Raw genomic sequence first — 46,094 nt, 5'->3', positions numbered from 1 at the left:
TTCATATATCTACACACTTGAAAATTGACATTCCAAATACAATCTCTTGCTTACAAAGGAGTGTTATATGGAAAGTTCTACAACTAAATTCAAGAGGCTCATCCAAGGAACCATAGCGATGATGCCGCTCAGTCTAGCGGTGGTACCATGGGGGTTTCTAGCAGGTTCATTTGCTATTGATTCTGGTTTATCACCACTAGAAGGACAAGCGATGAGCGCAATTCTGTTTGCTGGAGCGGCTCAACTTGTTGCTATGGGGATGATTAAGTCTGGCGCGACCTTGTTAGCTATGGTCATCACCATTTTCTTTATTACCTCACGACATTTTCTATATGGTCTCTCAATGAGAAATCATATTTCTGTCTTACCGTTACGTTGGCGAGTCGTGCTCGGCTTCTTGCTCACCGATGAACTGTTCGCTCTTTGCGGCCACCACGACCCTAAAAAGTTTGACCGTTGGTACGCACTCGGAGCGGGACTATCATTTTATTTGATATGGAATATCGCAACCTTCATCGGTATCGTCATAGGATCACAAATACCAGATTTACAGCAATACGGTTTAGAGTTCGCGGTAGCGGCAACGTTCATTGCTATTGTAGTGCCCAATATAAAAACGACGCCAATTTTCCTAGCAGCATTGTCAGCTCTTTTGGCATCTGTCGCGTTTGCCGCGCTTGATATTGGTATGGGTTTAGTTTTGGCAAGCCTAATTGGAATGACAGTCGGTTATGTAAGTGAAGAGAGACTCAAACGATGACGTATTTAGTTATTTTAGTATTGACCGCCGTAGTATTTCTAAGTCGTTATTTGTTCTTAGAACCTACAGTACCGTTGCGGTTGAGTAGTTCTGCTCAGCGATTTTTAAGTTACGCGAGTCCTGCTGTTCTAACCGCTATTTGGGGGCCTATAGTATTTCTACCTCATGGCGAATTGTCACTTGCGGATAACTTACCTTACATGCTCGCCGCAACGTTTGCTGTTGCTATGGCATGGGTAACCAAAAATGTTTTATTAACGACAATAGTTAGCATCTTAGTATTTCTCGTCTTAAACTTGTTGATATTCAAGTAATAATAGGAAGCCACCATGACTGAAAAGGAGCGACTCCAACTTGTAAAGATGATGAACTGGTTGGGTTATCTCGGATTAATCCCCTTTGCGCTTTGTATCGCTAGTTTTAATACCAATGCAGAACTTTTCGGCATAAATACCAGAATAGTCTTCATCGCGTACAGTGGGATTATATTGAGCTTTTTGTGTGGCATTCTGTGGTCACATGCCTTGTCTGGCGAAAACAAACCACTGTCGCTGCCTATGCTTTTACTCAGCAATCTGATTTGTTTGATGGCTTGGCTGGTTATTTTGATTGCTCCACAACAGTTTCAGCTAGCATTAGTAGTATCAATGGTAGGGTATATCTGTGTTTGGGCCGTAGAGAAAATCAAGTTATCTACGGCAGGTTCATCCTTCCCTTCAACCTACTCAACTCTGCGCAATCATTTAACATTGGGTGTCCTTGTTTCACACGTTATTGCGCTCGCAGGCTCATAATTCCATTAGCTATCCAGCGCGCTTACTTAACTTTACGTTTCGCGCGATTAGACTGCCCTGCCTCTGGCTTTTTAGGTACTTCTCTTCTCTCGTGCAAAAGGTGACGAATTGATAAGATCGGGTGTGGCAGTAACATCCTTGGTCCAGAATAAACCATGACTTCTTTCATCTGAGCTTTAGGTTCTGGCTTATAGCAGTGTATTGGACATTTATTACAGGTCGGTTTTGACTCACCATATGGACAACGATCAAGTTTCGTCTCAGCATAGACCAGCAATGATTTGCAATCTTCACACAACTCATCATTACTTCCATGATGCTTTTTGCAATAAATGCGCATCATTGCAGAAACCGTTTTGAACTCTGTGGCCAGTGCGCCTACGAGAAGCTTACTTTTCATTCTACTGACCTATCAACAAATCAGAATCAATTTCAATATAGTCGTCAGCTGCTTGGATTAGGTTATTGGCCGTCAACGATCTCACACCAGCTACCGTAACTTTGGTGTTAAATCTCTGCTGGATACGTTCCACCAAAACTTGAAAGTCGCCATCTCCAGATATCAGGACGATTCTATCTACACTATTTGCGGTTTCGTACACATCCAAAGCCAACCCTACATCCCAATCTCCTTTTGCGCTGCCATCTAAACGCTGAATAAAGGGCTTTAGCTGAACATTAAAACCAATGCCTCTTAAAATGTGATGAAACTGCCTTTGCTTAGGATCAGTTGACGAAATGGCGTAGGCTCTCGCAATGTCAATTCGATAACTTTGGCTCAGCTTAGCCCAAAGCGCATTGTAGTCAAAGCGGCGACCGAACGCCTGACGAGTGGTGTAGTAGACATTTTGTACATCTACAAATATCGCTATTGATTCCATAATGAACATCTTTATCAATTTGCCGTCCATGATACCAGAAATCATGTTTGATTGTTTTAGCAATAGAAAACTCAATTGCTAAACTTAACGTATAATCACTGAGATAGCTTTAGGAGGTAACGATGAGAAATGTTGGACTAATCGCTCTGTTGACATTGTTGAGCGGCACCGCCTGTGGTTATCCAGAATATGGGTCAAAGCGCTCTGGAGAGGTTCATTACGATATGTCGCATCGTAGCGTCATGTACTTTGCACCCAGCAATGACGACAAAGTGAAGGAATTTTTGCTGGGTACTCTTACTAATGAGTGCTCGTTAGACGAAAGAGATGTAGTTACTCTGGTTATTACCGAGGATGGTTTCTCCTCCCCTGCATGGGTTAAAGAGACGTTTGACTACTCCACACTGATCAAAATGTATGGAATCAACAAAGGCGAGCATGCAGCTGTTCTAATCGGTAAAGATGGCTCGGAAAAACTTCGCTGGGGAGCAAAAACAGATTGGGCCTTAGTAAAGGAAACCATTGATGCTATGCCAATGAGGCAAGCTGAAATGAAAAGAGCAGCCAGTCGCTGCTCTATCTGAGTACTAATGGACTTCCTTTTGGGACAGATGGCTGCTCACTAAACTTGCAACCATTATCGCTAGATAGAAGCTACCCGTAATTGATTCTAGAAACACAAAAAACTTCGGAATCGCAAGTGCTGGAGAGATGTCTCCATAGCCAACAGTCGTTAATGTGATAAAACTAAAATAGATGACTTCGAAAAGGTTATCCAGCCATGGCTTCGCCTCCAAACCGTTAAAGGGAGCAACGAACAGCTCAAGCTGAATCAGGTAGATAAATGCAAATGACAAACCAAAAAGCAAGTAAACGCAAATAGAGCCCACAATCTGATTTAGCGTAACTTTCTTAGGTGTCATCACCTGCTTCAGCGCGGAAAAGGTTTGCGCTAAGACGAAGAACAGCATTGCAAACATGGTGATGAGGGACAGGTCATAGTCTTCAAATATAGAGATACTACCTGAAATCACGACCACAGTTATCATTACCGCATACCAAGATCGATAAAATGTCTGTTTTCTGTGTACGCCGACGATCGACGTACTCATACAAAGGATGAGTAACGCGAGAACATAGTCTTGAGCTTCATCTTTAAATTGATGAACGACCGCACTTAAGAAAAACAATACCAACAGAGAACCAAGCAAGAAAAAGAAATTGTCGTCTTTAGTCATCAATTTCATTGTTTAATCCCTTAGCTCTATAGCATTTCTTGTGCGATCAAGTGTAGCAAGTAGGTTTCCCTTTCAATGCTCATCCCTTTTTTATCGCTTTCTGCAATGGTCTTTTCATTAAAGGCGATTGCCTCGTGGATGTTTATCCAAACCGCTTTCATACCGTTCTTTACTTCATAATCTTCGTAAGCAGTCGCACCAAGCTCTCGGTCGACTTTGCATGAATAACAGTAAGAAATCATGTGCATTACATCAGCATCATCTTTATACCATGGACGAAATTCTTCATAAATTCCAAAAGGCTTTATGGAATGGATATTTTGGGCACCCGTTTCTTCTTCTAGTTCTCTCACCATACCTGCAATAACGTCCTCGCCTTCATCTAATCCACCGCCCGGAAGAGAGTAATCATGATAACGCTCAGTAAACAACAGCAAAATATTCTCACCATCAATCGCAATAGCGCGAGTTGCATTACGTTTGATAATCTTTTTGTCATCGAGATGTTCAATATCAGGATGAATAGCCGTGGTAATTTGTCTCACTTGTAACCTGCTAACCTATGAAATATTGCGAGAAGTCTATCACAAAAACATTCATTTACACTTAGACACAGTTTTGTCCTGACTAAATAAGCGACTAACATAAATGAACGCTGTATTATTGCTCCCTCGCTTAAAGGGACCTTAAGCAACTAATATTATAAATTCGTTTGCCAAGTTCCTCTTACAATATGAAACTTCAAAAATCGTTAATCGCATTATCCATCTTAGTCGCCGTTCCAACGACTTTCGCTCAAGATGACACATTATCCTCTGATAATCATAGTTCTGATAATCATAGTCCTGCTATTTCTCAGCAAGATTTTGTTCAACAAGCCATCGCAGAAGATCACAAGCTATCTGACTCAGGTCTCAGTTCAACTCAGTCTGCACAACTGAATAGCCTTGGATACCGTTCCATATCCACTAACAGTAGCTTTGAAGAGTTGCGTATAGCAAATGAGTCTGACAACCCAACAAACTTCTATGATTCTCCATATCGCGTTTCTCTGTTTAACCCTCAAAATGGCGAAGACAGTGAAAGGCTTTGGTCTCAAACTAAATCTATCTTTGCGTATGGCGTTGGTGTAGCAGGTGTCTTAGCACTGATGCCCGAATCTATTACTAACTGGGAAAAAGATGATATTCAATTAATGAATAAGTGGTGGGATAACGTGCGCTCGGGGCCTGTATGGGATCGCGATGATCACATTATCAACTACATCGGACACCCATATTTTGGTGGTGTTTATTACCAAGCTGCTCGAAAATCTGGTTATAGACAGTGGGATGCGTTTATGTATTCCACACTTATGTCCACTTTCTATTGGGAATATGGTATCGAAGCCTTTGCAGAAATCCCATCAATTCAAGATTTGGTCGTTACCCCTACCCTTGGCTGGGTATATGGTGAATGGGCATTCAATAAAGAAAAAGAAATTCGCTTACGAGGAGGGACTGTTTGGGGTTCTGATGCCCTAGGTTCAACAGCTTTGTTCTTCCTCGACCCTGTTGATAGCCTGGGGCGAGGCGTAAACAACATTGCAGGGCGCGAAGTAATTAAAGCTGGTACTGGTTTCGTCGGCGTTCATTCCAATGTCATGCGCAATGGTGAAGTAGAGACTAAGTACCAAATGCAAGTTAACTATGCCTTTGGTGCAGGTGAAACGGATGATAGCCTTAAACGTAGACAGAAAAAGAACTATCACCAGTACACAGACGACCCAGTTACCTACGGTATCGTTGGTGTGAGTGCCGGCTTTGCGTACCCGCAATTGGATAAAGAACGTAACCTGAAAAACGACTTTGCACCTGCCTTCACATTGGGCTTGTACTTCACAGAGCAGTTCTCTACTCGCTTAGGCTATATGCAAGGAAATTATGAATCGACGGTAAGCAACGAAAAGCACATCTATGAGAACTATAGCCTAGATGTTCAGTACTACTTTATGCCCGGCAGCGCATTTAAACCTTATTTAAATGCCGGCGTAGGTGAAGCCATGTTGGATAAAGACCGCGATACTAAAAAGCTACAATGGAACATTGGTACCGGCGTTCACTATTCCCTCAATGCCAATTGGTCTCTACAGGCTGACTGGAAATACGCTTACCATCGTAATTCTGGTGCTCGAGACCAACTATGGGGAACTCGTCTTATCTACCGTTTTGGCGAAGGTAACAAGTATATTTAGCACTTTGAAGCGACTAAACGGTGAGTTTCATACTCACCGTTTTTGTTTTTATTTAATCAATGAAGCAACGTCTGTAGGAATTTTAGGAACGAAACGACAATTGACCTGTCATTCTCATAAAATATTGAATAATTTGACTCAATCAAAACACTTTTCCTTTGAAATCTCCTACACTTAACTCAAAGCGTGAATTCCAACTAGGAGAAAGAATGAAAAAGTTACAATGGGTGATTGGCGCATTAGCGGTGGGAGTTATGGCTGGTTGTGCGAGCGAGCCAGATAAATACGATGTAGACGAAATAACGGTTGAAAGTGACCCTGCTTATGTTTACTGCGTTGAGCAAGGGCATAAATTAGAAAGATTCTCAGAAGAAGGTAAACGTGTACCTTACTGCGTTATCTCTGACGACGAACGTTACACCGTTTGGGACTACTACGAAAATAGAGATAAAGAGCAAAACAATTAGTCGCTATTTATTAAATAAAAGAGCCAGAGATACTTCTCTGGCTCTTTTATTTCACTATATGCCCTGAAGTTATTCCCAATCGAGAATAACTTTCCCAGACTGCCCGCTACGCATGACGTCGAAGCCTTCTTGAAAATCATCAATCTTGTAATGGTGAGTGATAATTGGCGTCAGATCTAAGCCAGATTGAATCAAGCTTGCCATCTTATACCATGTTTCGAACATTTCACGGCCGTAGATACCTTTGATCACCAGACCTTTGAAGATCACTTGGTTCCAATCGATACCCATGTCTGATGGTGGAATACCTAGTAGTGCGATACGACCACCGTGGTTCATGGTTTCAAGCATTGAACTAAATGCCGCTTGAACACCAGACATTTCAAGACCTACATCGAAGCCTTCAGTCATGCCTAGTTCTTCCATCACATCTTTTAGGTTTTCTTTTGCAACGTTTACGGCACGTGTTACACCCATCTGTCTTGCAAGATCTAGACGGTATTCGTTAACGTCAGTAATAACTACGTGGCGCGCACCTACGTGCTTGGCAACCGCAGCGGCCATAATGCCGATAGGGCCAGCGCCCGTGATCAGTACATCTTCACCAACTAGGTCAAACGACAGCGCAGTGTGAACAGCGTTTCCGAACGGGTCAAAAATAGATGCTAGATCGTCAGAGATACCTTCAGGGATCTTAAACGCATTGAACGCTGGAATAACCAAGTATTCAGAGAACGCACCAGTGCGGTTTACACCAACACCAACTGTGTTGCGGCATAGGTGAGTACGACCGCCACGGCAGTTACGGCAGTGTCCGCAAGTAATGTGGCCCTCGCCAGATACGCGGTCACCAATTTCGAAACCACGAACTTCTTGGCCAATACCAACTACTTCACCTACATATTCGTGGCCGACAACCATAGGAACAGGAATCGTGTTTTGTGACCACTCATCCCAGTTATAGATGTGTACATCAGTACCACAAATTGCCGTTTTCTTAATACGAATTAGAATGTCGTTGTGACCAAGTTCAGGCTTGTCCACTTCAGTCATCCAAATACCTTGCTCAGGCTTTAGCTTAGATAGCGCTTTAATTTTCATAATGTAACCTTAAAGACAGGTTCCAGGTTCTAAACCTGAAACCCTAAAAACCTTAGATAAGACCCATATCCTTGCCAACTTCGATGAATGCATCGATAGCGCGATCAAGTTGCTCACGAGAATGAGCCGCAGACATTTGAGTACGAATACGAGCTTGGCCCTTAGGTACTACTGGGAAAGAGAAACCAATAACGTAGATACCTTTCGCTAACGCACGCTCAGCAAACTCTGCAGCTACTTTTGCGTCGCCTAGCATGATTGGAATGATTGCGTGGTCGGCACCACCCATAGTGAAACCTGCGCCTTCCATACGAGTACGGAAATGTGCTGCGTTCTCCCATAGGCGCTCACGTAGGTCACCACTCTCTTGTAGCAGGTCTAGAACACGGATAGACGCATTTACGATAGCTGGAGCTACAGAGTTAGAGAACAGGTATGGACGTGAACGCTGACGTAGCCAGTCAATCACTTCTTTCTTACCAGAAGTATAGCCACCTGACGCACCACCCATCGCTTTACCTAGCGTACCAGTGATAATGTCGATACGGTCTACAACGTCGTGAAATTCATGTGTACCCGCGCCGTTCTTACCCATGAAGCCAACTGCGTGAGAGTCATCAACCATCACTAGTGCATCGTACTTATCTGCCAAATCGCAGATTGCAGGAAGGTTTGCAACCACACCGTCCATCGAGAATACACCGTCAGTTACGATTAGCTTATGGCGAGCACCTGCTTCGTTAGCAGCGATCAGTTGCTGCTCAAGCTCTTCCATATTGTTATTAGAGTAACGGTAACGCATTGCTTTACACAAACGGACACCGTCAATGATAGAAGCGTGGTTTAGCGCATCAGAAATGATGGCATCTTCTTTACCCAAGATAGTTTCGAACAAACCTGTGTTTGCATCGAAGCATGATGTGTAAAGGATAGTGTCTTCTTTACCTAGGAATGTAGACAGTTTCTGCTCAAGTTCTTTGTGAATGTCTTGAGTACCACAGATAAAACGAACTGAAGCCATACCAAAGCCGTTTTTATCCATGCCCGCTTTACCAGCGTCGATAAGTGCAGGATGGTTTGCAAGGCCAAGATAGTTGTTCGCGCAGAAGTTTAGTACTTCTTCACCTGTTGAGATTTCAACAGCCGCTTGTTGTTGAGAAGTGATGATGCGCTCAGACTTGTAAAGTCCTTCAGCTTTTACTTCTTCAATTTGCTCTTGGATTTGCTTGTAAAACGCAGAAGACATAGTGGATTCCTTTTTCTATCCTATTTATCAATAGGTTATGTAGGGAGGTGATATTTACAGCGTATTGATTCGCCTTATATCTAGATTGGAATCATTTTAGTTCATTGTGGTGCAAACGATTATCCCTTAAGATGGAAAACCATTAGTGAATCTGAGGCAACAATAATGTTCAGCCATAAGTTATTGAGTTTACTACCTGACCTCGCGTCTTTTATTTTGGTGGTAAACGAAGGCAGCTTTACCGCCGCCGCAAAAAAGCTAGGGGTCACACCATCCGCGCTATCTAAAACCATTACTCGTCTCGAAAGTGCGCTATCGGCAAAGTTGTTTGAGCGCACCACGCGAAAGTTGGTTATCACTCAGGCTGGGCAAAAAGTTTACGACCAAAGTGTGTTAATGGTGAACGCGGCACAACAGGCCATTGACGTCTCTCAATCCGACCATACTGAGCCAAGCGGGTCTATTACTGTCGCCGCACCGGAAGCGTTTCTTAACTCAGTATTACAACCTTTTATTACTCCCTTCCTAGTGCGATATCCGGAGATTCAATTGAAAGTTCGTGCCGTTGATGGCGAAATCGACCTGTTGCGCATGGGCATCGACGTTGCATTCAAGCTCACTGACAAACCAGACGAAAACCTCGTTATGAAAGAGTTAGGACCAACCAACCTCGTACTGTGTGCCAGTCCCGATTACATTGCTAAGCGTGGACTGCCCTATACACCAAGTGATCTTGAGAAACATGACTGCCTCTATCTTGCCGAAACGGAACGCGACAACATTTGGGATTTTCTCAAAGACGATGAGTTTCATACTGTAAAAGTATCAGGACGCTATGCCATCAACCACTCTCAGATGCGCCTCCATGGCGTTAAACAAGGTCTCGGCATCGGAATATTTCATGATTTTGTTATTTCTGAAGCCATAGAAGATGGCAGTGTTGTGCCTGTCCTCTCAGATTGGACCATTAAGAGTAACTACCATGGAGCTGTTGCACTCCAATACGCACAAACCAAATACATGCCGGCCCGCTTGCGTGTGTTTATTGACTATGTCGTCAAGGAACTACCTTCGAAGCTAACCAATTAACCAATCAACGACGGAAGACAAAATGCTTAATGGGATCCATCACACCGCCATCATTTGTTCCGACTACGAAAAATCGAAACACTTTTATGTCAACATACTAAAGCTGGAAATCATCGACGAGAACTACCGCGAACATCGAGACTCCTACAAATTGGATCTCGCCTTACCTGATGGCACGCAACTTGAGCTGTTCACTTTCCCTGGTGCACCTGATCGACCTAGCTTTCCAGAGGCTAAGGGTTTAAGACATTTAGCGTTTAATGTCACCAAGCTCGAGCAAATCGTCGATTATCTAAAAGCAAATGATATTGACGTAGAACCAATACGAATTGATGAATACACGGGTAAGCGTTTTACGTTTTTCCAAGATCCTGACGGTCTACCACTCGAACTATGTGAAGAGATCTAGAACTCAAGACCCACATATGGCAGAAAACCTGTTGTAGTTGCACAACCTCTACACGAAATTACAACAGGTAATACCAGTGACATATATCACACCAAACAATTGCACCCGTTCAAACCCAGTCGATATCACCATATTTCATTTCCAAATCCATATATTAATTCACATAAGTACCCCTGTAAGGTTAATTTTACTAGTATCAGGGCATCTAAATGCGGCACTTTTTAACAATTTGATTACACTTATAGTATCAATGATTCTTTTGTCTTCAGACGATTACCATCATGTCTGAAAACAAAAATCAAGGTTATACCCTGGGATTTTCTAGCACTAGCTCTTATCGGAGCGTGCGAAAAGGAGTTCGAGATGAACGTACAAGCATTACCCATGCATCGTTTTATCGACTACCAAGGTAATCTCGTTAAGCCGTTGCCCCACTGGGCAGATGAGAACACCTTACTTCAGTTCTATCGCGACATGGTAGTTGCGAGAACATACGATGCAAAAGCCGTTGCTCTTCAGCGAACCGGCAAACTTGGTACCTACCCGTCCCACCTTGGCGCAGAAGCCATAGGTATCGCCGTCGGTCACGCTCTCACAAGATCAGACATCTTCGTTCCTTATTATCGTGATATGCCCGCTCTCTGGGTACGTGGTATCGCTATAGAGAAAAACCTCCAATACTGGGGAGGCGATGAGCGAGGCAGTGATTTCCAATTTGACGATGGCTCACCATGCACCGATCTTCCCTTCTGCGTTCCTATTGCCACACAATGCACTCATGCTGTAGGAGTGGCGTCCGCCTTAAAAATTAAGGGAAACCACGATGTCGCTTTGGTAACTTGTGGAGACGGAGCCACGTCTAAAGGCGACTTCTTGGAATCGCTCAACTGTGCTGGTGCATGGAACATTCCTTTGATTTTTGTCGTCAACAATAACCAATGGGCGATTTCGGTTCCTCGCTCGCTACAATGTGGCGCAGAATTTTTGGCAGACAAAGCGGTTGGAGCTGGATTACCCGGTCTCACAGTGGACGGCAATGATGTTATAGCGATGTATGACACCATTTTGCAAGCGGTCGATCGAGCGAGAAAGGGCAAAGGAGCCACTTTGATTGAAGCTATCAGCTATCGACTAAGTGACCACACTACCGCTGATGATGCTAGTCGTTACCGTAGTGATTCAGAGCTACAACAAGCCTGGGACTATGAACCAATAAAACGTCTGAAATCCTATCTAATCGCGCGAAGCCTTTGGTCTGATGAACAGGAACAGTTACTGGCTCAAGAAGCAAAAACCATCGTTGAAGAAGCTGTTACTCGTTATTTAGCCACCCCACCTCAACCACCAGAGTCGGCGTTCGATTATCTCTACGAAACCCCAACAAAAGAGCTAGCACCGCAAAGAGATACGCTGATTAATAAGACGTTGCGAATGCAGGGAGGCAAACATGATTAATCAACAAACTCCCGAAATCACGCTCATTGAAGCGGTTAACTTGGCACTTCATTATGAAATGGAGCACGACAACAACGTCGTGCTACTAGGCGAAGACGTTGGAGACAACGGCGGTGTGTTTCGCGCTACTGTCGGTTTAAAAGAGAAATTTGGATTAAGAAGAGTGATTGATACTCCCCTTGCCGAAGCCCTAATAGGAGGCGTCGCCGTTGGCATGGCAACACAAGGGTTAAGACCTATTGCCGAATTTCAATTTCAGGGCTTTGTCTTTCCTGCGATGGAACACCTCATTTGCCACGCTGCAAGAATGAGAAACCGCACTAGAGGTCGGTTAACCTGCCCTGCGGTATTTCGGGCACCGTTTGGTGGCGGTATACACGCCCCTGAGCATCACTCTGAAAGCATCGAAGCCCTGTTTGCTCATATTCCTGGATTAAAGGTCGTTGTTCCCTCCTCTCCTCAACGAGCATACGGACTTCTGCTAGCTGCAATTCGTAGTAACGACCCTGTAATGTTTTTCGAGCCAAAGCGAATCTATCGAACAGTCAAATCACCCGTAGTAAATGATGGGCAAGCTCTGCCTCTTGATACTTGCTACACCCTAAGAAAAGGACGAGATCTCACGGTCGTCACTTGGGGAGCTTGTGTAGTTGAAACCCTGCAAGCCGCCCAATCTCTTTCGGAGCAAGGAATTGAAGCAGAAGTTATCGATCTCGCGAGTATAAAGCCTCTCGATATGGACACCATTATTAAATCACTGGAAAAAACCGGACGTTTACTTATCGTCCATGAAGCGAGCCAAAGCTGCGGTGTTGGAGCGGAGATCATTACTCGAGTTTCCGAACATTCTATGTGTCTTCTCAAAGCCCCACCTAAGCGTGTTACTGGGCTCGACACCGTTATGCCATATTACAAAAACGAAGACTATTTTTTAATTCAAGAACAAGACATCACACTTGCCGCACGCGAACTTGTGGAGGGCTGGAAATGAAGTCATTTTTATTACCAGATTTAGGGGAAGGACTCGCTGAGTCAGAAATTGTTCAATGGCACGTTAACGTTGGTGAACATGTAGAGGTTGATCAGGTGATCTTAACCGTCGAAACCGCGAAAGCCGTTGTAGAAGTGCCAGCACCTTACAGCGGGAAAATCGTCAGTCGTCATGGGGAGGAAGGTGACGTCATCAACATCGGCAGTTTGCTGATTGAAATTGAAGAAGTAGTCACGGAAGCGTCTGCCACTAACTCTACATCAGCCTCGAGCGACGCAGCCACCGTTGTTGGCAATGTATCAAACCACACACACCACGTTGAAGTTGATGACTTTTGGGTTGGGCCTGCTCACCATTCAAACTCTGAACAAACGGTCACAGCGATGCCGTCTGCTCGGCTTCTCGCTAAGAAGCTCGGTGTTGACCTATTAAAGGTGAAAGGTAGCGGGCACGACGGTGTTATTACTGACACAGATATTTACAACGAACTCGACCGACAAACACCAGGTACGGAAGTACTTAAAGGTGCAAGACGCACCATGGTCGGCACTATGGCGGATTCACATCACAACGTTGCTTCCGTGACGATCACTGAAGAGGCGTTGTTGTCCAATTGGTCACAAAAAGAGGATATTTCCGGCCGTTTAATTAAAGCTGTTGTCTTTGCTTGCCAAAAAGAACCGGCTTTAAACGCATGGTTTGATGCCGATACAATGACACGTTGTGTTCATAGCAAAGTGAATATCGGAATCGCGGTAGATAGTAGCCATGGATTGTATGTCCCAGTACTCAGAAACGCCGACAGCTTTGACCAACAAGGAATTCGCCATTGGTTAAATGACACTGTAGAGGGCATTCGAGCCAGGCGAATAGGCAGAGAACAACTACAACACGCGACGATAACACTGTCGAACTTTGGTGCCATTGCCGGAATTTTCGCGACCCCTGTCGTCTCACCGCCTCAAGTCGCTATCGTAGGAGCTGGTCGAATTATCGAGAAACTAGTTTTACAAGACGGCCAGCCAATAGTCATCAAAGCGCTACCTTTGTCGATCACATTCGATCATAGAGCCTGTACTGGTGGCGAAGCGGCGCGATTCGTAAAAGTACTGGTTGAACACCTGCAGCAGCCAACTATTGACTAAACGTTAAACGGGGTGAGTTAGTCGTCAATCACGATACCTAGCTCACCACGTTTTTTCTTACTTAGACCTAACGCCACCAACCGATATGATTCTTTAAGGTAATATTGTAATTCTTCGTCAAGTCGACCAGATGTCTCCACCTGCTGTATCCACTTCATTCCACGACTCGCAAAGTATGGCGCAGGCCGATAGCCTTCACTGTCACTAAGAAAATCAAAATTCAAATCCGACGTTTTGAAAGTAAACGCAGCCCCGCTCTCTTTGTTCCAGCCCCCAATAGCGAAGACCTTGCCACCGACCTTCCAGACATGAGCATCACCCCATTGAATAACATGACTGGTCGCTGGGAAAGCGCCGCAAAATTCGTTGAATTGGTCGTAATCCATTGTGGTTTCTCTATAGTAATTCGGGTTTAATAATAGCCATGGTTTATGAATAAATAAGGTTTATCGCAATATTACGTTAATTACTCAGACTCTAGCGAGATCTCTGAGTATCTTTTCTGCCGATACTTCTTTACAACCGTCAGTGCTTTCTCCACACCAAAGCGGTGAGAAGTCTGCGCTACCTTGCTGCTCTGCCTGTCCTCTGAGCTGCGTGATATCGATAGACGCATAGGGAAATTGCGGTGCTTCCTGTGTTACAAAACCAAGCTCCCTCATTGCACGATTGACTATTCCTCGTGCTGGTCGCCCCGAGTATACATTGGTAATTGCAGTATGCTGAGACTGAGTGCTTTTGATAGCATCACGATGTAACGCCGATGTCGTGGCCTCATCGCACAATAAAAATGCGGTCCCCACCTGAACTACCTCAGCACCTATGTTAAACGCGTGTTCAACCTTGTCAGCAGTGCTGATGCCTCCAGCCGCCACGACGGGTACAGTGACATTCTCAACAATTTTCTTGATAAGATCTTCGACTGGTAATTGAGTAGCAAGATCATCCGTTAAGAACATTCCCCTATGACCGCCCGCTTCTACTCCTTGAGCAATAATCGCATCCGCTCCGTTATTCTCTAACCAAATCGCCTCTTCGACGGTAGTCGCCGAAGATAAAATACATGTCCCCCAGCTTTTTACTCGTTCTGTAAGAGCCTTGTTCGGCAGCCCAAAATGGAAACTAATGTAAGGAGGTTTAAATGCTTCAATAGCATCAGCGATATCCTCGCTAAATGGCATGCGCGTTGCCATGCTAGGTTGAATGGCAATATCGAGTTCCAACTCTTCAAAATAGGGTGCAAGTCGATTACGCCACTGAGCTTGGCGTTCTTGATCAAAGTTAGGCATTGAGTGACAGAAAAAATTGAGATTGTATGGTTTATCGGTCGCTGCTGTAATGGACTCTAATTCTTTTACAATACGCTCTTTAGAAAGCATGCCACAAGGTATAGAGCCTAAACCACCAGCTTCGCTTACTGCTATCGCAAGCTTACTGTCTTGTACTCCGGCCATAGGCGCTTGAATGATTGGCAGCTCAGTATGCAGCCATGATGAAAACGTCCTTTGTTTCATATTCATTTCCTTGTCAATTTGTTCATCTATCCAGTCGTTTTCTCTCGCTATCCTCAGCGTAACATTTCTAAGATACCGTCTGGATACAGCGGTATCTTTCCTGCTAATAACTCGCTTTCTTCAACCCATTTAACGACGAATTCCACTCCATTAGTTTCAATCCCGTCGATATGAGTCTTTCGATAGAAACCTTGATCAACAAATCGCCCCTGATAGACAAACACAATCTCGTGTCCAGTGCGTCCATCGAAGGTAAAGAGATTCTCACTAACCCCGAGAAGTTCAAGGGAGGTCACATCTGCGCCGATTTCTTCTTTTACTTCTCGTTCAGCGGCCTGTAGTGACGTTTCACCAAATTCAATGCCACCACCGACGGGGATCAGGTAGTTCTGGTCTTTTGCCGGGTCATAACCTTCTGCAAGTAACACCTTTCCGTTATGTCGAAAAAGGCAAACAGCTTTGGCTCTAATAGCAGCGGTCATTAGATGCCCCCATCATTGCTGGATTTGTCGTGACTAAACTCTTGTAAAGCTAGTAACGCTTTTTGAGCATCTAGTGATGGTACAAAAATATGGTCGTGATAGTAGGCAGCAATGACGTTGGCACTAATGCCTTTGTCCGCCAATTTTGAGGCGACGGCTGCGGTTAGACCAACAGCTTCTAGACTAGAATGAACATTAAGCGTAATTTGTTGAAATACTGACTCAAAGCTCAACTTCGCTTTTACGGCTTCGGCTTTAGGTAGGACAAGTGTGAGACCTTCCGCTTCAATGAAGGTAGCAATCAACTCAAGTTTTGTATATTCCTTAAGCGTCCCTTTCACATGACAGAATACGACTTCGTCGTCGAGTAGACATGGACTCATAGAGCTCAGTAACTGCTCCAGCTCGGTAATACCAGCCATCAAACATTCCTTAGTGACTTAAAACAGAGTGCATTATCCTGCAAGCGAAGTGCACTCGCTTCAAGTTAAGGGTGTTCAATATGATAGCTAGGTTGCATATTTAACGAGCTTTGATTCACTTACTCTCGTTACAACCTAGCAAGACACTGTTACTTCTTTACGCAAACCGCTAGAACATTGCCAGATTGCTGATCCCAAGGAGTGATTTTTTCATAGTCATGCTCAAACAGATGCACTTCGAATAGCGGTTCTAGCAATGCTTTTAGTTCCTGGATAGTAAAAGCCACCATCGGATGCTCATCAAACCAACTTTGCGTTTCCTCACCCGTGTTTTTTTCAATGTTAAGCTTAAGTGCCTGACGCTCACCTTGCCCTTCATAATACCAACCTGAACGAAACGTAAATTTACTGCCTTCACTCTCTGCTGAATGCTGAACAAAAGAATGGTTATTGATTTTCAACCTATCAACCGCATTGAAGCAAAATACGCCACCGACTGACAGAGCATTGAACACACTATTGAGGCACTGTTTAAGCTTTTCTATCCCATCACAGTAATGAATCGAATAGAGAAAGCAGGTAATCAAATCAAGTGGTTGTGTAACATTAAACTCGCTCATATTTTGTAGCGAAAAATGAGCTTCCGGACATCTAACCGACGCGAAGTCCAACATAGGTTGATTGATATCTAAACCACTACTTTGATAACCATAATCAATAAAGTGACGAACATGAGGGCCAGTGCCACATGCTAAATCAAGATGAGTATTTCCTTGGTTTCCAAACAATTGATGCAATCGTTTTACGTTATGACTCTGCGCTTGGTAATCAATATCGACACACATTAGGTCGTAGTAACCAGAAAGGTCAGTATAGAGAGAATTGGCGGACATGTTTGCCTAGTCGTTGCCGACGAAAAACTGCGGGTGGCGCATCCTATACGAAATCAACGATATTCATAACAAAAAGTTAGCGCCCGAAAACAACTTATCTACCAATTCACACTTAAAAGGTAAATAGTATCAGCTATTCAATACCTTAGAAGTACATTGTCGAGTAATCACCAACCTCAAACGCGCTGTAGGAATTGTCCTAACAGCAAAGTAGCGACTTGGTATTTAACCTAAGCTCTTAAGGTACTTTGTCGATAAGCTCCGGCATAATCTCAAACAGGTCTCCTACTAATCCGTAGTCCGCAACTTGGAAAATGGGCGCTTCAGGATCACTATTTATCGCGACGATCACTTTAGAGTCTTTCATCCCTGCCATGTGTTGGATCGCGCCTGAAATACCGATAGCAATGTACAAATCCGGTGCGACTATTTTGCCCGTCTGACCAACTTGCAGGTCATTTGAAACAAACCCTGCATCAACCGCAGCTCGCGACGCACCAATAGCACCACCGAGTTTATCAGCGAGCTGTTCCACCAAAGTAAAGTTGTCTTTACTGCCTACGCCACGCCCACCTGAAATAACAACACGAGCAGCCGCCAATTCAGGGCGCTCACTTTCATTTTGTTGCTGAGAGACAAATGCAGAAAGACCATTCCCAACATCATGACCACCGACCATTATCACTGTCGCTTGATTCGCGGGGTCATGCCCCACTGCTTCAAACGCCGAACCGCGTATCGTCATGAGTATTTTTTCCTCTGTCGACTTCACTTTCGCTAGCGCGTTACCTGCATAGATTGGACGGATAACCGTATCTGTCGTCACAATTTCCACGACATCAGATAGCTGGCCGACGTCGAGCAGCGCAGCAATACGTGGTAGCAGATTTTTCCCAAATGTCGTCGCTGGAGCCAAAATATGTGTAAAGTCTTTGGCAAGCTGCACCGCTATTGGTGCTCCGTTCTCAGCAAGTAAATGACTAAATTGTTCATCGTCGGCGACGATCACTTGCTTGACGATATCGCAGTGGCCAATACGCTCTATTACCTCCTGACATTGATACCCCATGACAAGCACCGAAATGTCACCACCTATTTGCGCCGCTGCGGATAGCGTTTTAAAGGTATCAAGCGCTACGCTGTGGTTATCGTGCTCTGCAATGACAAGAATTTGCGTATCCATAATTATCTCCCCTTGATACTCTTCGGCTTAAATTACTTTCGCTTCATTTGTTAACTTATCGATCAGCTCATCTACATTTGTGACTTTCACGCCTGCCGGACGCGCTTTGGGTGCCAAGACTTCTATCACCTGATGTTTTGGCATCAAATCCACGCCTAATGAATCAACATCAATAACATCGAGTGGCTTGCGTTTGGCTTTCATGATGTTGGGTAAGGACGCATAACGAGGTTCGTTCAACCTCAAATCAGTGCTGATGATGGCTGGCAATGTCAGTTTCAAGGTCTCCAGTCCCCCGTCTATCTCTCTAGTGACTTCAATATGCTCACCCGACAGTATGACTTGCGAGGCAAACGTTCCTTGAGGTCTACTCGTCAAAGCCGCTAGCATTTGCGCAACTTGATTGTTGTCCGTATCGATCGATTGTTTACCTAGTAGAACCAATGTTGGCTGTTCTTTCTCAACCATCGCTTTCAAGATTTTTGCTACAGCTAAAGGCTCAGGTGATGCTGCCGCTTCTATATGGATCGCTCTGTCAGCTCCCAAAGCAAGGGCATTGCGCAACGTTTCTTGCACTGTCTTATCACCAATACTCACGACCACTACTTCGTCTACAGAGCCAGACTCTTTAAGTCTTATGGCTTCTTCCACAGCAATCTCACAGAAAGGATTCATCGACATTTTGACGTTAGCGGTTTCAACGCCACTACCATCTTTAAGGACACGAACTTTTACATAGGGATCAACGACACGCTTTACAGCAACTAACACCTTCATACCGACTCCTTGGATAAAACTAACAAGCCTAATGGTTACTATTTGAGCTTAGTAAAGTTTACGTTTACGTCAACTGCACTATAGTTATACGTAGAGTTCCAAAATGGATCCATTTTGCAAAATTAGGTGTCGAACATGGAAAGAGAATGCATGGAATTTGACGTGGTTATAGTTGGTGCCGGTCCTGCGGGGCTTGCTTGTGCCATCCATCTTACGCAGCTTGCGACGCAAAACGACTCTGAGCTATCGGTATGTGTGATTGAGAAAGGTGCCGAAATTGGGGCTCATATCCTCTCTGGTGCAGTGTTTGAAACCAGAGCGCTTGATGAGCTTATTCCTGACTGGCAATCGCTAAACGCGCCAGTGAACAATCCTGTGCAGCAAGATGACTTCATTTATCTGACCACCCAATACAATCACCTAAACATACCTTCATTTCTAACGCCAGCTACACTGCACAACAACGAATCGAATCACATCATTAGTCTTGGCTTGTTGTGTCAATGGCTTGCAGAGCAGGCAGAACGACTTGGCGTTGAAATCTTCCCTGGTTTTGCAGCGCAACACGTTATCTATTCCGATACAGGCGCAGTGGTTGGTGTGTGTACTTCAGATATGGGGTTAGATAAGAACGGAGAACAAAAAAGCACGTTTGAAGCAGGTATCGAATTAAGGGGTAAGTACACCATTTTCGCTGAAGGTGCGCGTGGTCATTTAGGTAAAGAACTTATTCAGAGATTTAAGCTCGATCAGGACAAGCAGCCACAGCATTACGCTTTGGGTTTTAAAGAAGTTTGGCAACTACCCGATGAGCAGCCCCACTACGCTAAAGGCAAAGTCATTCATGGCGTCGGTTGGCCCTTGCACGATTCTAAAGCCACCGGAGGCAGCTTCGTCTACCACCTGGACAATCATCAGATCGCTGTTGGTCTAATTGTCGACCTCAATTATACCAATCCTCACCTAAGCCCTTTTGACGAATTTCAACGCTTCAAACACCACCCAGCCATTGCGAAATACCTTCATGATGGTGAACGTCTATCGTTTGGTGCAAGAGCCATCGCTAAAGGTGGCCTTCGTTCGCTCCCCAAACAGCAGTTCCTTGGAGGGCTACTCATTGGTTGCGATGCTGGCACACTGAACATGGGCAAAATAAAAGGCACCCATACCGCAATGAAGTCCGGCATGTTATCTGCCGAGGCGGTTTATCAGCAACTCGCGAAGGGATGCGCGCATAATGAACCGGATTATCAATCCTTATTTGAAGCGTCGTGGCTCCATCAAGAACTCAGCGACACACAAAACTTTGGAGCTAACTTGCATCGTTTTGGCGAACCTCTGGGAGGTATGCTCAATGTGCTAGAACAAAATGTATGGACACGTTTATTCAATCGCCCGATTCCTTGGAGAGTGACTGACGCCAGTGATGATCACTCACAGTTAGCACATAAAAGCAGAGTGCCTAACATCACCTACCCAAAGCCCGATGGCGTATTGAGTTTTGACAAACCCTCTTCGGTTTATTTGTCTGGTACCCAGCATGAAGAGAATCAACCGTGTCATCTGCAACTTCTCGATGTCAATGTGGTCACCGATAGCCATATTCCACAGTTTGACGAGCCTAGTCAGCGCTATTGTCCTGCTGGTGTGTATGAGATTATTGAAGTGGAAGGTCGCAAACAGCTGCAAATCAACGCCAGTAACTGTCTGCATTGCAAGACTTGCGATATTAAGGACCCATCAGCCAATATAAAATGGACCCCACCAGAAGGCGGTGGCGGTCCAAATTATCAAGCTATGTAATCGTCAATAAGAACAAAGGCGGTTAAATCACCAGACCGCCATCCACTTCGATGACGCGACCATTCACGTATTCATTTTCCAGTATAAAACGCACCGTATGAGCGATCTCTGACGGATCGGCCATTCGTCTTACTGGAACCATATGCTCAAGTCTTTCACGAGCTTCTGGCTTCATTTGCGCGGTCATTGATGTCTCAACGACACCCGGAGCAATGGCAGCAGCGCGAATGCCATAGCGCGCAAGTTCTTTCCCCCAAACGGAAGCCATGGTCGCCACCGCCGCTTTAGAAGCGGCGTAGTTAGTTTGCCCCATATTACCTGCTCTCGACACACTTGAGATGTTGATAATAACGCCTCTTGAATCCGTCTCGATCATTTTTACTGCGGCTTCACGGCCACACAAAAACGTACCGGTGAGATTGACGTTAATGACCGAGTTGAACTGGTCTAAAGACATCTTAGATATCTCACCATCTCTCGCTTTAACTAACATGCCATCGCGAAGAATACCGGCATTATTAATCAAACCATTTAGCGCCCCAAAATCAGTGACAACGTCACTAAATACAGATTCCACCTGCTCTTCATTGGTCACATCTACTTGATAGATTTGTGCTTTAACCCCTAAATCCTCACACAACTGTTTGGTCTGTGCCAACGCTTCAAGGTTCACGTCCATCAATGCGAGATGCGCTCCTTGTTGTGCGAGACTTGTCGCCATTGTTTGACCTAATCCTTGGCCAGCACCGGTAATGGCGATAACGCTCTGTTTCAGTTCCATCTACTTCTCCCTTTCACTACGAAAATACTCAAACAGACTAGAGAAATCTAACTCAGCATTGCCATTATTGTTATGAAATGCGTAGAGATTACGCGCTAATGCGCCCATAGGAACAGCAGATTGGCTATTGGCCGCAGCCTGCATCCCTAATCCCAAGTCTTTTGACATCAACTTACTCATAAAGCCCGGAGCGTACTGATTGCTCGCTGGAGCAGATTCCATTACTCCCGGACAAGGGTTATATAGTTCTAAAACCCAGTTTCTTCCAGAGCTCTGTTGCATAATATTTGATAGTACCTCAGGGTTGAGACCGTTATCGATCCCAAGGCTCAAGGCTTCACAAGTTCCAGACATGACGATGCCCAATAACAAGTTATTACAAATTTTAGCCATTTGGCCGTCACCGGCTTGCCCAGCATGGAAGATGTTCTTCCCCATATGAGCTAAGATTTGTTGTGAGGTTTCAAACGCTTGCTCTGTACCACCAACAATAAATGTAAGCGTTCCAGCCTTGGCACCTGCTACGCCACCAGAGACAGGCGCATCAACAAAACTCAATCCATTTTTGGTTGCCTCTTTAGCAACTAACTTTGCGGAATCCGGCTCGATTGTCGAAGAATCTATAAGGAATGTACCCGGTTTTACCAGTTTGAGTAGTCCTTCACCTCCATGATGGTCACCTAAATACACCGCTCGCACATGCTTTCCCGCTGGAAGCATGGTTATTACCGCATCAACATTTTCAACCGCCGCTTCTAGGCTGTTAAATGCCTTCGCACCGACAGATTCAAGCTTCTTAGCAAGCTCAGGGACAAGGTCAAAGACATTGACGGATAAACCGGCTTTTAACAGGTTTTCCACCATAGGACCGCCCATGTTACCAAGCCCAACAAACGCAATGGTATTACACTCTGACTGATTCATAGCGCTTCTCCTTAAACCCGACCAAGCTGAAATAGAGGATGTTCTTGCTCTCGCCACAATGAGGTGAACAACTCGTCAATTACTGCTTTATCAACTGAGTTAATGTTTGGATACTTCCAATGTGGTGCGCCGTCTTTGTCAACTAGACGTGAACGCACCCCTTCTTCAAATTCCCCTAATGTAGCGCTCCTAACACCGAGAATCAGTTCGAGTCGAAAACAATCCGCAAGCGATAAATGGCTATAGTCATTAATTTGTCGAAAACAGATATGAGCAGTAATAGGACTACCCCCAGTTAGGTTATGTTTCGCTGCTGCCAACCACTTTTCGTTACCCGGTAACGCCATAATATTAGTGAATACCGTCCCAATGTCGGTTGCGTTGCATGCCGCGCAAATTTCATTCAAGCGTGGTTTCAACTGAGGTGCCGGCAAGTTGGACTTATCTTTGGCGGCCAATTTATCTAAACATTCGGAGATAAATTCGTAACTATCTTCGACACAGTTCCAATTGGTTTCTTGCAACTGATTAATGAACTTCTCTTTAGCATCAGGGACAACTAAATGGTCCGCCATATGAATGTCCATCGCATCCGTGGCATTAAACATGACGCCAGTCAGTCCTAAAAACAGGCCCAAGCGATCTTCAAGTTGATTAAGGAAGTAAGTTGCCCCCACATCGGGAAAGAGGCCGATGCTAATTTCCGGCATCGCTAAACGTGATGCAGGCGTGACAACCTTATGGCTGGTTCCCATAAACAGCCCCATTCCTCCGCCCATCACAATACCGTCTCCCCAACCAATGATAGGCTTACAGTAGCTATGAATGAGGTAGTCGCACTCATATTCCACGCTAAAAAACTGCTCGCAGTACGCTTTGGCCACATCTGCTGGTTCCGTTTTCATCATGGTGTGCATGGCTCGTACATCGCCACCCGCACAGAACGCCTTTTCACCCGCACCGTCCAAAACCACACACACCACTCGCTCGTCCTGATGCCACTTTTCGAGTTGTTGTTTCAGTTGCACAATCATATTGTGAGTGAGTGCATTTAATGAGGTACTGTTATCTAACGTGGCTATAGCAACTACATAGCCGTCTTCACCACAGGGAAGTTCTTGAAAATTCACCGTATCTGACATTTTGCTCTCCTAGCTATTCTTCCATTCGGGTGGTCTTTTTTCTAGAAAAGCATTCACCCCTTCTCGTTGATCCTCGGTATCAAACAATCGGATGAACAGCTCTCGTTCTTTGACTAAACCATGAGAAATAAAATCGTGTCGATTTGACTGAATCAATGTCTTGCATACCGTTACCGAGCTAGGTGATTGATGAGCAACTTGCTCTGCCAACGCTACTGCGACAGACAGCGCCTTACCCCTTTCAACAACCTCTTCAACCAATCTTATATCCAGTGCTTTTTGTGCCGATACTTGCTCTCCACACAAAATGATTCGTTTTGCCCAGCCTTCACCTACCAGAGCCGTAAGGTTCTGCGTTCCCCCCGCACAAGGTAGTAAGCCCACTTTGGCTTCCGGAAGTGCTAAAACGGCCTGTTGCTCTGCAATTCGAATATCACAAGCGAGCGCTACCTCTAAACCGCCGCCCATCGCGTAGCCGTTAATAGCGGCAATTGACACGCCGCGAAAACCTGACAACGCCTCAAACGCTTCACCAAACACTCTTGACATGGTGCAAGCACTTTCTTTATCCCCTTGAGCAAACACCTTCAAATCAGCACCAGCGGAAAAGAATTTCCCTCCGTTGCCAGTGATAACCAACGCATAAACATCTTTGTTATCATTTAGCTCAAATATTAGTTGTTTAAGGCGCACTAAGCTTTCACAAGTCCATGTATTGGCGGGTGGATTGTGCATAGTTAACACAGCCACATGGTTATCAATGGTGTAAGGAATCGAACTAACCTCTGACATCTTGTTTCCTCCGTGTTGAATGCGTTACTCAATAGCGAATGCGTCGCTTAGAACTCGTCTTGCAATGATCAAGCGCATAATCTCGTTGGTCCCTTCTAAGATTTGATGCACTCTTACGTCTCTGAAATGACGCTCAAGCGAATATTCTTTGATGTAGCCGTAACCACCAAAGAGTTGCAACACACCATCGCACACTTTAAATCCAACGTCGGTTGCGAATCGTTTCGCCATCGCGCAATAGGTCGTCGCATCTGGATGCTGATTGTCTAGTTTAAATGCCGCTAAACGTACCATCTGTCTCGCCGCGACCAGCTCCGTTGCTAAGTCTGCCAACCTAAACTGTAAAGCTTGAAACTGGCTTAAACTACTTCCAAATTGCTTTCGTTCATGAAGATACTGAGCAGCTTGATTTAACGCATGTTGTGCTGTTCCTACGGAACAAGTCGCGATATTGATTCGCCCGCCATCCAGCCCTTTCATGGCAAAGGTAAAACCTTGTCCCTCTTCACCTAAGCGATATTTCGCAGGGACAACAACGTTATCGAATGTGATGGCTCGCGTTGGTTGGCTATTCCAGCCCATCTTAGGCTCTTTGCGTCCATAACTGACTCCATCACAATCTGCGGGTACAACAAATGACGAAATACCTTTAGCACCAGTGCCACCCGTTCTTGCCATTACCACTAGTACATCGGTCTCTCCACCTCCTGAGATAAAGGCTTTTGAACCGTTAATGATGTAACTGTCGTCTTGTCTCTCAGCAGTTGTCAGCAATGAAGCCGCATCTGATCCCGCAGTCGCCTCCGTTAGACAGTAAGACCCCAGCCAATCTCCACTAATTAAACTAGGACAAAACGCCTGCTTAGCCTCTTCCGTGCCAAAACTGGCTACCATCCATGTCACCATATTGTGGATGGTCATAAAGGCCGTGGTGGAGGTACAACCCATGCTTAGCTTTTCAAACACAATAGACGAGTCAAGACGACTTAATCCTAAACCGCCTTCTTGTTCTGGTGTATACAGTGCCAAAAAGCCCAATTCACCAGCTTGCTTTAACACCTCTTTAGGGAAGATACATTCTTCGTCCCATTGTGCTGCATTAGGCATTAAGTGCTCATTGGCAAACTGAAAAGCCGTCTCCGAAAACGCTCGTTGGTCTTCATTCAGTTCAAAATCCATAGCATTACCTCACCATCCACTTTCATGATTTAAGCACTCTGCGATTTTCCGCAGTGAAACTACTTAAGTTGAATCGTCAAATTAGGCCCATCAGGAATATCATCGTCAAACCAACGCGACGTGACTGTTTTGGTTTCCGTATAGAACCGCACAGCTTGCTTACCGTAAGCATGCAGATCACCATAAAAACTCCCACGCCATCCGGTGAAAGAGAAAAATGGTAATGGCACGGGAATAGGAACATTGATCCCTACCTGACCGACAAGCACTTCGTGTTGATATTTCCTTGCAGCAGCGCCACTAGCAGTGAAAATTGAAGTACCGTTACCGTAGGGATTTCGATTTACTAGCTCAAGCGCCTGTTCGAGCGTATCCACTTCAACGCACACTAAAACCGGACCAAAAATTTCTTGTTGGTAGATAGACATGTCAGTCGTAACACCGCTAAACAAGGTGGGGCCAACCCAATTACCATTGGGATAGCCATCTACTTTAAAGTGACTACCATCAAGCTCACATATCGCTCCAGATTGCCTACCTTCCTCAATAAAAGACAAAACCCGCTGCTTAGCCTGTTGGCTGATTAATGGACCGTAAGCAGCTTCAGGATCCTCTTTGGATCCAGGTTTAATCTTCGCCATTTCAACTTTCAGTTCGGCTATCCATTGCTTAGAGGGACCGACAAATACAGCGACTGAAATCGCCATACATCGCTGCCCCGCCGCGCCGACGGATGCTCCCACAAGGTTATTTATTACCTGAGCTTTATTTGCATCCGGCATAACCACCATATGATTTTTAGCCCCTGCAAATGCTTGAACCCGTTTGTGGTATTGAGTGCCTACTTGATAGATGTATTGAGCGGTTGGTACCGAGCCTACAAATGATATGGCTTTGATATCTGGATGTTTCAGCAAATAATCCACTTGAGGCTTCGTACCGTGAATCACTTGAAGAACTCCACTAGGCGCACCCGCCTGCTGAAATAACTCAGCAAGCATTATCGATGTTAGCGGCACCTGTTCAGAGGGTTTGAGGACAAAGCTGTTTCCGGCTGCAACTGCTATAGGAAACATCCAAAGGGGAATCATAGCTGGAAAGTTAAAAGGCGTAATACCACAACAAACGCCAAGGGGCTGAACAATAGAATAGCCATCTATATCTGTCGCTACGTTCTCGACAGTCTCTCCCATCATATTGCTGGCAATATTAGCGGCTTGCTCGACGACCTCAATGCCACGCCAAACATCTCCCTTGGCATCCGCCAATGTTTTACCTGTCTCTTTTGAAAGCAGTTCTGCGATATCATCATGATGTTCCTTGAGTAAATGCTGATAACGAAGCATCACTCGCGCGCGTTCAGAAATAGGTACCTCTTTCCAATCCTTTTGCGCTTGTAGGGCACTTTCAATAGCACGCTGTATCTCAATGTCGAGCGTGACTGGTACCGAGCCAATGATGTCATTGGTCGCTGGGTTGGTGACGTCTAGCCATTCAGATGCTAATGATTGACGGCATTCACCGTCGATAAACAAAGGCACTTTCTCACTCATGATCTCCCTCTCCGTATTAACGCGGAATTTCAATAGCTATTGCGGTCGCTTCCCCACCACCAATACACAATGCAGCTACACCTTTGAGCGAGCTTTTCTCGCTCTCTGAATCCGCTAATTTTGCTTTCAAACTATGAATTAGAGTAACCAGTATTCGTGCGCCACTTGCACCAAGAGGATGACCTAACGCACAGGCTCCTCCATTCACATTCACTTTGTCGCTGTCCAATTTAAAATGATTCACCGCTATTTGCGTTACGACAGCAAACGCTTCATTGATCTCCCATCCATCTACGTCATCCACGCACCATTCGAGTCTAGTAAGTAATTGTTTGATAGCTCCAACAGGGGCCAACGTGAATTCGCTAGGTTTTCTGGCAAACGATGCGTGCCCTTTGATGATGGCTAAAGGCTTGAGCTGCAGAGCTATAGCCTGCTCTTTTTCCATCAGCAGAAGCGCAGCCGCCCCGTCAGAGATAGCGCTTGAGTTTGCTGCGGTAATGGTGCCCTGTTGACTAAAGGCGGGTTTCAACTTTGGAATTTTGTCGAGTTTGATGGTTTTTGGTAATTCATCTTCATTAATTGGCTTATGGTGCTGGCTATCTAGTGGCGCTATTTCGCCGCGAAATAAACCTTGTTGCTGCGCATTGAGCGCACGTTGTGCTGACATCGTCGCCCAGCTGTCCATTTGCTCGCGAGAGAAACCAAGCTCATCAGCGACGGCTTGACCGTACACGCCCATTAACTTGCCTTCATAGGCATCCTCTAGGCCATCGGTAAACATATGGTCACAGGTAGACTTGTGCCCGATTCTCATCCCTTGTCTTGCGCCGGGCAACAAGTAAGGCGCGTTGGTCATGCTTTCCATACCACCAGCGATTACACAGTTTGCCTCGCCAAATTGAATCATTGAATGGGCAAGCATTACCGTTTTCATGCCAGAACCGCATACCTTATTAATCGTGGTACAAGGAACCGACTCGACTATTCCCGCACCTAGAGCAGCCTGTCTCGCTGGCGCTTGACCACACCCAGCAGGCAACACACAGCCCATTAAGAGTTCATCAACGGAGGATCTGTCTAACGAAACATCATTCATCGCCGCTTTTATCGCGGCACTTCCCAATTGTGGAGCAGTGAATGACGACAGTTCACCCTGAAACCGTCCCATCGGTGTTCGTTTTGCAGCGACAATCCAGACTTCTCGTTGATGCATTACTCTCTCCTTGTGCCCTTGTGACGACGTTGCTCTTAAAACTGCATTCTCGACTATTTCCTTGACGTATGAGTAAGCATAGCACTAACATTTACGTAAACGTAAAGAAACAACGTAATAACGTATCATTTTTTCATTACGCCAATGTCGAACTCACCACATCAAACGATTGGGTAATGACTTTAAAATTAATGCAGTGGTCGCGAAGCCTGACCAAAACATAGTTCGGAGAGCAGTAACCGATGGAAACTTATAAGATCAGCGAGCTCGCAAAAGAATTTGATGTAACAACTCGCAGTATTCGTTTTTACGAAGATGAAGGATTAATACAACCTGACCGTAAAGGTACGATGCGAATCTATCAACGAAGGGACAAGATTCGCTTGAAGTTAATACTGCGCGGTAAAAGACTTGGGTTCTCTCTTGCTGAGATACGCGAGTTATTTGAGCTTTATGACACACATCAGGGAGAGCATCAGCTCACGCAAATGCTCAACATCATTGATGAAAAAGAAGCAGTTTTGAAACGCCAACTTGAAGATATTAATGCACTACTGGAAGACTTATCTGTGGCAAAGAAACGTTGTATCGAAGCCTTGGGAAAACAGAAAGCAAGCTAATTGTTCCTGACGCTGCGACTCATTGCCAAAGTAACAGGATGTAGAGTCTCTTCCAGATAAAGGGAGGTTCTATGATTAATCAGTACAGCCCACTGAACTTTGGGCTTGATGAATCCATCAACTTACTGCGCGAGCATGTCAGTGCTTTTGCTCGCGAACGCATCGCCCCTATCGCTGCACAAGTAGATGCGGATAACGCATTTCCAAACCACCTTTGGCCAGAACTTGGCGAGTTAGGTTTACTTGGCGTAACCGTCGGCGAAGAATATGGTGGCGCTGCCATGGGGTATCTTGCGCATGTCATCGCTCTAGAAGAAATCAGCCGGGCTTCTGCTTCCATTGCCCTCAGTTATGGTGCTCACTCCAACCTTTGCGTTAATCAAATCTTTCGAAATGGTAATGATGCCCAGCGAGCAAAATACCTCCCAAAACTCGTTGATGGTACTCACATTGGTGCATTAGCCATGAGTGAAGCGAATGCAGGCTCAGATGTTATAAGCATGCAGCTTCGCGCAGAAAGACACGGTGACCACTTTGTGCTTAATGGCTGCAAGATGTGGATTACCAATGGCCCAGATGCGGATGTGGTTGTGGTTTATGCCAAGACTGAACCTTCAGCGGCTCAACACGGCATTACTGCTTTCATTATTGAAAAACAATTCGAAGGATTCAGCCACGCACAAAAACTCGACAAACTTGGCATGAGAGGCTCCAACACCTGCGAACTTGTGTTTCAAAACTGCAAAGTACCCTTAGAAAATGTTCTAGGGGAAATCAATCACGGTGTTGAAGTACTGATGAGCGGGCTTGACTACGAGCGTGTCGTGCTAGCAGCGGGTCCGCTAGGCATCATGCAGGCCTGCCTTGATTTGGTTGTCCCCTACGTTCACGAACGAAAGCAGTTCGGCCGCTCTATTGGTGAGTTTCAATTGGTCCAAGCAAAACTCGCTGATATGTATACACGCTGCAATGCTGCACGTGCCTATTTGTATGCGGTCGCCAGCGCTTGCGATAGAGGCGAAATTACTCGAAAAGATTCTGCTGGTGTCATTCTCTACAACGCTGAGCTTGCAACACAAATGGCGTTAGATGCGATCCAATTGTTAGGCGGGAATGGCTATATCAATGAATATGCAGCAGGACGTTTGTTGCGTGACGCTAAGCTATATGAAATCGGTGCCGGCACATCAGAAATCCGCCGCATGCTTATCGGCCGAGAGCTATTCCAAGAGTCTCAATAGCGGAGGGATTTATGACTAAAATTGTCAGTAAAGTGAAACCCAATTCAGAGCTTTATCTAAAAAACCAAAAAGCAATGAATGCGCTCGTGGCACAGCTTGAAACCGACCTTTCAACCATCGCGGAAGGCGGTGGCGAAAAAGCCATTCAACGTCAACGTGCAAAAGGAAAACTCCCGGTTCGTGAACGTATTGATGCCCTGCTCGATCAGCATTCTGATTTCCTTGAAATTGGTCAATTTGCCGCATGGGAGGTGTACGAGGATAAAGTGCCTTGTGCAGGAGTCGTCGCTGGAATTGGTACGGTTTACAACACTCAATGTATGATCATTGCTAACGATCCTGCTGTTAAAGGCGGAACCTACTACCCGCTGACCGTCAAAAAGCACCTTCGAGCCCAAGAAATAGCGGCGCGCTGCCACCTTCCCTGTATCTATCTTGTTGACTCTGGGGGAGCAAATTTGCCTCACCAAGCCGAAGTGTTTCCAGACAAGGATCATTTCGGGCGCATTTTCTTTAATCAAGCTCGAATGTCAGCTAAAGGCATACCGCAAATCGCTGTGGTACTCGGTCTATGTACCGCCGGAGGCGCGTATGTTCCCGCTATGGCTGACGTATCCATTATGGTCAAAAATCAAAGTACGATTTTTCTCGCTGGCCCCCCTCTTGTAAAAGCAGCGACCGGAGAAGAAGTGACCGATGAAGAACTTGGTGGCGCGGACGTACACTGTAAAAAGTCCGGTGTCGCTGACTATTACGCCCACAACGAACAACATGCTTTGGAGTTAGCCCGACAAGCCGTTACAAGCACTAACATAAGCAATACGTTACCAGCTAGCCACACCGCTACAAAAACAGGGTCACCTAGTTATGACCCAATTGAGATATATGGCATCGTAAACAGTGACTTAAGATTATCTTTCGATGTCCGTGAAGTGATAGCTCGAATCGTCGATGACTCTGAGTTTGACGAGTTCAAAGCACTTTACGGAGCAACCTTAGTCTGTGGTTTTGCTCGAATTGCTGGACGACTCATTGGAATTGTTGCCAACAACGGCATCTTATTTTCCGAGTCAGCCCAAAAAGGCGCGCATTTTGTTGAACTGTGCGCCAAACGTAAAATCCCTCTGCTTTTTCTGCAAAATATCACTGGCTTTATGGTCGGTAAGCAATATGAAGAAGGCGGTATAGCAAAACATGGCGCGAAACTGGTCATGGCGGTCTCATGTGCCGATGTGCCCAAATTCACTATCATCATTGGGGGTTCATATGGTGCAGGCAATTACGGCATGTGTGGCCGAGCCTACGACCCAACAATGATGTGGATGTGGCCAAATGCACGCATCTCAGTGATGGGGGGATTACAAGCGGCTAATGTGCTCACTCAAGTAAAACGTGAGGTGAAGAAACGTCAGAATCAACAATGGCCCGAACAAGAAGAGCAAAGCTACAAACAAAATATTGTCGACCGCTATAACAATGAAGGCCATCCCTATTACGCCAGTGCTAGACTTTGGGACGATGGCATTATCGATCCCAAAGACACACGCCGTATTCTGATGCTTGCGCTGCGTGCTACTGATAACGCTCCTATCCCCGATAGTGAGTTTGGCATCTTTCGAATGTAACGGGCTGCGGTTATGACTAATCTCAATACTATTAAACTTACCGTCGACACCAAAGGAGTCGCTCATCTGACGTTAGATCGTCAACATAAAAGCAATGCCTTTGATCGTGCCATGATTGCGGATCTGCTCGATGCACTGCTTAGCGTTGGGAACAACAAGAATATCCGCTGCTTAGTGTTACGTGGTAACGGAAAGCACTTCTCCGCCGGAGCTGATTTGGCCTGGATGAAATCCATGGCCAACAAGAGTCAAAACGAAAACTTGGAAGATGCCCAAAAACTTGCCGAACTAATGAAGCGTCTAGACACGCTAACGATTCCAACCGTAGCCGTCGTTCAAGGTTCAGCATTTGGCGGGGCATTAGGTTTACTGTGCTGCTGCGATGTTGTAGTTGCTCATGCCGACTGTCGTTTCTGTCTTAGCGAAGTGAAACTTGGACTTGTTCCTGCGACCATTGGACCTTACGTCATTCGTACCATAGGCGCCCGTTATGCTCGACGTTATATGTTGAGTGCTGAAGTCATGGGCGCCCCTCAAGCTCTGGAGCTTGGAATTATCCACGAGGTGCTACTAGGTAGTAAGATAGACCCCTTCGTGGATGCACTGGTCGACAAATTCGTTGCCAATAGTCCAAACGCAATAGCAAACACTAAGGCTTTGATTCAGCGCTGTCACAATCATCCAATTGATCCTCAATTGATTGATTTCACAAGCCAAGTTATTGCCGAGGCTCGTACCTCTTCTCAAGGTCAAAAAGGTCTGCAAGCCTTCTTCGACAAAGTGCCGCCTATTTGGCAAAAAGAGGAGTAAATTCTAATGGCTAACCTTCCTGCTCCTGTCCTTCCCAGTCACGTTAATATTGTTGAAGTCGGTCCGCGAGATGGATTACAGAACGAAAACAACGTAGACACGTCACACAAGGTCAACCTCATCAATCAACTGACAGCTGCTGGGTTAACACATATTGAGTCAGGGGCTTTTGTGGCGGCAAAACGTATTCCTCAAATGGCAGACTCATCTAATGTTTTTCAACAAATAACTAAGCAAAAACAAGTCACCTACTCTGCCCTAACGCCTAATTTACAAGGCTTCGAAGCGGCTCTTTCGGCAGGTGCTAACGAAGTGGCCGTGTTTACTTCCTGTTCTGAGTCTTTTACTCAGCGAAACATCCACTGCTCAATTGAAGAAAGCATTCAACGATTCATTCCCGTCATTGAAGCTGCTCATCAACACAACGTAAGAGTTCGTGGCTACCTCTCGTGTATCGTTGATTGCCCCTATGAAGGTAAGACCAAGCCTGAACAAGTGGCAGCGATCAGTGACACCCTAATAGAGTTGGGTTGTTATCAGGTGTCACTAGGCGACACCATAGGTACAGGAACACCACTGAGAATAGCTAGGGTGTTAGAAGCGGTCTTGGAGAATGTCTCCACATCGCAATTGGCCGTTCATTTTCACGATACGTACGGGCAGTCGCTTGCCAATCTTTATCAAGCGCTACTAATGGGTATTCAAACCATAGACAGCAGCGTCGCCGGACTTGGGGGGTGCCCTTACGCCGATGGAGCGTCTGGAAATGTGGCAACTGAGGACGTGCTCTATCTCTGCCATGATTTGGGAATCGCAACAGGCGTGGACCTTGACTCTGTCGCCCAAGCTGGTTGGGCGATCTGTAACGCACTGAACAAAGAGCCAGCATCAAAAGTGTCACTGGCTCTAAGGGCGAAGCAAGGTCAACGTTAATTAGTAGCTATTGCTTAAGTCATAAACACGTAGCGTCGATAGCAGTGTCTCTAACTCCTCACCAATATAGTTAACCTGATAAGGCTCATTAGGCAACAAAGTAAAACTGGAATCACTAAATCGCCCAGAACCGTCGTGCTCCAAATGAACGAAAAACGCTGGTTTATCGGAGGTTAATATTATCGTACTTCCGTCGATCTCCACTTGGATTTTCGCTTTGTTAATGGCCAACTGTTTCACTTCCGGTTTGGCAAACCATGTATTCTGACTCCACTCACCTTGAGATTTGAAGCGGACAAAGAAGAAACCATGGTCAGCTCGCGTCTGCCATTGTGACTTGTTCAACGACCAAACTTCTTTGTTTTCATCAGGTGCGATATCAAGGTTCAAATTCCAGTTGCCAAGTGGTTCACCATTCCAACTCATCCACACCACTTCACCTGTGACCTTCTCTGGAGTTCTACGGTTATTAACCAGCCTCAAGGTCAAGGCATCATCAGTCTCAACAAATGGTATATAGGTAGGAGCAAATACTCGTTTGGCATGATAATGAAGTTGTTTCCAGCGACCACTGTATTCAATACTCGACCAAGAGCTTACCGGCCAGTTATCATTTAACTGCCAGTACAACATTCCTCGACAAATCGGAGATATAGAGCGCCAGTACTCACAACCGGTTTTAATCGCAATGGATTGTTGAACTTGGCTTAAATACAGCATCTGCTCAAAGCTTGCCGGAAACCGAAAATATCTGGTAAACATCTCGGTAATAATGCTATTACCAGAGGCATTCTTTTGGTGCCCTTCAAATGTAGGTGAGGTAACGTTCCAATCTTCTTGCGGTACAAAGGTTTTTACTTCTGATAATGAAGGCCACGACTGAAAGCCAAACTCCGAACAAAATCGGGGTTTAATATTATAGTAAGCATTAAACGACGCACCAGAATGCCACACTTCCCAAAAGTGCATATCGCCTCGAGCATCATCGTGCCATGAGTCACCATAATCGAGCTCTCCGTTGCAAGGAGACGAAGACCAGAACTTTCGTGATGGATCTTCTTGAGCGACGAAATCCGCTAGCTTACGGTTTAATCGGTCATAGTTCACCACGTAGCGGTCTCTGCTGTTTCTCGATTCTTCATACCAATTCAACGCGCCTATTACTTCATTATCGCCACACCACAAGGCAATACAGGCGTAATCTTTCAAACGTTGCACTTGATAGCGTACTTCGGGTTCTACATCGTCAATGAATGTCTGAGTGGATGGATAAAGCGAACAGGCAAACATGAGGTCTTGCCAGACCAGCAAACCTAGCTCATCACATGTTTGATAGAAGATATCGGCTTCATACTGGCCGCCACCCCAAACTCGAATCATATTCATGTTGGCAGCCACAGCATCACCCAACAAGGATTCGTAACGAGTTTTGCTTTCTCGCGCTGGCATGGCGTCCATAGGAATCCAGTTAGCACCACGCGCAGTAATAGGAAAATCGTTAATACGAAACTCCATCGCCGAGCCAATGTCATCCTCTGCATTGTTAAGCTCAAGCTTACGCAAACCAAGGCGTTTATTTATTGTTTGACCGTCCATTGTGACGTTTAAATCATACAGCGGCTGCTCACCATATCCCGCTGGCCACCAGAGTTTGGGAGTCTCAACGGTAAAACTAACTGACGTCACCTCGCCGTCTGAGCTTTTAACTCGCGTTTCAACTTCGTCAAAGACAATAGATATCTCTACGCCAGAAACAGCTTGGTGGTAAACCTGAACCACAACTTCAACTGAGCCGTCCTGTTTCCAGATTTGCTCCGTTGATACGCGATCTAAGCTAACTTCGTTAACCACGCTGATGAAGACATCGTCATAGATGCCGGAAATAACTAGGCAAATTCCCCAATCCCAACCCGAATGGCACTGAGTTTTACGTAGCAAGTTCATATGAGGGATTTGGTTATTGCTTCCCATCGAAGACGGTATTGGGAAAGGTAATGGCACTGTTCTGTTTTTAGCTTCAAGGTGAGCTGGCGTAAAGGCGATACAAATAGTGTTAACACCAAGCTGAACATAAGGTTTGATGTCTACCCTGCGCGCGACAAACATATTGGAAAAAGTGTCGACTTCTGTTCCGTTGATGACTAGCTTCGCTACCGTATCTAGGCGAGACAAGCACAATAGTAACTGCTCAGAGGATAACTGCTGCTGACTCAATTCAAAGGCGCGACTAATTTGCCACTCACATTCCCGAACCCACTGAACCTCTTGCTCATTACAACCCCAGTATGGGTCGTTAATCACACCGGCTTTAAGTAGAGCAGAGTAATTGTCGCCTGGTACTTGCATTGTTACTTCAACTTCCGGTTTTTGTTCACTAGTTAACAGCCAATCACCGTTCAGATTTATTCTCGTCATACACTTTCCCTAACATGCCTTAGACCTATAAAACTATATAGTTTTATATTTACTCTTAAACTATATAGTTATCTAGTGAAACAAATGGGTTATGTGAACTGTTTATTTGTTTAGTAACAAAAGTTTGAACTCATACCCAAACCTTGCCTTGATGCACAGTTTAATCTCACTCAGTGAGAATATTCTTACAGCCCTAAAAGTCTATCGCGTGGTTTTGGTCGCTCCCGATCACACTTTTGGCTAAAACCATGTATAATGCGCGGCTATCAAACCGGTGATACTCAAAGTAAGTACCACATAACTATTCGGACGGAGGCTTAGGCCCGTCTCACCAAATAAAAGGTATAAGTATGTCTATCGAAGCAACTATGCTTGAACGCTGCGAAAACAAATGTGAACTATGTGGTGCTGAAACAGCACTTAAGCCTTTCGCGGTGGCGCCTCATACCCAAATCACGGTTGATCACGCGATTATGCTTTGTGACACTTGTACAGGGCAAATTGAAAACCCGGAAACAATGGATGTTAATCACTGGCGTTGCCTAAACGACAGCATGTGGAGTCAAGTTGCTCCTGTTCAAGTTATGGCTTGGCGTCAACTTAAACGTCTTTCTGCTGAAGGCTGGGCTCAAGATCTTGTTGATATGATGTATCTAGAAGAAGAAGTAGCCAAATGGGCAGAACTTGGCCTAGATGAAAACATTGAAAAGCCACGTGATGTAAACGGCGTAGAACTTAAAAAAGGTGACGATGTAACGGTCATCAAAGACCTGCCAATCAAAGGTTCTTCTCAAGTTATCAAACAAGGTACTGTGATTCGTGGCATCAGCGTTAACGCAGATGACCCTAAACACGTTCAAGGCAAAGCAAATGGCCAAGCCATGTATGTGATTGCAGAATACTGCCGCAAGAAATAATGATGTTCAATTTATAATGAACGAAAAAAGAGCGACCTTAGGGTCGCTTTTTTGTTGCTCCCCTATAACTTAAAACGTGTTTCGACAGGAACATGGTCCGACCCATGAATCTGTTTCAAACTATCTCGAGAGCAAATAGTATTTTGCGAGCCACCGACACGCCTTATCCAAAAATGATCTATTGCAACAACAGGCACAAAAGGTATCGACCAACGTTTAATGAACCTAGGCCAACTGGCAACGGGTTGCTTGTCAAAGCTTGGTAGTATTTGATTGAATCGCTTTGTCGTACTCGCTAAATTAAAGTCCCCGACCACAATGGTCACATCTAACGGCGACGCTTGTGCCATATCAACAACATCTTCAATCACTTCATTCCTTTCACGCCAGAGTACTTCTGATCGCGGTGATGGCGGATGGGCAGCTATCAAAAACAAATCTCGTTCGTTGGATGCTCGCCAAACCACTTGAATAATGTTGTGCCCCGATATCGAGGTGGTGGTATTCATACCATACAACGGTGCACGGCTAAGTATCATTTGACCACTTGGATAACCGACTCGCCTCTGCCCACCATATTGATAAGGATAAAGATCTTTCAACAGTTTAAGCTGTTCCCCATGTTGCGGGGACACTTCTTGTAATACCAAAATATCTGGGCGTCGCTCACGAACAAAATCAATAAAGTTCCCAAGCTGCTGATTGTCATAATAGGTATTGTATTGCATCACACTAACGTAATTTTCATCACAACCATCAGAAGTAATAAACTGTGGCGTCGTTCCGAATAGAACCAATGAGGCGACCGACAACACCGCAGCAATCATCGCTGCTGAGGTCTGTTTAATGATAATCAGAACAATCGTGAAGATAAGATAACACGTGGGAATGAAGACAATAAATGCGGCCAGATTTTCCAGCTGCCAGTTCAGGTTAAAATAGTAGAGATAACACCCCGAAAGTATGGGGAATAAAATAATGCAGAATAGTAGTAATCGTTGCAAACCATCTCATCTCCAACCGAACTCATATATTCAGTGTAGCGGCTTTAAGTCTATGTGCTCACACAGTTAATTGGTACGAGCTGGTTTGCATGTAGTAATGTTGGTTAGTCTTCCGTTTGCGACAATTCTTCGCAATCAGGTAATTCGAAGCCGATCTCCATAGCATCTAGCCATTCGAGCGCTTCTTCGTTTGTTTGTGTTTCCATAATGTCATCCTGTTTTAGAACAAGCGCCTTTGTATTCATAGCCCTAAACACCAGACCGCTAACTACAAATCGCTTGAACACTCGTCATAGAGTTTTACCTAACGTATATGACAAAAGTAAGAAACCCAAGAGAAATCGACATTTATTTTGATACAACTCATTGTTAAACGATTGCGGAGCCAATAAATCTCCTACTTCAACACTTAATGTAAAATAAACTTTACACTAGATAAGATTATGTTTACATTATGCTTGTTATTTGGATTATTACACTGCATACTCTTCGAAAATTCAGCATTAATGACTCATATTTGAGTATTCGTTAAAACGATAATGCAAAGTAACCTACAAGCTGTAAAGTAGACTGTACAATGAAATCAAAAGTTCTCGGAAGCACACTTATTATTGCCGGTACAACCATTGGTGCTGGTATGCTCGCCCTTCCAATAGCCTCTGCTGGTATTGGTTTTGGTACTTCTTTAGTACTCATGTTCGCCTTATGGGCCTTAATGGCTTATACCGCTCTGTTGATGGTAGAACTTCACCAGTACGCTGATCATTCCGCAACATTACACACATTAGCTAAACAAGTACTGGGTAAAAAAGGCAAATACATCGCGAGTTTCGCCATGCTATTTTTGTTCTATGCACTTTGTGCGGCCTATATTGCGGGTGGCGGCGGCCAGTTCGCTGACCGTTTAGATATGCTTTTTGGTATTCGTTTGCCAGGAACCGTGGCCACTCTGCTTTTTACCGTTTTAGTCGCGTTAACAGTTACCATTGGTACTCATGCGGTAGATAAACTCAATCGAGTACTATTCACGCTGAAACTCATCGCAATGGGCAGTGTTTTATTTCTGCTAGCTCCTAATGTCACCCAAGGCTACCTGATGAGTATGCCCGTCCAGCAAGGTCTCATTGTCGCTTCTATCCCAGTCATTTTTACTTCTTTTGGTTTCCACGGCAGCATTCCTGCGATTGTGAACTACCTTGAAGGCGACACAAAGGCGCTGAAAAAAGCAATTGTTATTGGCTCTAGCTTACCCCTTGTTATTTATATTTTTTGGCAAATCGTTACCTTAGGCGTGGTACAACAAAGTACGTTGATTGAAAACTCTGGTCTGTCTAACCTAATTGGCTTATTAGCAGAAGCAGTCCATGTCGAGAAGCTCGCGACTATTATTGGTGTATTCGCTGATCTAGCCCTAGTAACATCATTCTTGGGTGTGAGCTTAGGTCTTTTTGAATACTTGAGAGATTTGGGCAGCAAGTTCACTTCAAAACAAAATGGCACCAAGCAAACAGCGGGTCTGTCATTCTCTCAACGCGCAATTGCTGCGCTAGTGACATTCCTTCCACCGCTATGTTTTGCTTTGTTCTATCCACAAGGCTTCATCATGGCACTAGGTTACGCAGCGATAGCACTTGCTGTACTGGCTATCTTCCTACCAACCATCATGGTGGCCAAAACACGTAAACAGTTTACAAGTGAAACTGGCTATCAAGTCGCTGGCGGACACATTGCACTTTATTCCTCGATGTTGGTTGGTGTAATTATTGTGGGTTCTCAGTTACTTGTAACATTTAAGATCCTCCCTACACTTGGCTAGTTAAGTGATCGTTATCACATTTAAAATGAATGCCGCTAAATGTATTTCATAAAATGTCGATATCATACCAAGATTGAAGGTCCTCAATGAGGGCCTTTAATTTTATCAGTCTATTCAAATAACAATATCACTCCCGGAGTTATCATGAGAGAAGTGAAATTTAGAAAGATCGACGCCTTGTTCATCAAGATGTCGATTAATGACAAGATGTGGGTACTATTTGCCCTATTTTTCGCCGCACTTACCTTTTCTGCGGTCAGTCGTTATCAAGACAGCGTCTCAAATGCAGAGCAACAAGCAATCGCTAGTGCTGAAGCCAAGCTATCTAGTTATTTAGAAGTAAGTTCAGCAACGGGTAACTCAAGCATTTTGAAAAACTTCAACGTTATAGAATCCACAAGCCAAGCATCTTCGATCAATAGCGGTCAGGTAACAGCAACAGCTCGCGGGTTGGATGGCAAAAATTACAGCCTAACCACTTCAGCATCTATACAAATAGACAACGCCAAGTCTCAAGCACTTATCTCTCTTGCTCTCACTTATCTCTGGCTACTGCCTTTTTCTATCTTTAGCTATTGGTTGGCCACTTTCCTCGGTGGTGCACTATTTACTCTTTACTCCACCACTCAGAAAATTGCCGACGGCGACCTAACCTCTCGTCTTAATTTTGTCGCTGGCCGCGATGAGTTTGGAACCATAGGTGTGGCATTGGACCGCGCTATGGACACTTTAACTGAGCTAGTCACCACCGTTAAGTCATCTGCAACCAGCCTGGAAGAAACAGCCTCTTCTTTTCAAGAGGAAATGGCGAAAAGTAACAACCAAATCAACAATCAATATGCGTCACTTGACTCAGTTGCTACCGCTATGGAACAGATGACGGCTTCCGCTCAAGAAGTGTCGAACATTTCTCGTCAGTCAAATGAACAGGCAGAAGAAGATACCAAGCAAGTTGAGCTTAGCTATCAACGCGTCCAACAAGCTATCGGTGATATCAATCAATTGTCTGCGTTTATCGAAGAAGCTTCACACTCTGTAGCGGCTTTGACGGATAATACGACCCAAATCAATGAGGTTATTACTACCATCAATGCAATCTCTGAACAGACGAACCTACTAGCATTAAACGCAGCTATTGAAGCTGCAAGAGCGGGTGAACAAGGCCGAGGCTTCGCAGTCGTCGCAGATGAGGTTCGCACGTTAGCTGGTCGTACTCAGACAGCCACGGTCGAGATTCAAGCTATGATTGAAAAGCTTCAATCTGAAAGCCAAAATATTGCCGCCATTACTCAACAAACGGTAGAACAAGCCGAATCCAGTAGCGCACTGATTTCGGAGATTGGACATGACGTCAATTCTATCGCCGACTCATCTCGCGCAGTAATGGACATGAGTACTCAAATTTCTACATCAGCGGCGGAACAAAGCGCGGTGGCTGCTGAAATCGCAGCAGAGCTCAGTGATATTCGAGTTCAGTCCGGTACCATTCGCGAAGTAGCGGAACAAAGCGAGGTGGGCGTATCAAACCTTACTAAAGCGACGATTACACTGGGAGAAGTACTGACTCGTTATCGCACTTAGTATGCTCTGATCATAACGCAGTATTTCAAATTAAAAAGCCAGCATTGCTGGCTTTTTTGTTGGTTTATTTTCAAGAGACAAAGAAACGCCGAATACAAACCCAGATGCATATTAAATTACCCATCAACACGCATATTGATTCATTGAACCAATATCCCACCTGTACAAATAGCGACCAACAATGACTATTAGTGACATAAGTCGCATTAGTACGTGAAATCGAGCAGTTTTCCACACTAGATATTTGAGCTCGTATTACTATTAATAGGGTCAAGGTAACTTCGAGTAGTTAGGAGAGATATGTCACATAGCAAATCACAAGAACCATATACAGGACTATGTCCTGAATGCGGAGCTGATGAAGGCCTGTTGTCTGAAGATAACGAAACGTTCTTGTGTGCGGAATGTGGCTACTACACCACAGAATTGACGAAGCAAACAACTCGTAGCTACCAACAAAAGTTCAATGCCACGTCAATCAAACCTTTTACGCTAAACTGTTCTGTTCACTAATGTGCTCAATGACCTGTTTCATTGACGTCAAACAGGTTGCATTTTTCTGTTCATAGTCACAACTAGTGGCGAAGTGTATGGTTCTAATACCTGCCGCTATGCCCATTTTGACGCCTTTCGATGTGTCATCAATATAAACGCACTCATCCGGTAGAAAACCCATCATGGTCACTGAGTATTGAAGTAAATCGGGCTCGGGCTTCCAACTGTTGGCATCAAAAGCAGAGATGACTTTACCTCTGAATTTCTCACTCAAGCCAACAATAGAGAGCATCTTTTGGGCTTTAGAAAGTGGACTGTTGGTAACAACACAATATTCAATGCCTTGTTGATCCAAGTGAGAGAGCAGCTCCAATGCTCCTTCCATAGGTCTAAGCTTCTGCTCAAACAAGCGTTGAGTTTCATTACGATAAATAGGTTCTAGTAAATCCAGCGAAACATGACTTTGTGCCAACGATTGAGCGGAAGATAGAACGTCCGCTATCTTGCCGCCCGAAAAGTTATCCGATACCGCTTCTATACTTAGCGTTACCCCTACCTGCTCAAACGTGGCAACTATCGCCTCACAACACAATCTTTCACTATCGACCAGTGTTCCATCACAATCAAACAACACACATTTTACTTTTGACATCAAACACCAAGCCTTACAACACTTATTTTTCGTAAAATATTAATATACTTCCCTGATCAATATGTGGGGCTAGGCGTGAGTTTTTATATATTGTTTTACTTGATGATCGAAACTTCCAAGCAGATCACCGTTTTTCAATCCAAAGGTCAGATTCTTTTGCAATATCTAAGGTTTGTATTAGAGACGCTATAATGGGCTCCGGGCTTAAATCCTGTGCGCTATGACAGGTAACTAAGTCCGAGAAAAGAACAACGGTGTCTTCTTTACTCACCAACACCGCGGCACATGCTTCGCCACCCTCAAAGCCCAGATATAGGTCATGCGACTGGTCCAAAATAATTTGTGCGAAAAATTCCACTATCGCATTCTGATGGTGTTCAACCGCCCACCTTTTCGCCTGCAATAGAGCAAACATGACTGTTAATCTATGAAAATCAACCTTGTGCCACTCGATGTTCAAATCGCTTTCGGAGTCCACCTTAAGCGACTCTAAGTAGTTGCTCGACAACGACTCCTGATACAATTCCCTTCCCTGTACGCTTTCAGGTGTTGGGAAATCAACGTCTATCTGGCTCGCTAGCCATTGATTTTTGTTGGTATAAAGTCGTTCTGCGACATCTTTCATAATAATCCTGTTCGATTTTTCGAGTAACCTTGGTTATGGTATACAAAAGCGTTAATAAAAAGGAATGCTCTCTATGTTTAAAAAGCTCTTGCTGGTCCCTGCTCTGACACTAGCCTTGTACGGTTGTGGTGATAAAGAGGTAGGTGATGTATCGCTGGGTATGTTCACATTAAAAGATATCAAACTCAATACTCTAACCGATCCTATTGTTACCGGTGTTACTTGCCATATTGCCAGCATTGAAGCTGACTTAAGCCTATCTGATCCAAGTGACAGCTCTATCTCATGTCGACAAACTGGTGAGATAACACCAGAAATGATCGCGCAAATCGATAAGTCGAAGTCAGGTGAAGTGGTCTTCAAGAAATCTAAGAGTATTTTCTTTAAGAGCATGAAAGTACGTCGCATCTATGACAAAGATAACCAAACACTTATGTATCTTTCATACTCTACCAAAGAAACGTCAGGTAGCTTTAAGCACAGTCTCTCAACTGTTCCACTATGGAATACTGCTGCCTATGTTGAGCCGGCCACTGAAGTAGCCCAATAAAACATAAGCGGGTACTTTAATAATTAGAAGTACCCGCTTCCGCCAATAGTCATTATTTACATTGACCCGCTTGTATACAACCATTGCAGCTTGTGACGGACTCTAAATGGTCACAGAATACGTAACTGGTATTCTTCCCTGTAGCGTTTAGCTTTACTTCCATCAAGGCTTTATCTGCCAACGCCAACAGTTGATCTTCCAACCCTTTTTGTAGTGATGCTATACCAAGACTTATCTTGATCTTGAACGGATGACCAGTACTCGAATAGAGGGTTTTACTTGCTACTGATTCACGTACTCTTTCAGCCAATCTATAAGCATCGGGCAGCGAGGTTTTTGGAAGTAAAATAGTGAACTCATCTCCACCAAACCGAAAACAGAAATCCTCTTCTCGCACCGCCCCTAACAGGGTCTTACCTATCGACTGAAGAACGTAATCTCCAATGCTATGCCCAAATCGGTCGTTAATGGATTTAAATCCATCCACATCCAACATTAAACAAGACATGTCATGCTCATGTCGTTTAAATGATGCGATCTCATGCTTTAATTGGAGTTCAAGAAATCGACGATTATACAGGCCGGTTAGCACATCCCGAATAGCGAGAAACTCAAGCTCATTGTGGCGCGCTACGGTCTTTGAAATATCAATCGCTAACCCAAATATGCCGACCACCTCATTATGGCTGTTGAAAAGAGGCGACTTCATATTTTGATAGTGCTTAACCTCACCCGATTTCAACGTGTTCACTTCAACGTTTGAAACTGTTTTGCCATTCAGAACCGACACATCATTTTTGATTAGGTCACTTGCCTGCTCTATCGAGAAAAACTGACTGTCATCAGCACCGATGATCTCTTCTCTAGAACGAGCGAACAATTGGCATACCGCTTCATTGACGTAGGTGTAACATCCGTTTTTGTCTTTGATAAAGAAGTAACAATCCATGCGATCAAGCACTTCTTGAATTTTCTCTGGGCTTAGGCTCGAAATATTCAATATGCAATCCATATCATTATAACTAGTCTTAGGTTAGTAGGCTGATAAACCCTGTCAAGATTAGGGTTATGCATTGGTTAACAGTTTGATTAAAGATTGGATTTCACCCTTTCTCATCTACGGTTTAAATCACACAAATGCTGCAATTTTATGAAACATTATTGAAGCCGTTGTGATATCATGCCGCCAAATTTCGTTCCATCAGCGTTTACTATGAGATTCCCTGGACAACGTAAGTCAAAACACTATTTCCCAACTAGCAAGAAAGATCTGTCTGTTAGCCAAGCGCAGTCAGCTCCAAAGCTATTTCGACCGACTATTATTGGTGTTGGTCAAACTATCGTTGATATAGAAGCACGAGTTGACGATGCTTTTCTTGCTAAATACGACCTAAGTAAAGGCCACTCTCTGGTACTTGAAGAAAGTAAAGCAGACGCGCTTTATGAAGAACTGGTTGCTGAAGGACTAATTACTCACCAATTCCCAGGTGACACTATTGGTAACACGCTACACAACTATTCAGTTTTGGCAGATAGCAAATCTGTTTTGCTGGGTGTTATGTCAAAGAACATTGAAGTAGGTTCGTACGGTTACCGTTATCTATGCCGAACTTCTTCACGCATGAACCTGAACCATTTACAAACTGTTGATGGTCCAATTGGCCGTTGCTACACGCTAATCACCGACGATGGTGAACGAACATTCGCGATCAACGAAGGTGAAATGAACCAACTTAAGCCAGAAAGTATTCCAGAGTCTGTGTTTAACAAGGCTTCAGCTTTGGTTGTTTCTTCTTATCTAATGCGTGGTAAGCCAGAAGATCCGATGCCTAAAGCCGTTGCACGTGCAATCGAGATCGCAAAAGCGAAATCAGTACCCGTGGTGTTAACGTTAGGAACTAAGTGGGTTATCGAAGGCAACGAAAAGTTCTGGCAGGATTACATTAAAGACAATGTCACTATCGTTGCTATGAATGAAGAAGAAGGTGAAGCACTCACTGGATTCTCTGACCCACTACTCGCCGCCGACAAAGCGTTGGACTGGGTAGATTTGGTATTGTGTACAGCTGGCCCTGATGGCCTATATATGGCCGGTTATTGCGACAATGTTGCACTCCGTGAAACGACGCACGATATTCTTGAAGGCGAAATCGATGAGTTCAACAAATTTGAATTTAGTCGAGCAATGCGTAAAGCGGATTGTGCAGACCCGCAGAAAGTCTACTCTCATATTGGCCCATATTTAGGTGGTCCACTGGAGATTAAGAACACCAATGGCGCAGGTGATGGTGCTCTGTCGGCTCTACTTCACGACATGACAGCGGCTTTGTTGCCGAAATC

Annotated in this window: 48 protein-coding genes; 23 read left to right on the top strand and 25 right to left on the bottom strand. The window is 44.8% G+C overall.

Going from position 1 to position 46,094, the window contains the following annotated elements; all coding sequences use genetic code 11:
- Nucleotides 1–67: 67 nt before the first annotated feature.
- From HW45_RS10060 to HW45_RS10050, 3 genes are read left to right on the top strand one after another with little or no spacing between them, the layout of a single operon-like run.
- A complete protein-coding gene (locus tag HW45_RS10060) occupies nt 68–760 on the top strand; it encodes an AzlC family ABC transporter permease (RefSeq protein WP_081875789.1) in 693 nt (230 codons plus the stop codon).
- Nucleotides 757–1,074 (top strand): AzlD domain-containing protein, encoded by a 318-nt coding sequence (locus tag HW45_RS10055; RefSeq protein ID WP_038226766.1) that lies wholly within the window; start codon nt 757–759, stop codon nt 1,072–1,074. The genes HW45_RS10060 and HW45_RS10055 overlap by 4 nt, the downstream gene beginning before the upstream one ends.
- A 15-nt stretch (nt 1,075–1,089) precedes the next feature.
- Entirely contained in the window at nt 1,090–1,554 is a 465-nt protein-coding gene (locus HW45_RS10050) for a DUF3429 domain-containing protein (RefSeq protein ID WP_051867978.1), read from the top strand.
- Between the two features lie 22 nt (nt 1,555–1,576).
- On the opposite strand, the gene HW45_RS10045 is transcribed toward HW45_RS10050, so the two are convergent.
- Both HW45_RS10045 and HW45_RS10040 read right to left on the bottom strand, forming a co-directional pair.
- Nucleotides 1,577–1,954, bottom strand: coding sequence for a nitrous oxide-stimulated promoter family protein (locus tag HW45_RS10045; protein WP_038226764.1), 378 nt, complete (start codon nt 1,952–1,954; stop codon nt 1,577–1,579).
- A gap of 1 nt (nt 1,955) precedes the next feature.
- A complete protein-coding gene (locus tag HW45_RS10040; protein WP_031496709.1) occupies nt 1,956–2,435 on the bottom strand; it encodes a LabA-like NYN domain-containing protein in 480 nt (159 codons plus the stop codon).
- A 122-nt stretch (nt 2,436–2,557) separates the two neighbouring features.
- Here HW45_RS10040 and HW45_RS10035 point away from each other — a divergent pair, with 122 nt between their 5' ends.
- A complete protein-coding gene (locus HW45_RS10035; protein ID WP_038226762.1) occupies nt 2,558–3,019 on the top strand; it encodes a DUF4174 domain-containing protein in 462 nt (153 codons plus the stop codon).
- Between the two features lie 3 nt (nt 3,020–3,022).
- On the opposite strand, the gene HW45_RS10030 is transcribed toward HW45_RS10035, so the two are convergent.
- Nucleotides 3,023–3,682, bottom strand: coding sequence for a potassium channel family protein (locus HW45_RS10030; protein WP_038226760.1), 660 nt, complete (start codon nt 3,680–3,682; stop codon nt 3,023–3,025).
- A gap of 17 nt (nt 3,683–3,699) precedes the next feature.
- Nucleotides 3,700–4,218, bottom strand: coding sequence for an NUDIX hydrolase (locus HW45_RS10025; protein ID WP_038226757.1), 519 nt, complete (start codon nt 4,216–4,218; stop codon nt 3,700–3,702).
- A gap of 188 nt (nt 4,219–4,406) precedes the next feature.
- Between HW45_RS10025 and HW45_RS10020 the strand changes: the two genes are divergently transcribed.
- Entirely contained in the window at nt 4,407–5,906 is a 1,500-nt protein-coding gene (locus HW45_RS10020; protein ID WP_038226754.1) for a DUF3943 domain-containing protein, read from the top strand.
- A 209-nt stretch (nt 5,907–6,115) separates the two neighbouring features.
- Nucleotides 6,116–6,373 (top strand): putative hemolysin, encoded by a 258-nt coding sequence (locus HW45_RS10015; RefSeq protein WP_006072829.1) that lies wholly within the window; start codon nt 6,116–6,118, stop codon nt 6,371–6,373.
- A gap of 69 nt (nt 6,374–6,442) precedes the next feature.
- Here HW45_RS10015 and tdh read toward each other — a convergent pair whose 3' ends face one another.
- Both tdh and HW45_RS10005 read right to left on the bottom strand, forming a co-directional pair.
- Nucleotides 6,443–7,474, bottom strand: coding sequence for an L-threonine 3-dehydrogenase (tdh, locus tag HW45_RS10010; RefSeq protein WP_038226752.1), 1,032 nt, complete (start codon nt 7,472–7,474; stop codon nt 6,443–6,445).
- Between the two features lie 52 nt (nt 7,475–7,526).
- Nucleotides 7,527–8,720 (bottom strand): glycine C-acetyltransferase, encoded by a 1,194-nt coding sequence (locus HW45_RS10005; protein ID WP_006072831.1) that lies wholly within the window; start codon nt 8,718–8,720, stop codon nt 7,527–7,529.
- Between the two features lie 165 nt (nt 8,721–8,885).
- On the opposite strand from HW45_RS10005, the gene HW45_RS10000 reads away from it, so the two are divergent.
- From HW45_RS10000 to HW45_RS09980, 5 genes are all read left to right on the top strand, one after another.
- Nucleotides 8,886–9,809: a LysR family transcriptional regulator gene (locus tag HW45_RS10000; protein ID WP_038226751.1), complete on the top strand. Its 924-nt coding sequence runs from the start codon at nt 8,886–8,888 to the stop codon at nt 9,807–9,809.
- A gap of 22 nt (nt 9,810–9,831) precedes the next feature.
- Complete coding sequence (gloA2, locus tag HW45_RS09995; protein ID WP_038226750.1) at nt 9,832–10,218, top strand: SMU1112c/YaeR family gloxylase I-like metalloprotein; 387 nt, start codon at nt 9,832–9,834, stop codon at nt 10,216–10,218.
- A 363-nt stretch (nt 10,219–10,581) separates the two neighbouring features.
- The gene (gene pdhA, locus HW45_RS09990; RefSeq protein WP_038226749.1) at nt 10,582–11,673 is read left to right on the top strand and encodes a pyruvate dehydrogenase (acetyl-transferring) E1 component subunit alpha; all 1,092 of its coding nucleotides are present in this window, start codon (nt 10,582–10,584) and stop codon (nt 11,671–11,673) included.
- Complete coding sequence (locus tag HW45_RS09985) at nt 11,666–12,664, top strand: alpha-ketoacid dehydrogenase subunit beta (protein WP_038226748.1); 999 nt, start codon at nt 11,666–11,668, stop codon at nt 12,662–12,664. Before pdhA ends, HW45_RS09985 begins: the two co-directional genes overlap by 8 nt.
- Nucleotides 12,661–13,809, top strand: coding sequence for a dihydrolipoamide acetyltransferase family protein (locus tag HW45_RS09980; RefSeq protein WP_038226746.1), 1,149 nt, complete (start codon nt 12,661–12,663; stop codon nt 13,807–13,809). Before HW45_RS09985 ends, HW45_RS09980 begins: the two co-directional genes overlap by 4 nt.
- A 17-nt stretch (nt 13,810–13,826) precedes the next feature.
- Here the strand turns inward: HW45_RS09980 and HW45_RS09975 are convergent, their stop codons facing one another.
- The 7 genes from HW45_RS09975 to HW45_RS09945 form a co-directional block, all read right to left on the bottom strand.
- The gene (locus HW45_RS09975; RefSeq protein ID WP_006074345.1) at nt 13,827–14,195 is read right to left on the bottom strand and encodes an MmcQ/YjbR family DNA-binding protein; all 369 of its coding nucleotides are present in this window, start codon (nt 14,193–14,195) and stop codon (nt 13,827–13,829) included.
- Nucleotides 14,196–14,279: 84 nt separating this feature from the next.
- A complete protein-coding gene (locus HW45_RS09970; protein WP_051867976.1) occupies nt 14,280–15,323 on the bottom strand; it encodes an NAD(P)H-dependent flavin oxidoreductase in 1,044 nt (347 codons plus the stop codon).
- Between the two features lie 53 nt (nt 15,324–15,376).
- Nucleotides 15,377–15,805 (bottom strand): NUDIX hydrolase, encoded by a 429-nt coding sequence (locus HW45_RS09965; RefSeq protein ID WP_038226743.1) that lies wholly within the window; start codon nt 15,803–15,805, stop codon nt 15,377–15,379.
- Nucleotides 15,805–16,227, bottom strand: coding sequence for an ACT domain-containing protein (locus tag HW45_RS09960; protein ID WP_038226740.1), 423 nt, complete (start codon nt 16,225–16,227; stop codon nt 15,805–15,807). Before HW45_RS09960 ends, HW45_RS09965 begins: the two co-directional genes overlap by 1 nt.
- A gap of 149 nt (nt 16,228–16,376) precedes the next feature.
- Nucleotides 16,377–17,120 carry a class I SAM-dependent DNA methyltransferase gene (locus HW45_RS09955; protein ID WP_038226737.1) on the bottom strand — a complete coding sequence of 248 codons (744 nt, stop codon included), beginning with the start codon at nt 17,118–17,120 and terminating at the stop codon, nt 16,377–16,379.
- A 238-nt stretch (nt 17,121–17,358) separates the two neighbouring features.
- Entirely contained in the window at nt 17,359–18,303 is a 945-nt protein-coding gene (locus HW45_RS09950; RefSeq protein WP_200874574.1) for an electron transfer flavoprotein subunit alpha/FixB family protein, read from the bottom strand.
- Nucleotides 18,304–18,330: 27 nt separating this feature from the next.
- Nucleotides 18,331–19,080: an electron transfer flavoprotein subunit beta/FixA family protein gene (locus tag HW45_RS09945; protein ID WP_038226733.1), complete on the bottom strand. Its 750-nt coding sequence runs from the start codon at nt 19,078–19,080 to the stop codon at nt 18,331–18,333.
- A gap of 135 nt (nt 19,081–19,215) precedes the next feature.
- Between HW45_RS09945 and HW45_RS09940 the strand changes: the two genes are divergently transcribed.
- Nucleotides 19,216–20,883 carry an electron transfer flavoprotein-ubiquinone oxidoreductase gene (locus HW45_RS09940; protein WP_038226730.1) on the top strand — a complete coding sequence of 556 codons (1,668 nt, stop codon included), beginning with the start codon at nt 19,216–19,218 and terminating at the stop codon, nt 20,881–20,883.
- Between the two features lie 22 nt (nt 20,884–20,905).
- On the opposite strand, the gene HW45_RS09935 is transcribed toward HW45_RS09940, so the two are convergent.
- From HW45_RS09935 to HW45_RS09905, 7 genes are read right to left on the bottom strand one after another with little or no spacing between them, the layout of a single operon-like run.
- Nucleotides 20,906–21,664 (bottom strand): SDR family oxidoreductase, encoded by a 759-nt coding sequence (locus HW45_RS09935; protein ID WP_038226728.1) that lies wholly within the window; start codon nt 21,662–21,664, stop codon nt 20,906–20,908.
- The gene (gene mmsB, locus HW45_RS09930) at nt 21,665–22,588 is read right to left on the bottom strand and encodes a 3-hydroxyisobutyrate dehydrogenase (protein WP_038226726.1); all 924 of its coding nucleotides are present in this window, start codon (nt 22,586–22,588) and stop codon (nt 21,665–21,667) included.
- 11 nt (nt 22,589–22,599) lie between these two features.
- Nucleotides 22,600–23,730, bottom strand: a complete 1,131-nt coding sequence (locus HW45_RS09925) for an enoyl-CoA hydratase/isomerase family protein (RefSeq protein ID WP_038226723.1) — start codon at nt 23,728–23,730, stop codon at nt 22,600–22,602.
- Nucleotides 23,731–23,739: 9 nt separating this feature from the next.
- Nucleotides 23,740–24,522, bottom strand: a complete 783-nt coding sequence (locus HW45_RS09920; RefSeq protein WP_038226722.1) for an enoyl-CoA hydratase — start codon at nt 24,520–24,522, stop codon at nt 23,740–23,742.
- A 24-nt stretch (nt 24,523–24,546) separates the two neighbouring features.
- Nucleotides 24,547–25,701, bottom strand: coding sequence for an acyl-CoA dehydrogenase family protein (locus HW45_RS09915; protein WP_038226720.1), 1,155 nt, complete (start codon nt 25,699–25,701; stop codon nt 24,547–24,549).
- A gap of 59 nt (nt 25,702–25,760) precedes the next feature.
- Nucleotides 25,761–27,254 (bottom strand): CoA-acylating methylmalonate-semialdehyde dehydrogenase, encoded by a 1,494-nt coding sequence (locus HW45_RS09910; protein WP_038226718.1) that lies wholly within the window; start codon nt 27,252–27,254, stop codon nt 25,761–25,763.
- A 16-nt stretch (nt 27,255–27,270) separates the two neighbouring features.
- Nucleotides 27,271–28,470: a thiolase family protein gene (locus HW45_RS09905; RefSeq protein ID WP_038226716.1), complete on the bottom strand. Its 1,200-nt coding sequence runs from the start codon at nt 28,468–28,470 to the stop codon at nt 27,271–27,273.
- Between the two features lie 242 nt (nt 28,471–28,712).
- Between HW45_RS09905 and HW45_RS09900 the strand changes: the two genes are divergently transcribed.
- From HW45_RS09900 to HW45_RS09880, 5 genes are all read left to right on the top strand, one after another.
- Entirely contained in the window at nt 28,713–29,090 is a 378-nt protein-coding gene (locus HW45_RS09900) for a MerR family transcriptional regulator (protein ID WP_038226714.1), read from the top strand.
- Nucleotides 29,091–29,161: 71 nt separating this feature from the next.
- Nucleotides 29,162–30,331 carry an isovaleryl-CoA dehydrogenase gene (locus HW45_RS09895; protein WP_038226712.1) on the top strand — a complete coding sequence of 390 codons (1,170 nt, stop codon included), beginning with the start codon at nt 29,162–29,164 and terminating at the stop codon, nt 30,329–30,331.
- A gap of 11 nt (nt 30,332–30,342) precedes the next feature.
- Complete coding sequence (locus HW45_RS09890; RefSeq protein ID WP_038226709.1) at nt 30,343–31,956, top strand: carboxyl transferase domain-containing protein; 1,614 nt, start codon at nt 30,343–30,345, stop codon at nt 31,954–31,956.
- A 12-nt stretch (nt 31,957–31,968) separates the two neighbouring features.
- Nucleotides 31,969–32,766: an enoyl-CoA hydratase-related protein gene (locus HW45_RS09885; RefSeq protein ID WP_038226706.1), complete on the top strand. Its 798-nt coding sequence runs from the start codon at nt 31,969–31,971 to the stop codon at nt 32,764–32,766.
- 6 nt (nt 32,767–32,772) lie between these two features.
- The gene (locus HW45_RS09880; protein ID WP_038226704.1) at nt 32,773–33,699 is read left to right on the top strand and encodes a hydroxymethylglutaryl-CoA lyase; all 927 of its coding nucleotides are present in this window, start codon (nt 32,773–32,775) and stop codon (nt 33,697–33,699) included.
- Here HW45_RS09880 and HW45_RS09875 read toward each other — a convergent pair whose 3' ends face one another.
- Complete coding sequence (locus tag HW45_RS09875; protein WP_038226700.1) at nt 33,700–36,114, bottom strand: beta-mannosidase; 2,415 nt, start codon at nt 36,112–36,114, stop codon at nt 33,700–33,702. It lies immediately after the preceding gene.
- A 350-nt stretch (nt 36,115–36,464) separates the two neighbouring features.
- Here HW45_RS09875 and HW45_RS09870 point away from each other — a divergent pair, with 350 nt between their 5' ends.
- Nucleotides 36,465–37,031, top strand: a complete 567-nt coding sequence (locus tag HW45_RS09870; RefSeq protein WP_006074368.1) for a PhnA domain-containing protein — start codon at nt 36,465–36,467, stop codon at nt 37,029–37,031.
- Nucleotides 37,032–37,093: 62 nt separating this feature from the next.
- Here the strand turns inward: HW45_RS09870 and HW45_RS09865 are convergent, their stop codons facing one another.
- Nucleotides 37,094–38,035, bottom strand: coding sequence for an endonuclease/exonuclease/phosphatase family protein (locus HW45_RS09865; protein ID WP_038226698.1), 942 nt, complete (start codon nt 38,033–38,035; stop codon nt 37,094–37,096).
- Between the two features lie 577 nt (nt 38,036–38,612).
- On the opposite strand from HW45_RS09865, the gene HW45_RS09860 reads away from it, so the two are divergent.
- The 3 genes from HW45_RS09860 (at nt 38,613) to HW45_RS09850 (ending at nt 41,945) form a co-directional block, all read left to right on the top strand.
- Entirely contained in the window at nt 38,613–39,851 is a 1,239-nt protein-coding gene (locus HW45_RS09860; protein ID WP_038226696.1) for an aromatic amino acid transport family protein, read from the top strand.
- A 144-nt stretch (nt 39,852–39,995) separates the two neighbouring features.
- On the top strand, nt 39,996–41,432 hold the full coding sequence (locus HW45_RS09855) for a methyl-accepting chemotaxis protein (RefSeq protein WP_038226693.1): 1,437 nt from the start codon (nt 39,996–39,998) through the stop codon (nt 41,430–41,432).
- 300 nt (nt 41,433–41,732) lie between these two features.
- Nucleotides 41,733–41,945 carry a hypothetical protein gene (locus tag HW45_RS09850; protein ID WP_006074373.1) on the top strand — a complete coding sequence of 71 codons (213 nt, stop codon included), beginning with the start codon at nt 41,733–41,735 and terminating at the stop codon, nt 41,943–41,945.
- On the opposite strand, the gene HW45_RS09845 is transcribed toward HW45_RS09850, so the two are convergent.
- Complete coding sequence (locus tag HW45_RS09845) at nt 41,920–42,579, bottom strand: HAD-IA family hydrolase (RefSeq protein WP_038226691.1); 660 nt, start codon at nt 42,577–42,579, stop codon at nt 41,920–41,922. The genes HW45_RS09850 and HW45_RS09845 overlap by 26 nt on opposite strands.
- Nucleotides 42,580–42,703: 124 nt before the next feature.
- Nucleotides 42,704–43,204 (bottom strand): hypothetical protein, encoded by a 501-nt coding sequence (locus HW45_RS09840; protein WP_038226690.1) that lies wholly within the window; start codon nt 43,202–43,204, stop codon nt 42,704–42,706.
- Nucleotides 43,205–43,277: 73 nt separating this feature from the next.
- Between HW45_RS09840 and HW45_RS09835 the strand changes: the two genes are divergently transcribed.
- On the top strand, nt 43,278–43,754 hold the full coding sequence (locus tag HW45_RS09835; RefSeq protein WP_006074376.1) for a CreA family protein: 477 nt from the start codon (nt 43,278–43,280) through the stop codon (nt 43,752–43,754).
- A gap of 52 nt (nt 43,755–43,806) precedes the next feature.
- Here the strand turns inward: HW45_RS09835 and HW45_RS09830 are convergent, their stop codons facing one another.
- A complete protein-coding gene (locus HW45_RS09830) occupies nt 43,807–44,754 on the bottom strand; it encodes a sensor domain-containing diguanylate cyclase (protein ID WP_038226689.1) in 948 nt (315 codons plus the stop codon).
- A 213-nt stretch (nt 44,755–44,967) separates the two neighbouring features.
- On the opposite strand from HW45_RS09830, the gene HW45_RS09825 reads away from it, so the two are divergent.
- Nucleotides 44,968–46,094: inosine/guanosine kinase (locus HW45_RS09825; RefSeq protein WP_038227723.1), on the top strand; the 1,127-nt coding region annotated here is incomplete at its 3' end.

The organism is Vibrio sp. ER1A, assembly GCF_000733315.1.
GTDB lineage: Bacteria > Pseudomonadota > Gammaproteobacteria > Enterobacterales > Vibrionaceae > Vibrio > Vibrio mediterranei.
This window is presented reverse-complemented; position numbering and strand designations above follow the sequence as displayed.

Excerpts from the sequence above, each read along its gene's own strand:
- HW45_RS09880 (WP_038226704.1), top strand. The coding sequence starts at position 32,773 with ATGGCTAACCTTCCTGCTCCTGTCCTTCCCAGTCACGTTAATATTGTT.
- HW45_RS09835 (WP_006074376.1), top strand. The coding sequence starts at position 43,278 with ATGTTTAAAAAGCTCTTGCTGGTCCCTGCTCTGACACTAGCCTTGTAC.
- HW45_RS09950 (WP_200874574.1), bottom strand. The coding sequence starts at position 18,303 with ATGGATACGCAAATTCTTGTCATTGCAGAGCACGATAACCACAGCGTA.
- HW45_RS10040 (WP_031496709.1), bottom strand. The coding sequence starts at position 2,435 with ATGGAATCAATAGCGATATTTGTAGATGTACAAAATGTCTACTACACC.
- HW45_RS09860 (WP_038226696.1), top strand. The coding sequence starts at position 38,613 with ATGAAATCAAAAGTTCTCGGAAGCACACTTATTATTGCCGGTACAACC.
- HW45_RS09960 (WP_038226740.1), bottom strand. The coding sequence starts at position 16,227 with ATGGCTGGTATTACCGAGCTGGAGCAGTTACTGAGCTCTATGAGTCCA.
- pdhA (WP_038226749.1), top strand. The coding sequence starts at position 10,582 with ATGAACGTACAAGCATTACCCATGCATCGTTTTATCGACTACCAAGGT.
- HW45_RS09935 (WP_038226728.1), bottom strand. The coding sequence starts at position 21,664 with ATGGAACTGAAACAGAGCGTTATCGCCATTACCGGTGCTGGCCAAGGA.
- HW45_RS09855 (WP_038226693.1), top strand. The coding sequence starts at position 39,996 with ATGAGAGAAGTGAAATTTAGAAAGATCGACGCCTTGTTCATCAAGATG.
- HW45_RS09940 (WP_038226730.1), top strand. The coding sequence starts at position 19,216 with ATGGAAAGAGAATGCATGGAATTTGACGTGGTTATAGTTGGTGCCGGT.
- HW45_RS09920 (WP_038226722.1), bottom strand. The coding sequence starts at position 24,522 with ATGTCAGAGGTTAGTTCGATTCCTTACACCATTGATAACCATGTGGCT.
- HW45_RS10055 (WP_038226766.1), top strand. The coding sequence starts at position 757 with ATGACGTATTTAGTTATTTTAGTATTGACCGCCGTAGTATTTCTAAGT.
- HW45_RS09945 (WP_038226733.1), bottom strand. The coding sequence starts at position 19,080 with ATGAAGGTGTTAGTTGCTGTAAAGCGTGTCGTTGATCCCTATGTAAAA.
- HW45_RS10000 (WP_038226751.1), top strand. The coding sequence starts at position 8,886 with ATGTTCAGCCATAAGTTATTGAGTTTACTACCTGACCTCGCGTCTTTT.
- HW45_RS09955 (WP_038226737.1), bottom strand. The coding sequence starts at position 17,120 with ATGTCCGCCAATTCTCTCTATACTGACCTTTCTGGTTACTACGACCTA.
- HW45_RS09875 (WP_038226700.1), bottom strand. The coding sequence starts at position 36,114 with ATGACGAGAATAAATCTGAACGGTGATTGGCTGTTAACTAGTGAACAA.
- HW45_RS09885 (WP_038226706.1), top strand. The coding sequence starts at position 31,969 with ATGACTAATCTCAATACTATTAAACTTACCGTCGACACCAAAGGAGTC.
- HW45_RS09900 (WP_038226714.1), top strand. The coding sequence starts at position 28,713 with ATGGAAACTTATAAGATCAGCGAGCTCGCAAAAGAATTTGATGTAACA.
- HW45_RS10035 (WP_038226762.1), top strand. The coding sequence starts at position 2,558 with ATGAGAAATGTTGGACTAATCGCTCTGTTGACATTGTTGAGCGGCACC.
- HW45_RS10060 (WP_081875789.1), top strand. The coding sequence starts at position 68 with ATGGAAAGTTCTACAACTAAATTCAAGAGGCTCATCCAAGGAACCATA.
- HW45_RS09965 (WP_038226743.1), bottom strand. The coding sequence starts at position 15,805 with ATGACCGCTGCTATTAGAGCCAAAGCTGTTTGCCTTTTTCGACATAAC.
- HW45_RS09910 (WP_038226718.1), bottom strand. The coding sequence starts at position 27,254 with ATGAGTGAGAAAGTGCCTTTGTTTATCGACGGTGAATGCCGTCAATCA.
- HW45_RS09925 (WP_038226723.1), bottom strand. The coding sequence starts at position 23,730 with ATGTCAGATACGGTGAATTTTCAAGAACTTCCCTGTGGTGAAGACGGC.
- HW45_RS10005 (WP_006072831.1), bottom strand. The coding sequence starts at position 8,720 with ATGTCTTCTGCGTTTTACAAGCAAATCCAAGAGCAAATTGAAGAAGTA.
- mmsB (WP_038226726.1), bottom strand. The coding sequence starts at position 22,588 with ATGAATCAGTCAGAGTGTAATACCATTGCGTTTGTTGGGCTTGGTAAC.
- HW45_RS09895 (WP_038226712.1), top strand. The coding sequence starts at position 29,162 with ATGATTAATCAGTACAGCCCACTGAACTTTGGGCTTGATGAATCCATC.
- HW45_RS10045 (WP_038226764.1), bottom strand. The coding sequence starts at position 1,954 with ATGAAAAGTAAGCTTCTCGTAGGCGCACTGGCCACAGAGTTCAAAACG.
- tdh (WP_038226752.1), bottom strand. The coding sequence starts at position 7,474 with ATGAAAATTAAAGCGCTATCTAAGCTAAAGCCTGAGCAAGGTATTTGG.
- HW45_RS09985 (WP_038226748.1), top strand. The coding sequence starts at position 11,666 with ATGATTAATCAACAAACTCCCGAAATCACGCTCATTGAAGCGGTTAAC.
- HW45_RS09975 (WP_006074345.1), bottom strand. The coding sequence starts at position 14,195 with ATGGATTACGACCAATTCAACGAATTTTGCGGCGCTTTCCCAGCGACC.
- HW45_RS09915 (WP_038226720.1), bottom strand. The coding sequence starts at position 25,701 with ATGGATTTTGAACTGAATGAAGACCAACGAGCGTTTTCGGAGACGGCT.
- gloA2 (WP_038226750.1), top strand. The coding sequence starts at position 9,832 with ATGCTTAATGGGATCCATCACACCGCCATCATTTGTTCCGACTACGAA.
- HW45_RS10050 (WP_051867978.1), top strand. The coding sequence starts at position 1,090 with ATGACTGAAAAGGAGCGACTCCAACTTGTAAAGATGATGAACTGGTTG.
- HW45_RS10030 (WP_038226760.1), bottom strand. The coding sequence starts at position 3,682 with ATGAAATTGATGACTAAAGACGACAATTTCTTTTTCTTGCTTGGTTCT.
- HW45_RS09980 (WP_038226746.1), top strand. The coding sequence starts at position 12,661 with ATGAAGTCATTTTTATTACCAGATTTAGGGGAAGGACTCGCTGAGTCA.
- HW45_RS09905 (WP_038226716.1), bottom strand. The coding sequence starts at position 28,470 with ATGCATCAACGAGAAGTCTGGATTGTCGCTGCAAAACGAACACCGATG.
- HW45_RS09840 (WP_038226690.1), bottom strand. The coding sequence starts at position 43,204 with ATGAAAGATGTCGCAGAACGACTTTATACCAACAAAAATCAATGGCTA.
- HW45_RS10020 (WP_038226754.1), top strand. The coding sequence starts at position 4,407 with ATGAAACTTCAAAAATCGTTAATCGCATTATCCATCTTAGTCGCCGTT.
- HW45_RS09850 (WP_006074373.1), top strand. The coding sequence starts at position 41,733 with ATGTCACATAGCAAATCACAAGAACCATATACAGGACTATGTCCTGAA.
- HW45_RS09845 (WP_038226691.1), bottom strand. The coding sequence starts at position 42,579 with ATGTCAAAAGTAAAATGTGTGTTGTTTGATTGTGATGGAACACTGGTC.
- HW45_RS09890 (WP_038226709.1), top strand. The coding sequence starts at position 30,343 with ATGACTAAAATTGTCAGTAAAGTGAAACCCAATTCAGAGCTTTATCTA.
- HW45_RS09870 (WP_006074368.1), top strand. The coding sequence starts at position 36,465 with ATGTCTATCGAAGCAACTATGCTTGAACGCTGCGAAAACAAATGTGAA.
- HW45_RS09970 (WP_051867976.1), bottom strand. The coding sequence starts at position 15,323 with ATGAAACAAAGGACGTTTTCATCATGGCTGCATACTGAGCTGCCAATC.
- HW45_RS10015 (WP_006072829.1), top strand. The coding sequence starts at position 6,116 with ATGAAAAAGTTACAATGGGTGATTGGCGCATTAGCGGTGGGAGTTATG.